We start from the raw sequence: 57,671 nt of genomic DNA, 5'->3' as shown, positions 1-57,671 counted from the left end.
GGGCGCCTCGTCACGCAGGGTGTTCGCCAGCATTGACGCGAAGCCGTAGAAGGCATTGGTCGGTTGCCCGGAGCTGGTGGTGAAATTCTCCGCGGGCAGCGCGAAGAACGCCCGGTACGCCAGGGAGTGCCCGTCCATGAGGAGCAGGCGGGGACGGTTGTCTTCGGTCTTCTTCGACGCTGTCTCGGCCACGTACCCGATCCTGCCACGCCCCACTGACAATCCCGACCCGCGCACCCCGGCCCGGACCGGCTGTCGGTGACGCGTGGCAGGATCGGAGGAGCATCGCGGGAGCGGTCCCGCCCTACGAGCCAGGGAGAGCGTGATGGCCAGCAAGCCGCCCTCGGGTGACCCGGTCCAGGACGCGCCGCGGGTCGACCCCCCGCAGCACAGCGCCGCCGGACTGCCCGCCGTCGCGCACTCCCTGCGGGTCGCCCAGCAGCAGATGGGCGTGACACGGGCGGCGCGGACACTGCTCAAGGTCAACCAGAAGAACGGCTTCGACTGTCCGGGCTGCGCCTGGCCGGAGGGCGACCACCGGCACACGGCGGAGTTCTGCGAGAACGGGGTGAAGGCGGTCGCCGAGGAGGCGACGCTGCGCCGGGTGACCCCGGAGTTCTTCGCCGCGCACCCGGTGGCCGACCTGGCGAACCGCAGCGGTTACTGGCTGGGTCAGCAGGGCCGTATCACCCAGCCGATGCTCCTGGAGCGCGGCAGCGCCGACAGCGGTGACGGCACCGACGACGGTGCGGGCGGCCCCGGCGGTGACCGGTACGAACCGGTGAGCTGGGAGCGCGCGTTCGCCGTCATCGCCGAGGAACTGACGGCGCTGGACTCCCCCGACGAGGCGCTGTTCTACACCTCGGGCCGCACCAGCAACGAGGCGGCGTTCCTGTTCCAGCTGTTCGCCCGCGAGTTCGGCACGAACAACCTGCCGGACTGCTCCAACATGTGCCACGAGTCGTCCGGATCCGCGCTCGCCGAGACCCTGGGCGTCGGCAAGGGCAGCGTGTCCCTGGAGGACATGCACCAGGCCGATCTGATCATCGTCGCCGGGCAGAACCCGGGGACCAACCACCCACGGATGCTCTCCGCCCTGGAGAAGGCCAAGACGGCGGGCGCCCGGATCATCTCGGTCAATCCACTGCCCGAGGCCGGCATGGAGCGGTTCAAGAACCCGCAGACCCCGGCCGGCATGATCAAGGGCGCGGCCCTCAACGACCTCTTCCTCCAGATCCGCATCGGCGGCGACCAGGCCCTGTTCCGGCTGCTGAACAAACTGATCCTGGAGGCGGCCGAGACCGACCCGGCCGCCGTCGACACCGCGTTCGTCACCGAACACACCCACGGCTTCGAGGAGTTCACCGCCGCCGCGCGCGCCGCCGACTGGGACGAGACCCTGACCGCGACCGGTCTGGAACGCGCCGACATCGAACGCGCCCTGGCGATGGTGCTGGCCTCGAAACGGACCATCGTCTGCTGGGCGATGGGCCTCACCCAGCACAAGCACTCCGTCGCCACCATCCGCGAAGTCGTCAACTTCCTCCTGCTGCGCGGCAACATCGGCCGGCCGGGCGCCGGGGTGTGCCCCGTACGCGGACACTCCAACGTCCAGGGCGACCGCACCATGGGCATCTTCGAACGGCCCGCGCCGGCGTTCCTCGACGCCCTGGACCGGGAGTTCGGCATCACCTCGCCCCGCCACCACGGCTACGACGTCGTACGGGCCATACGCGCCCTGCGCGACGGCGACGCGAAGGTCTTCTTCGCCATGGGCGGCAACTTCGTCTCGGCGTCACCGGACACGGAGGTGACCGAGGCCGCGATGCGCACCGCGCGCCTCACCGTCCACGTGTCGACCAAGCTCAACCGCTCCCACCTGGTCACCGGCGCACGCGCCCTGATCCTGCCGACCCTCGGCCGCACCGACAAGGACGTACAGGCGGGCGGCAGGCAGTTCGTGACCGTCGAGGACTCCATGGGCATGGTGCACGCCTCCCGCGGCAACCTGGCCCCCGCGAGCCCCCATCTGCTCTCCGAACCCGCGATCGTCGCCCGCCTCGCGCGCGCCGTCCTCGGCCCGGCGTCGGCCACACCCTGGGAGGAGTTCGAGAAGGACTACGGGACGATCCGCGACCGGATCTCCCGGGTCGTCCCCGGCTTCGAGGACTTCAACGCGCGCGCCGCCAGGCCCGGCGGCTTCCGGCTGCCGCACGCCCCGCGCGACGAACGGCGCTTCCCGACCCTCACCGGCAAGGCCAACTTCACCGCGGCGCCCGTCGAGTACCCGGCACTGCCGGAGGGCCGGCTGCTGCTCCAGACCCTGCGCTCGCACGACCAGTACAACACCACGATCTACGGCCTCGACGACCGCTACCGGGGCATCAAGGGCGGCCGGCGGGTCGTTCTCGTCAACCCCGACGACGCCCGGCGGCTCGGCCTGGCCGACGGGGCGTACACGGACCTGGTCGGCGAGTGGAAGGACGGCGTCGAACGGCGCGCCCCGGGATTCCGGGTGGTGCACTACCCGACGGCGCGCGGCTGCGCCGCCGCCTACTACCCGGAGACGAACGTGCTGGTGCCGCTGGACTCCACCGCCGACACCAGCAACACCCCGGCGAGCAAGTCCGTCGTGGTGCGCTTCGAGCAGCCCTGACCCGACCCTGTTCCCCGTCCCCTGCCCTGGCGCTGCCCGGCCCGGCCCCCGCTAAGCGTTCGCTCAGCCGTCTGAATAGGACGGTCGGGACAGGCGCGCGGGACTCAGACGCGCCGCACCGTCGCACCGTCGCACCGTCGCACCACGCAGCCGATCGGAGCCTGACCCATGGGTGAGCAGCCCCCCGCGAACGAGCAGTCCGCAACGACGTTCCCGCAGGAGATCATCGACAGGTACGAGCCCTACGGCATCGACCTGACGTCGCTCTTCTCCGCCGGGAGCCTCGGCACCCGCATGGGCGTGCGGGTGATCGAGGCGTCCGCCGACCGCGCCGTCGCCACCATGCCCGTGGAGGGCAACACCCAGCCGTACGGACTGCTGCACGGCGGCGCCTCCGCCGTCCTCGCCGAGACCCTCGGCTCCATCGGCGCGATGCTGCACGGCGGCCCCGGCAAGGTGGCCGTGGGAGTCGACCTCAACTGCACACACCACCGGGCGGTACGCAGCGGGCTGGTGATCGGCGTCGCCACCCCGGTCCACCGCGGCCGGTCCACCGCGACGTACGAGATCGTGATCACCGACGAGCAGGAGAAGCGGGTGTGCACGGCCCGGCTGACCTGCCTGCTCCGCGACGCCCCGGCCCCCGAGGCGGGCTGACCGCGACACGGCTCCGTCCCACGCCGGCACCGGGTCGGGCACCGGGCGCCGGGTGGAGCCGCCTGCGCCCGGTCCGCTCCGGTCCCGTCGGCGCCCGGCCCAAGCTCCGCAGCACGACCACCGCCCCGCCCGGCCCGGCACCCCGCCCCGCGCCCGCCCCACTCCGTCAACCTCTACGCCCCCACAGCACCGCCCCGCGCGACCCCCGCACATGTCTTGTGCCGCGGTCGCCCGACTGTCTACCGTCGCCCTGTGGCCCTCGGCAGCGGCTCCGGACGCCGCGCACGCGTCGTGTCTTCCCTCGTCCTCGTCACCGCGCTGGCCGGATGCGCACCCTCCGGCCCACCCGACATCACGCACCGTGACGTGCCGAGCCCGCAACGCACCACTCCGGCCGAACTGTGCGCGACCCTCGTCTCGTACTGGGTCCGGGAAGCCCTCGCCGGAAGCACCTGGGCCGGGCTCGACTGGGAACAGAAGGGTCTGTCCAACGAACAGCTCGGCCTGCACGACGAGATCCTCGCCGCCGCGCGCGCCGAACGCGAACGCCACGGAAACCCGGCCGCGCAACGGCTGATCACCCGCGAGACCACGGCCCGGTGCACCGCCACCGACGGCGCCCTCGGCAGCTCGGAGAACTGGCTCCCGCCGAAGTGACCACGGCGCCACGACAGAACCACGGGACCGCCGCCCCCGTACGGACCCCGCCGCCCGCCACCGGCCTCCCGCCGACCGTGTCCGGCCGGTCGCTGCCCGTATCCCCCTCTGGCACCCTCCGAAAAAAGCAACTCTGCGTGACAACCGGACGGTGCTGAAACTCCCCGTCCCACACGGCCCGCCCCACCCGGCGACCTCCGCCGGCACCCCCGCCGGACACCGTCCGTGTCAGCACCAAGATCCCTCCAAGCCCCTTAACAGAGCTGCGCGTTCTCAGCATGCGGTCATTTCTTGACCCGGGCCGCGACAGCCGCCGCCCCCTCGTCAAACCTCAAACCTTGCTCAGCGGCATAACAAGAGAGTCACATCCATGGCCGACTTGTCCCGCACCCCGTCAGCTGCGCCTAGAGTCACGGCCAGTCACCGCGCCGCCGGGCAGCTCTGCTCACCACCGCGTAGCAACACCCAGCCCACGCTCGGCGATGATCACGGCACCTCAGCAGAGGAGAGCCGCGCCAGGGAAAGGACCTGCTCGTGCGACACCGTTCATTTCTCGTACTCACCGCAATGCTCACCACCGGAGCACTCACGCTCACTGCCTGCGGGTCGCGCGACGACGACAGCAAGAGCGAAGGCAGCGGCGACAGCAAGACGACCGTCGTCATCGGTGTCGACGCACCGCTGACCGGCTCCCTCTCCGCGCTCGGCCAGGGCATCAAGAACTCCGTCGACCTCGCGATCAAGAACGCGAACAAGAACAACGAGGTCCCCGGCATCGAGTTCAAGATCGAGGCCCTCGACGACCAGGCCGTCCCGGCCTCCGGCCAGGCCAACGCCACCAAGCTCGTCGGCAACAAGGACGTCATAGGCGCCGTCGGCCCGCTGAACTCCGGCGTCGCCCAGTCGATGCAGGGCGTCTTCCAGAAGGCCGACGTCGTCCAGGTCTCCCCCGCCAACACGAACCCGGCGCTCAGCCAGGGCGACGACTGGGCCACGGGCGACGCGAAGCGGCCGTTCACGTCCTACTTCCGCACCTGCGCCACGGACACGGTCCAGGGCAAGTTCGCCGCCCAGTACCTCTTCAACGACGCCAAGAAGAAGGCCGTCTACGTCGTCGACGACAAGCAGACCTACGGCGCCGGCCTCGCCGCGATCTTCGCCGAGGAGTTCAAGCGCCTGGGCGGCAAGGTCGTCGGCACCGACCACATCACGGTCAAGGAGACCGACTTCTCCAGCACCGCCGACAAGGTCAAGGCGTCGAAGGCCGACTCCGTCTACTTCGGTGGCCAGTACCCCGAGGGCGGCCTGCTCTCCGACCAGATCAAGAAGACCGGCGCCAAGATCCCCACCTTCGGTGGCGACGGCCTGTACGACCCGGCCTTCATCAGCGCCTCCGGTGAGGCCAACGACGGCGACCTCGCCACCTCGGTCGGCTACCCCGTCGAGGCCCTCCCGACCGCCAAGCAGTTCATCGCGGACTACAACGCGGAAGGCTACAAGGACCCGTACGGCGCCTACGGCGGCTACTCGTACGACGCCGCCTGGTCCGTCATCCAGGCCGTCAAGGCCGTCGCCGCCGACAACGACGGCAAGCTCCCCGAGGACGCCCGGCCCAAGGTCATCGAGGCTATGTCCGGCGTCACCTTCGACGGTGTGACCGGCAAGGTCGCCTTCGACGAGTTCGGTGACACCACCAACAAGCAGCTCACCGTCTACGAGGTCCAGAAGGGTGCCTGGAAGGACGTCAAGAGCGCCACGTTCGAGGACTGATCCCCGACCGGCACCAGCCCCACCCACCTGACCAGTAGCCGCGCGGGGGCGCGAAAGCGCCCTCGCGCGGAGTCATATCCGACACGCTCATCGGAGGCCCTGCGGTGAACGAACTGCCGCAACAGCTGGCCAACGGCCTTGCCCTCGGCGCCCTCTATGGCCTCATAGCCATCGGGTACACCATGGTGTACGGCATCGTCCAGCTCATCAACTTCGCCCACGGCGAGATATTCATGATCGGGGGCTTCGGCGCCCTCACCACCTACCTCGCGCTCCCCAGCGGGACCTCGCTCCTGGTGGCCATACCCCTCATGATCATCGGTGGCGCCCTCGCCTCCGTCCTCGTCGCCACCGCCGCGGAACGGTTCGCGTACCGCCCACTGCGCACCGCCCCGCGCCTCGCGCCGCTCATCACCGCCATCGGCCTCTCCATCGTTCTCCAGCAGCTCGTCTGGGGCTTCTACCCCGACGCGAAGAAGCCCCGCAGCTTCCCGGAGTTCCAAGGCGAATCGTTCAAGCTGCTGGACAACCTCTACCTCCAGCGCGCCGACGCCTTCGTCCTCGTCCTCGCCCCCCTCTGCATGCTCGCCCTGGGCCTCTTCGTGTCCAAGAGCCGCAGCGGCCGGGCCATGCAGGCCACCGCGCAGGACCCCGACACGGCCAAGCTCATGGGCATCAACACCGACCGCATCATCGTCATGGCCTTCGCCATCGGTGCCGCGTTCGCCGCCATCGCCTCGGTCGCCTACGGCCTCGACAAGGGCCAGATCAACTTCGAGATGGGCTTCGTCCTCGGACTCAAGGCCTTCACCGCCGCCGTACTCGGCGGCATCGGCAACATCTACGGAGCCATGGTCGGCGGCGTCGTACTCGGCCTCGCCGAAGCACTCTCGATCGCCTACATCGAAGAGATCCCCGGCATGCAGCAGCTCGGCGGCGGCGCCTGGGCCAACGTCTGGGCATTCGTACTTCTCATCGTCGTGCTCCTCGTCAGGCCACAGGGTCTACTCGGCGAGCGCGTCGCGGATCGGGCGTGAGAACCATGACAACCGACACCACGAAGACCGCCGCGACCATCCCGGCGACCGACGACACCCGCACCACCAACCTCCGCAGGCTCATCGCCCTCGGCGCCGTCCTCACCATCGCCAGCACCTTCCTGGCCTGGACCTACACGGACGAGTTCCCCGGCGACCTGACCGTCTACGGCTACCCCGGCGGCCTCCAGGTCATCACCCTCTCCGCCGGCATCCTCACCCTCCTGTTCACGCTCGCCGCCCTCGGCATCCGCGGACTCGGCTGGCTCGCCCCCACCGGCACCAGCAAAGCACTGCGACTCCTCGCCCTCGGCACCTTCGGCACCACCTGGTTCACCGTCCTCGCCATCGCGGTCCAACTCGGCGGACTGGTCCACCTCGACCCCGGCGCCTACGTCGCGGCCGTCGCCTCCGCCGTCCCCCTCGTCGCGTTCCTGCTGCCCGACGACACCCGCAAGGCCGCGGCACCCAAGGAACTCCCCTCCTGGGCCGAGATCCTGATCATCGTCGCGGCCTTCGCACTCGGCCTGTTCGTCGTCACCTACGGCATCGACACCGAGGACGCCGAACTCTTCACCGGCTACATGATCGTCACCGGCTTCGTCGTCACGGCGCTCTTCCAGTCCGGACTCATGGCACGGCTCTCGGCCCTCACCGCCAAGTACCGCTCCATCACCCTGATCGCCGCCTTCGTCGCCGCCGCGGCCTTCCCCTTCACCCAGTCCACCGACCAGTTCACCCTCATCGCGGTCAACATCCTCATCTTCGCGACCGTGGCACTCGGACTGAACATCGTCGTCGGACTGGCCGGACTCCTCGACCTCGGATACGTCGCCTTCCTCGGCGTCGGTGCCTACACCGCCGCCCTCGTCTCGGGCACCACCGCATCCGCGTTCGACGTCCAGTTCCCCTTCTGGGCAGCCGTCCTCACCGGCGCCGCCGTCTCGCTCATCTTCGGCGTCGTCATCGGCGCACCCACCCTCCGCCTCCGCGGCGACTACCTCGCCATCGTCACCCTCGGCTTCGGAGAGATCTTCCGCATCACCGTCGGCAACCTCGACGGCGTCTCCGGACCCCAGATCACCAACGGCCCCAACGGCGTACCGAACATCCCCGACCTCAACTTCTTCGGGTACGACTTCGGCGAATCCCACAACATCCTGGGCTTCGAACTCGGCGCCTACGCCAACTACTACCTGCTCATGCTGCTCGCGATGATCCTCGTGGTCCTCGTCTTCAGCCGGGCCGGCAGCTCCCGCATCGGCCGCGCCTGGGTCGCCATCCGCGAGGACGAGACCGCCGCCACCGCGATGGGCATCAACGGCTTCCGCGTGAAGCTGATCGCCTTCGCACTCGGCGCCACCCTCGCCGGACTCGCGGGCACCGTCCAGGCCCACGTCCAGAGCACCGTGGTCCCCGAGATGTACGTCTTCGCCGGACCCGTACCGCCCAACTCCGCGTTCCTGCTCGCCGCCGTCATCCTCGGCGGCATGGGCACCATCAGCGGACCGCTCATCGGCGCCGCACTGCTCTACATGATCCCCGCGAAGCTCCAGTTCCTCCAGGACTACCAGCTGCTCGGCTTCGGCCTCGCACTCATCCTCCTGATGCGCTTCCGGCCCGAGGGGCTCATCGCCAACCGCCGCGCCCAGCTCGAATTCCACGAAACCGGCCAGCTCGACGTACCGGCCGAGAAGCTGTCCGAACCCGGTGCCGGCACCACGAAGGCGGGGGCGTGAACACCATGACGACCACCACCAGGACCGACACCGTGCTCGACGCCAGCGGCGTCACGATGCGCTTCGGCGGCCTCACCGCCGTACGCTCCGTGGACCTCACCGTGAACGCCGGCGAGATCGTCGGCCTCATCGGCCCCAACGGCGCCGGCAAGACCACCTTCTTCAACTGCCTCACCGGGCTGTACGTGCCCAGCGAGGGCCGCGTCAGCTACAAGGGCACCGTCCTGCCGCCCAAGCCCCACCTCGTCACCCAGGCAGGCATCGCCCGTACCTTCCAGAACATCCGGCTCTTCTCCAACATGACAGTGCTGGAGAACGTCCTCGTCGGACGCCACACCCGCACCAAGGAGGGCCTCTGGTCCGCCCTCCTGCGCGGCCCCGGCTTCAAGCGGGCCGAAGCGGCGTCCCACGAACGCGCCATGGAACTGCTCGAATTCATCGGCCTGGCACACAAGGCCGACCACCTCGCGCGGAACCTCGCCTACGGCGAACAGCGCAAGCTCGAAATCGCCCGCGCGCTCGCCAGCGACCCCGGACTCCTCCTCCTCGACGAGCCCACCGCCGGCATGAACCCGCAGGAGACCCGCACCGCCGAAGAACTCATCTTCGCGATCCGGGACATGGGCATCGCCGTACTCGTCATCGAGCACGACATGCGCTTCATCTTCAACCTGTGCGACCGGGTCGCCTGCCTCGTCCAGGGCGAGAAACTCGTCGAGGGCACCCCCGGCGTCGTCCAGGCCGACGAACGCGTCGTCGCCGCCTACCTCGGCACCCCCTTCGAGGGCGCACCCGGGCAGGAAGAAGTCGCGGCGACCGAGGCGGCCGAGGCGCACAGGAACACCGGCAAGGAAGGGGAAACCCCGTGACCGCCCTGCTCGAGGTCGAAGACCTCCGCGTCGCCTACGGCAAGATCGAAGCCGTCAAGGGCATCTCCTTCAGCGTCGAAGCCGGCCAGATCGTCACCCTCATCGGCACCAACGGCGCCGGCAAGACGACCACCCTGCGCACCCTCTCCGGGCTGCTCAAGCCGTCCGGCGGCCGGATCGTGTTCGACGGCAAGCCGCTGAGCGGCGTCGGCGCACACAAGATCGTCGCGATGGGCCTGGCGCACTCCCCCGAAGGCCGCCGGATCTTCCCCCGGCTGACCATCGCGGAGAACCTCAAGCTCGGCGCGTTCCTCCGCAAGGACACCGCGGGCATCGAGAAGGACATCAAGCGCGCCTACGAGCTGTTCCCGATCCTCGGCGAACGCAGCAAGCAGGCCGCGGGCACCCTCTCCGGCGGCGAGCAGCAGATGCTCGCCATGGGACGGGCGCTCATGTCCCAGCCCAAGCTGCTCATGCTGGACGAGCCGTCCATGGGACTCTCGCCGATCATGATGCAGAAGATCATGGCGACGATCTCCGAGCTGAAGGCCCAGGGCACCACGATCCTCCTCGTGGAGCAGAACGCCCAGGCCGCGCTGTCACTCGCGGACCACGGCCATGTGATGGAGGTCGGCAAGGTCGTCCTCTCGGGCACCGGGCGTGACCTGCTGGTGGACGAGTCGGTACGGAAGGCGTACCTGGGCGAGGACTGAGGTCCACGCACGGGCGTACGTACGCGGGAAGGCCCGCGCCCCTCCAAGGGGGCGCGGGCCTTCCCGTTCGCGTGCCGGGGCTACTGCCCCTTCGCGGCCTTCTTCTCCTCGGCGTCCTCGATGACCGCCTCGGCGACCTGCTGCATCGACATCCGCCGGTCCATCGACGTCTTCTGGATCCACCGGAACGCGGCGGGCTCCGTCAGGCCGTACTGCGTCTGAAGGACGGACTTGGCCCGGTCCACGAGCTTGCGCGTCTCCAGGCGGGTCGTCAGATCGGCGACCTCCTTCTCCAGCGCCTTGAGCTCGGTGAACCGCGAGACGGCCATCTCGATGGCGGGCACGACGTCACTCTTGCTGAACGGCTTCACGAGATACGCCATGGCCCCGGCGTCCCGCGCACGCTCCACGAGGTCCCGCTGGGAGAAGGCGGTGAGCATCAGCACGGGGGCGATCGACTCCCCCGCGATCCGCTCGGCCGCGGAGATGCCGTCGAGGACGGGCATCTTCACATCGAGGATGACGAGATCGGGCCGGTGCTCCCGCGCGAGCTCGACGGCACGCTCACCGTCACCGGCCTCGCCGACGACGGAGTAGCCCTCTTCCTCCAGCATCTCCTTGAGGTCGAGACGGATGAGCGCCTCGTCCTCGGCGATGACGACGCGCGTCGTCAGGGGCGGCACATGCGACTTGTCGTCGCCGACGGGCTGGGGCGACTCGGGCGCGGTCACTGAGGCTCCTCGTAACTGGCAGATACTGCTGGGCAAGAGCCTACCGAGCTGCGGTGGTCCGATGTGAACCGGTACACTTTCCCCGCGGCGGATGGCCGGGTTGGCGCAACTGGCTGACGCGGAGGTCTCAAAAACCTCTGTCCGAAAGGACGTGCGGGTTCGAATCCCGTACCCGGCACAGAAAGTGGATGTTCACGTTCGCGCGAACATCCACTTTTTCTTGCACAAAGCGATTCCCTGTCACGCACTGTAGTTCATGGAGAGTGCGAGGCGGCCATGCGCACGGTCCTCCCCGACAACTCGGTCTTCCGGGTCCGCCGGATCGGGTGCAGCAACGTCAAGGTCAACTCGAGACATCTCACTTGCTTGTTCCCGCAGCACGGGCCCGGCAGGAAGCACGAACGTCCCGTCGTTCTCGTCGACCGGCAGCGGGAAATCGTGGGCGAACACCCCTGGGAATTGATCCGTGGGCTCGTCCACTCCGACGGCTGCCGCAACATGAACTGGACCACCCGCACCGTGGCCGGCGAGACGAAACGGTACGAGTATCCGCGCTACTGGTTCACCAATGTCTCCGACGGCATCCGGCAGCTCCACACCGACACACTCGACCGTCTCGGTGTCGACTGGAAGCACTGCGCCCGCCACGGAAAGCCGTACAACATCTCCGTCGCCCGCAAGGCGTCCGTCGCACTCATGGACGCCCGTATCGGGCCGAAGCACTGAACTCCGGCCCGATACGCACTCCTCGGGTGTCCGCTACTTCGGGCTGTCGTCCTCGCCGATGTGGTGGACGCGGACCAGGTTCGTGGAGCCCGCGACGCCCGGCGGGGAGCCCGCCGTGATCACCACGACGTCGCCCTTGGCGCAGCGGCCGATCCGCAGCAGTTGTTCGTCGACCTGGTCGACCATCGCGTCCGTCGACTCGACGTGCGGGCCGAGGAACGCCTCGACTCCCCAGGTGAGGTTGAGCTGGGCCCGGGTCGCCGGGTCCGGGGTGAAGGCGAGCAGGGGGATCGGGGAGCGGTAGCGGGACAGGCGCTTGACCGTGTCGCCGGACTGGGTGAAGGCCACCAGGAACTTGGCGCCGAGGAAGTCGCCCATCTCGGCCGCCGCGCGGGCGACCGCGCCGCCCTGGGTGCGGGGTTTGTTGCGTTCGGTGAGCGGGGGGAGGCCCTTGGCGAGGACGTCCTCCTCGGCGGCTTCCACGATGCGGCTCATGGTGCGGACGGTCTCGACCGCGTATTTTCCGACGCTGGTCTCGCCGGAGAGCATCACCGCGTCGGTGCCGTCGATGATCGCGTTGGCGACGTCGGACGCCTCGGCGCGGGTGGGCCGGGAGTTGTCGATCATCGAGTCGAGCATCTGTGTGGCGACGATGACCGGCTTCGCGTTGCGCTTGGCGAGTTTGATGGCGCGCTTCTGGACGATCGGCACCTGCTCCAGGGGCATTTCGACGCCGAGGTCGCCGCGGGCGACCATGATGCCGTCGAACGCGGCGACGATGTCGTCTATGTTCTCGACGGCCTGCGGCTTCTCGACCTTGGCGATGACCGGGACGCGCCGTCCTTCTTCGTCCATGACGCGGTGGACGTCCTCGATGTCGCGTCCGCTGCGTACGAAGGAGAGGGCGACGACGTCCGCGCCGACGCGCAGGGCCCAGCGGAGGTCGTCGATGTCCTTCTCGGACAGGGCGGGGACGGAGACGGCGACGCCGGGGAGGTTGAGTCCCTTGTTGTCGGAGACCATGCCGCCCTCGACCACGGTGGTGCGCACGCGGGGTCCGTCGACCTCCACGACCTCCAGGGTCACCTTGCCGTCGTCCACGAGGATGCGTTCGCCGGCGGTGACGTCGTCGGCGAGTCCCTCGTAGGTGGTGCCGCAGAGGTGGCGGTCGCCTTCGTGCGGTTCGACGGTGATGGTGAACTCGTCGCCGCGTTCGAGGAGTACGGGTCCCTCGCGGAAGCGTCCGAGGCGGATCTTCGGGCCTTGAAGGTCCGCGAGGATTCCCACGCTGCGGCCGGTCTCCTCGGCGGCTTTGCGTACGCGCTGGTAGCGGCCCTCGTGGTCGGCGTAGCTGCCGTGGCTGAGGTTGAAGCGGGCGACGTCCATTCCGGCCTCGACCAGTGCCTTGATCTGGTCGTACGAGTCGGTGGCGGGCCCGAGGGTACAGACGATTTTGGCTCGGCGCATGTGTCGAGACTAAACCTTACCGATGGGTAGGTAATTGGTCTCACATGACTACTCAACAACCTTTGCATGAAGGGTTGTTGACAAGTGTTGAAGTGTGCGCCGGGCCGCTCCGATGAGCGTTATTCGGGAGTTGTCGCCAGTGCGGCTCACAGGACGGGGGGTGTCATCGTGAAGCGTGCGTTCACCTGGGCGTGCACGGTCTGCCGCTGCGGTTCGAGATCCAGGGCGGGCGGCGCGGCCGCGGCGCTGCCGGGCGCCGGGGCGCCGCCGTAGCTCTGGGCGAACGCGGGGGCGCGGGTGAACGGTACGGCGTTCTCCGCGCCGAGGTCGGCGAGTTCGACGAGGGCGGCGAGATCGGCGCCGAGGGCTCCGGCGTATTCGCGGGCACGCTGGACGGCTTCGCGGACGGCCTGCCTGCGGGCTTCGGCGTGTGCGGGCGAGTCGGGGCGCAGGGCCCACCAGGGGCCGTTGACGGTGGTGAGTTCGAGGTCGGCGAGGCGGGTGGTGAGTTCGCCGAGGGCGGTGAAGTCGTTGAGCTGGGCGCTGACGTTGACCCGGCCGTGGTAGGCGCGGACGCGTTCGCCGCGGCCGTGGCGGGTGAGTTCGGGGTTGACGGAGAAGGAGCCGGTGGTCAGCTTTTCGACGGCGTCGCCGTAGGACTTGATGAGGGCGAGGGCGTCGTTGTTGCGGCGGGTGAGGTCGTCGAGGGCGCTGCGCCGGTCGGTGCCGCGGGCGCCGATGGAGATGTCGATGGTGGCGATCTCGGGGTCGACCTCCAGGCGTGCTTCTCCGCGGACGGCGACCCTGGGGGTTTCGGGGGTGCCGAAGGGGGCGGGGGCGGCGGCGTGGGCGGGTGCGTCTGCGGTCACGGGTGGTTCTCCTTCGTACGGTGGGTAGTTGGCGGGTGGGTGTACGCGGACCGGGCTTCCGGACCTGGTGACGTCGGCCCAACTGTCGGACCTGATGCGCGTGTACCCCGTCGGTGGGGCTGGTGTGCCCGGTCGGGGCGTCCGGTCACTCTGGCACCGGGCGGCTGTCCGGGCACGCCATTCCATGGTCATGCGACCGAAACCCTTGAGGGGTGTTCGATTCCAGTTTCCTGCGCCAGAATCTAGCCGCCCTGTCTACGCGCGTTGTGCGTGTGGGTGACGAGATCGAGGAGTAGCGATGCCGCTGAACCGAAGGACGTTCCTGGGCCGCTCGGCCGCCGCCGGAGCCGGCGCCGGAGTGGCGATCGCCGGGGGCGCCGCCGTGCCCGCGGCGGCGAAGGAGCACGGGGGCGGCCACGGGCATGGCCACGGGCGTCCGCCGAAGCGGTACTCGTTCACCGTGATGGGCACGACCGACCTGCACGGCAATGTCTTCAACTGGGACTACTTCACGGACAAGGAGTTCGACGACAAGGACCGCAACGATGTCGGTCTGGCGAAGATCTCGACGCTGGTGACTCGGATCCGCAAGGAGAAGGGCCGCGGCAACACGCTGCTCATCGACGCGGGCGACACCATCCAGGGCACCCAACTGTCGTACTACTACGCCAAGATCGACCCGATCACGGCCAAGCGGGGCCCGGTGCACCCGATGGCGCAGGCGATGAACGCGATCGGCTACGACGCGGCGGCGCTCGGCAACCACGAGTTCAACTACGGGATTCCGGTGCTGCGGAAGTTCGAGGAGCAGTGCCACTTCCCGCTGCTCGGTGCGAACGCGCTGGACGCGAAGACGCTGCGGCCGGCCTTCCCGCCGTATGTGATCAAGCGGCTGCGGACCCCGCACGGCCGTGATGTGCGGGTGGCGGTGCTGGGGCTGACCAACCCGGGTATCGCGATCTGGGACAAGGTGAACGTCCAGGGGAAGATGACGTTCCCGGGGCTGGAGGAGCAGGCGGCGAAGTGGGTGCCGAAGCTGCGGTCGATGGGGGCGGACGTGGTGATCGTGTCCGCGCACTCGGGGTCGAGCGGGACGTCGTCGTACGGTGACCAGCTTCCGCACGTCGAGAACGCGGCCGGTCTGGTGGCCGAGCAGGTGCCGGGGATCGACGCGATCCTGGTGGGTCACGCGCACAGCGAGATCCCGGAGTACCGGGTCACCAACAAGGAGACCGGCAAGGACGTGGTGCTGTCCGAGCCGCTGAAGTGGGGCCAGCGGCTGACGCTGTTCGACTTCGACCTGGTGTGGGAGCGGGGCCGCTGGTCGGTCGAGAAGGTGGGCGCGCAGGTCCTCAACTCGAACACCGTGGAGGAGGACCGGAAGATCACGGGGCTGCTGGCGGACGAGCACCGCAAGGTGGTGGCGTACGTCAACCAGGTCATCGGTACGTCGACGGCGCCGATGACGACGGCCGACGCGCCGTGGCGTGACGAGCCGCTGATCGATCTGATCAACCATGTGCAGACGGAGACGGTGCGGGCCGGTCTGGCGGGCACCGAGTGGGCGGCGCTGCCGCTGCTGTCGCAGGCGTCGTGCTTCTCGCGTACGGCGGGGATTCCGTCGGGCGAGGTGACGATCAAGGACGCGGCGGCGCTGTACCCGTTCGAGAACACCCTGGAGGCACGGCTGCTGACGGGTGCTCAGATCAAGGACTATCTGGAGTACTCGGCCCGGTACTACGTCCGGACGGCGGCGGGCGCTCCGGTGGACACGTCGAAGCTGACGAACGCGGAGAACATCCCGGACTACAACTACGACGTGGTGTCGGGGCTGACGTACGACATCGACATCGCGAAGCCGTCCGGTTCGCGGATCGTGAATCTGTCGTTCGGGGGCGCGCCGCTGGACCCGGCGGCGCGGTTCGTGTTCGCCGTGAACAACTACCGGGCGAGCGGTGGTGGCAACTTCCCGCATGTGCCGGGGGCGCAGCAGGTGTGGTCGGATCCGGACGAGATCCGTAACACGATCATCACGTGGGTGCGGACGGAGGCGACCGTGGACCCGGCGCGGTTCGCGTCGGTGGACTGGCGGCTGACGCGCGAGGGTGTTCCGGTCTTCTGACGGGGGTTGGTGTCCGTTGATTGTGCGCCGGCGTGGTGCCGCTTCCCGGCACCGCGTCGGCGTACCGCGTCCGGGGGCGTGGCGGCGTGCGTCCCGAGGTACGTCCTGGTGTGCGCGCTGCGCTCCGGGGTCGGGTCAGCGCACTTCGGAGAGCGGCACCAGGCTTCTGGGGACCGGCACCGGCCGGTGCCTTTCGGGTCCGTCGAGGCCGAAGCTGGTGAAGGCGGTGCGCCGGGGCAGCGGGTAGGGCTCGGTGCCGGTGAGTGAGTTGAGGATGGTGGCGCTGCGCCAGGCGGCGAGTCCGAGATCGGGGGCGCCGACGCCGTGGGTGTGGCGTTCGGCGTTCTGGACGTAGACGGAGCCGGTGACGGAGGGGTCGAGCATCAGGCGGTACCGGTGGTCGACGCGGGGTCGCTGGGAGGTGTCGAGCCGCATGTAGGGGTCGAGTCCGGCGAGGAGCCGGCCGAGCGGGCGTTCGCGGTAGCCGGTGGCGAGGACGACGGCGTCGGTGGTGAGGCGGGAGCGGCCGGACTGCTGGGCGTGTTCCAGGTGGAGTTCGAGGCGGGTGGCGCCGACGCGTCCGGCGGTGCGGACGAGGACGCCGGGGGTGAGGACGGTGTCGGGCCAGCCGCCGTGCAGGGTGCGGCGGTAGAGCTCGTCGTGGATGGCGGCGAGGGTGCCCGCGTCGATGCCCTTGTGGAGTTGCCACTGGCGTGGGACGAGGTCGTCGCGGACGCGTTCGGGCAGGTCGTGGAAGTAGTGGGTGTAGTCGGGGGTGAAGTGTTCGAGGCCGAGCTTGGAGTACTCCATGGGGGCGAAGGCTTCGGTGCGGGCGAGCCAGTGGAGTTTCTCGGCACCGGCGGGGCGGGCGCGGAGCAGGTCGAGGAAGACCTCGGCGCCGGACTGTCCGGCGCCGACGACGGTGATGTGTCCGGCTTCGAGGATGCGCCGGCGGTGGGTGAGGTAGTCGGCGGAGTGGATGACGGGGACGGCGGGGGTGTCGGTGAGGGGTCTGAGTGGTTCGGGGACGTGGGGTTCGGTGCCGATGCCGAGGGCGACGTTGCGGGTGTAGGCGCGGCCGAGGGCTTCGGCTTCGCCGTCCTGGTCGAGCTGGGTGAAGTCGACCTCGAAGAGGGCGCGTTCGGCGTTCCAGCGGACGGCGTCGACCTGGTGGCCGAAGTGGAGTCCGGGGAGCTGTTCGCTGACCCAGCGGCAGTACGCGTCGTACTCGGCGCGGGGGATGTGGAAGCGTTCGGCGACGTAGAAGGGGTAGAGCCGTTCGCGGGCCCGGAGGTAGCTGAGGAAGGACCAGGGGCTCGCGGGGTCGGCGAGGGTCACCAGGTCGGCCAGGAAGGGCACTTGGAGGGTGGCGCCGTCGAGGAGCAGGCCGGGGTGCCAGTGGAAGGCGGGGCGCTGCTCGTAGAAGGTGGCGGCGATTCCGCCGCGGACGCCGTGGGCGAGCGCGGCGAGGGAGAGGTTGAACGGTCCGATGCCGATACCGACCAGATCGTGCGGCCGGTCGTCGGTGTCTGCGGGGAGGTCGGTCATGGAGGGTCCTTCAGGGCGCGGGGGCCGGATACACCGTGGGGCCGGTTGGGTCGGGGCGGTGCCCACGGTGCACAACGAGCGGGACCCGGAGGGGGTATCGGCGTGCGCGGAAGGAGAGTGCGGGGCGCGGGTGTGGCGGGAGAGCGGGAGGGGGCGCGCGGGCATCCGGAGGGCGCGCGGCGGGCGCGGGTCTTCCGTACGGAGGGCGGGGCGGGAGTGGCGCGGTTCGCCCTCCGTACGGAGGTGGTGTCGGCGGTCAGCTCTCCCGGACGCGCAAGGCGCGGCGCAGGTCGTCCAGTTGGTCGGTGAGTTTGCGGCGCAGGGCCGGGAGGAGGTCGGGGTCGGCGAGGCATTGCTCGCCGAGGCGCAGTGAGTCGTGGTCCACCGCGTGGAGGGGGAAGGCGTGGCGTCCGGCGGCGTCGGCGATGGCGGGGCCCCGGCGGCGGGCGAGGCCGGTGGCGTCGGGGTAGAAGCGGGGGACGTACGCCTGGACGAGGTCGGTCTGTTCGGGCTGCCAGAAGCCTTGGGCGGTGGCGGCGAAGAGGCGGTTGGACAGGTCGTCGGTGTGGAACATGCGGTCCCAGGCTGCGGCCTTGGCGTCGGTGTCGGGGAGGGCGGCGCGGCAGCGGGCGGCGCCCTGCTGGCCGGTGGAGCTGGGGTCGCGGGCGAGTTCCTTGCCGAGGGTGTCGTCGTCGACGGCGCCGAGGACGGCGAGGCGGTGGAGGATGCGCCAGCGCAGTTCGGGGTCAAGTTCGGGTCCGCCGGGGACGCTGTCGGAGCTGAGCCAGTCCTGTATGCCGTCGGGCTGGGTGGCGGCGGAGATGAAGTGGCGTACGGCGGTGAGGCGCAGGCCGGGTTCGTTGCCGTCCTCGGTGCGGCGGATGAGGGCGCGGCAGAGGGTGGTGAGCGCGGCGAGGGCGGCGGGCCGCTGGTCGGGGGTGAGGTAGCGGTCGGTGATCTGGGTGGCGGCGAAGGCGAGTACGCCTTGGACGACGGCGAGGTCGGTCTCGTGGGGGAGGTGGGTGCGGGCGGCGTCGAGGTAGGCGGTGGGGGCGAGTTCGCCGTCGCGGACCAGGTCGCGGGCCGCGTTCCAGACGACGGCGCGGGTGAGCGGGTCGGGGATGCCGGAGAGGCAGTCGAGCGCGGTGGTCCAGGAGCGGTCGTCGAGGCGGATCTTGGCGTAGGAGAGGTCGCCGTCGTTGAGGACGACGAGGTCGGGGCGGCGTCCGGGGCGGGGGGTGGGGCCGTCGGGTTGCGGGACGTCGATCTCGAAGCGTTCGCGCGGGGTGAGGCGGCCGGGGTCGACGAGGTCGCGGTCGTAGGCGCCGACGGCGATACGGTGCGGGCGGTCGCCGTGCTGGGTGATGCCGAGTGTCCAGCCGGCCTCGGATCCGCCGTTGCCGTTGCCGTTTCTGCCGCCGTTGCCGTTGGTGCCGGTGCCGACCGCGGCGGTGAGGGTGTCGACGCCCGTCGTACGGAGCCATCGCCCGGCCCAGGCGTGGACGTCGCGGTCGGTGCGGGAGGCGAGGGAGTCGACGAAGTCGGCGAGGGTGGCGTTGCCGAACTTGTGCCGGGCGAAGTGGGTGTTGATGCCGGCGAGGAAGTCCTTCTCGCCGAGCCAGTTGACGAGCTGGCGGAGCGCGGAGGCGCCCTTGGCGTAGGAGATGCCGTCGAAGTTGAGCAGTGCGGACTCGGTGTCGGGCACGGCGTCGGGGTCGGGTGCGACGGGGTGGGTGGAGGGCCGCTGGTCGGCGTCGTACCCCCACGCCTTGCGGTCGATGGCGAAGCCGACCCAGCTGCCGGTGTGGTCGGTGGCCTCGGTGAGGATCTGGTAGCCCATGTACTCGGCGAAGGACTCGTTGAGCCAGATGTCGTCCCACCAGGCGAGGGTGACGAGGTCGCCGAACCACATGTGTGCCATCTCGTGGGCGATGGTCACGGCCCGGGTCTCGCGCTCGGTGTCGGTGACGGCGGAGCGGAAGACGTATTCGTCCCGGAGGGTGACGAGGCCGGGGTTCTCCATGGCGCCCGCGTTGAACTCGGGGACGAACGCCTGGTCGTAGGAGTCGAAGGGGTACGGCTCCTCGAACTTCTCGTGGTAGCGGTCGTAGCAGGCGCGGGTGACGGCGAATATCTCGTCGGCGTCGATGTCGAGGTGGGGTGCGAGGGAGCGGCGGCAGTGGATGCCGAAGGGCAGTCCGGCGTGTTCGGTGCGCAGGGAGTGCCAGGGGCCGGCGGCGACGGCGACGAGGTAGGTGGAGATGCGCGGTGTGGTCGCCAGGCTCCAGCGGCCGTCGCCCTCGTCGGTGGCGACGCCGTTGCCGAGGACGGTCCAGCCGTCGGGCGCGGTGACGGAGACGTCGAAGACGGCTTTGAGATCGGGCTGGTCGAAGACGGCGAAGACGCGCTGGGCGTCGTCGAGGAACAGCTGCGAGTAGACGTAGGTCTCGCCGTCGGTGGGGTCGGTGAAGCGGTGCATGCCCTCCCCGGTGCGGGAGTAGCGCATGGTGGCCAGGACGCTCAGTTCGTGGGCGCCGGGGGTGAGTGCGGTGAGCGGGAACCGGTTCCCGGTGAGGTCGGCGGGGTCCAGGGGCTGTCCGTCGAGGAGGACGGAGCGCAGCAGTGCGGGCTTCAGCTCGATGAAGGTGTCGCCGGCCGCGCGGGCGGTGAAGTGGATGGCGGCGCGGGACTGGAAGCTGTCGTCGCCGGTGGTCAGGTCGAGGGCGACCGTGTACCGGTGGACATCGATGAGCTGGGCACGGGTCTGCGCTTCGTCGCGCGTCAGTACGGACATGGGGACATGCTGCCCGATGGTCCTCGGGCCGCGCAGCAGGTGGGGGTTGCGCTGTGAGCGCACGCGGCGGGTCATCGAAGCGCGGCGCCACCAGGTGCGTCACCGGGGGGTGGCCGGTCTAGCGGGGTGTGCGCCCCGAGTTGTCGGCGAGGGTCTCGTGGTGGCGGATGACCTCGGCGATGATGAAGTTGAGGAGTTTCTCGGCGAACGTGGGGTCGAGGCGGGCGTTCTCGGCGAGTTCTCTCAGCCGGGTGATCTGCCGGGCCTCGCGGGCGTGGTCGGCGGGCGGCAGACGGTGGGCGGCCTTGAGGAGGCCGACCTGCTGGGTGCATTTGAACCGTTCGGCCAGCATGTGGACGACGGCCGCGTCGATGTTGTCGATGCTCCCGCGGAGGCGTTCCAGTTCGGCCTGGACGGACTCGTCGAGTGCGCCGTTGTCGCTCGTGGTCATGGTGCGGAAGCTTAGGGCCTGTGGCGTGCCGGGGGCCGGGGTGTCTCAGGGAGAGGACGCCGGTGGGGCCGGGGCGGGTGGCCGGTCGCGGTGGGCCCGGGGCGGGTGGGGCCGTGTGCGGCCGGGAGGGGCGGTCCTGCTCCGTACGGCGGGAAGGGGCGCCGCTTCTTACGGAAGGCGGCGCCGTCCCCCGCGGGCGTGGTGGCGGCCACGGCGGGTCCCGCGGGGGTGCGTGGGCGGAGGCGGGACGGTCGGGGACGTGGCGCGCGTGCCGGTCCCCGGCCTGTCCCGCCTCCGCGGGTCACACGTTCAGGTCGTACGGGTCAGAGGGTGGCGGCGGCCGACGCGATGGCGGACGCGAAGGTGGAGACCTCGGTGTAGACACCGGGGTAGTTGGGCCGGGCGCAGCCGTTGCCCCAGCTCACGATGCCGACCTGGATCCAGGCGTTGGTGTTGTCGCGGCGGAACATCGGGCCGCCGGAGTCGCCCTGGCAGGTGTCGGTGCCGCCCGCGGCGTAGCCGGCGCAGATCTCTTCACCGGCGATGATCTGGCCGCCGTAGGAGGAGTTGCAGCTCGCGTCGGAGACGAAGGGCACGTTGGCCTTGAGGAGGTAGCGCTGCTGGGCGCCGCCCTCGGTGGCCGAGCCCCAGCCGGCGACGGTGAAGGTGCCGCTGTTGTACGCCGTGGTGGTGGCGATCTTCAGGGTCGGCAGGTTGATGGGCGCGGCGAGCTTGATCAGCGCCCAGTCCTTGCCCGAGCCGTTGTAGCCGGGGGCGCGGTAGATCTTGGTGGAGCGGACCTTGACGGCGCTGGTGCTCTGGAGGTCCACGACACCGGCGGTGGCGGTGATGCTGGTGTTGTTGCCGGTGGCTCCGACGCAGTGCGCGGCGGTCAGCACGACGGTGGACGAGTAGAGCGAGCCGCCGCAGCCCATGGAGAGGCGGACCATGAAGGGGAACTCGCCCTGGGCGGCGCGGGTGCCGCCGACGACGGGCGGGGCGAGGGGGGCCGCGGCCTGCGTCTTGGCGGGGGCGTCCGGCGCGGGGGCGGCGGAGGCAGAGGCGGTCTGGAGGCTGATGGCGGCGACCATGACAGCGCCGGCAGCGATGCATCTCTTGAGGACACCCTGAATGCTCAACGGTCTGCCTTTCGTGGGGGCTTGAGGGAGTACACCTGTGGGGCACACGGGTCGACGCGCGTTGCACGCACGCTTGGCATGAGCCCGACAGGACGCGATCCGGATTATCCGGAGGGCAGGAGCGGGCCCACAAGATACGAATCTCGGCCAACCGAACGGTCGGCCTCCGGTCGCCGTCCGATCATCGAACACCGGACACCGGAAATCCCTCGCGCCTCGGGCCGCCGCGCGCGTGCGCGCCCACATGCGCCCACACGGACGACAGCGGACGCGCCCCGGGCCGGCGGGGAACGGCGGCCGAGGGCCCCGGACAGCAGGGAACGAAGGAGGGGTGGGTCCCGGACCGTACGGTCCGGGACCCACCCCTCCTCGATTCACGCCGCCGCTTCACGCGCCGGGCGCACGCGCTGTCGCGCGCCGGGCATCGGGCGCGGCCGGCCCGTCGTCGTTCAGCCGCTCAAGCCGTTCGGCGGCCGAGGCCGTTCAGGCTGTTCAGAGGCCCGCGGCGGCCGACTGGATGTCGGCGGCGAAGGTGGAGACCTCGGTGTAGACACCGGGGAAGCCGGGCCGGGCACAGCCGTTGCCCCAGCTCACGATGCCGACCTGGATCCAGCCGCCCGCGCCGTTGTCGCGGAACATCGGGCCGCCGGAGTCACCCTGGCAGGTGTCCGTGCCGCCCTCGTCGACGAAGCCGGCGCACAGTTCCTCGGCGGGGACGAGGCTGGTGCCGTACGCGCCCTCGCAGTCCGCGTCGGAGACGAACGGGACGTTGGCCTTGAGCATGTACCGCTCCTGGGCACCGCCCTCGGTGGCCGCGCCCCAGCCGGCGACGGTGAACTCGCCGCCGTTGAGGGAGTCGTCGGTCGCTATGTCGAGCGTGGGCAGGTCGATCGGCTGGGCCAGCTTGATCAGTGCCCAGTCCTTGCCCGTGCCGTTGTAGCCCGGGGCCTGGAGGATCTCGGTGGAGTTGACCTCGACCGCGTCGGGGCTCTGGAGGTCCACGACACCCGCCGTGGCGGTGATGCTGGTGTCGGGGCCGGAACCGTCCACGCAGTGGGCGGCGGTCAGGACGATGTCCTGCTCGTAGAGGGCGCCGCCGCAGCCCATGGAGAGACGGACCATGAAGGGGAATTCGCCCTGCTCGGCGGGGGTGCCGCCGACGACCGGCGGGGCGGGGGCGGGAGCGGCGGACGCGGTGGGCTGGAGGCTCACACCGGCGAGGACGACCGCGCCGACGACGGCACATCTTTTGAGGGCACGCAGGAGGCTCAACTGACTGCCTTTCGTGGGGGGAACAGCGCTGTGTTGTCGTGCGTGGGGCTGCCGTGCGCGACGTGACGCACGGGTGGGGCGATGAGGCTCGGCACGTGGGGGTGCCGTACGCATGGCGAAGCCGGCCGGACGATCGGCAAACGATGACCGCCCGCAGTCCGCCCGCCACGGCGTGATCCGGATTATGGGGAAGAATTCAGCCGCCGCACAAGAGGCAATTTTTGGCCAACCGAACGGTCGGGGACCGTCTTGGAATCCCTCGAAAGGATGACGGAGTCAGCCCGCCGAGCCCTGTCACCCCCGGCCGGCGCCCTCCGCGCGGACCCGACCGCCGTACAGTTGAGGACGGACGAGCCTCCTACGAAGGGGTGGCGGCGTGACCGACAGAGGCGCGACGAACGGCGGCCCGGTCGTACACGGCTATCCGCATCTGGACACCGCGCGCGCCGCCATCACCGCGCTCTACCACCGATTGTCGGGGGACGGTGTCCGGCGGTACGGCACCAGCGTCGCGCCCGCCGACGTCGCGTTCGCCGATGCCGACGACCTGCACCTGGGGGTGCAGCGGGTGGCCCGCGCGCTGGTCCACCAACTGGGTCTGCCGGACGCCCGGATGATCGTCGGCTTCCGCGCGATGGAACACGCGGCGAGCGTCGAGCTGACGGCGGGGCCGGAATACTTCATCGAACTCAATGACCGCTTCCGGACACACCGCAGGGACATCGGCGCCGCCCTCGCGCACGAGATCACCCATGTCCTGCTGCACCGGCTCGGGCTGAGCTTCCCCGGCACCCGCGACAACGAGATCCTCACCGACACGGTGACGACGTACCTGGGCGCGGGCTGGCTGCTCCTCGACGCGTTCCGGGAGGACCGGGACTCCAGCCAGAAGCTCGGCTATCTCACCCCCGAGGAGTTCGGGTACGTGCTGGCCAAGCGCGCGCTGGTGTTCCACGAGGACCCGGGCATCTGGTTCACCAGCCCGCAGGGGTACACCGCGTACACGAAGGGCAAGGCCCAGGCCCTGCGGGACGAGCGGCAGCCGCCGCTGACGACGGCGGGCTGGTCGGGACGCCACCGGTACGCCAAGGACCGGCGGTACGCGCTGGACCACCCGGGCGGGCCGGGGGACGCGGGACAGCCGTACACGTTCGAGACACTGCCGGACGGGCTGCGGGTGTCGTTCCCCTGCCCGACCTGCCATCAGCGCATCCGGGTACCGGTCAGGGGGCGGGTGCGGGCGCGGTGCGGGCTCTGTCACACGGTGCTCGACTGCGACACCTGAACACGCCCGCGCCGGGCGGGACTTCGCCCCTCGCGGGCGCGCGCGCCGCACCGACAGGCGCACCGGCCGCCCTGCGCGCGCGTGCCGGTCGGCGCGCCACCGTTCAGACGAGCCGCAGGGCTCCGGGCGCCTTCTCCTCGACGATCTCCACCAGCCGGTCGAAGAGGGTACGGCCCCGGCCCGCCTCCGCCTCCGCCAACTCACCCCGCACGGCGGCCCTGTTGGTCTCGTGCACCCGCCCCAGCCGGCTCCGGAGCCAGCGCGCCGTCTCCTCGTGCCCGAGCGCGTCGCGCGAGCGTGCGTGGTCGCGCCACTCGATGACGAAGTCACCGTCGTCGGGGGTGCCGTGGCCGCCGCCGAGACAGTCGGCGAACGCGTCGAGATTGCGGCCGAAGGAGCCGCCCGGACCGTTCACGGCCGCACCCATCACCGTCCAGAACGCGTCCAGGCCGGTGACCTCCGCCCCTGGGATCACATACGTCACAGTCATGGGGCGGAGGTTACCGGCCTGCCGTCGAACGGACGGTGGGTGTACCGGACGGACGGTGGGGTGTAGCGGACGGACGGTGGTGCGGGGCTGCCGGACGGTCAGCAGCCGTGGTCGACCAGGTCGAACGACTCGTAGTGGTCGGCGGTGTAGTAGTCCTCGTCCTCGCTGCCGGTCACGATGCGGCGCGCGCCGCGGTCGGACGAGCCCGGCGTCTTGACGGTGTACTCGTGGTAGTAGCCGGTGGACTCCTGCGGCAGGATGCCCTCACGGTTCTGGAAGACCCCGTCGTCCTGCGGGTACGGGTAGGGCCCGCCCCGGTCGATCAGGTCGAGGGTGTCGTGCGCCTGGGACGGCAGGTCGGAGTAGCAGATGTCGCCGACCGCGAGAGGGGCGGCGCCGGCCGTGGTCGCGACCGCGCCGCCGACGAGAAGGGTGGACAGAAGTGCGGCGGAGCCGCCGATGAGGGCGATTCGTGGGGGGATTCGCATGCCCACATGATGACGCGCGTAGACGTGGACACGTCAAGGCCAACCCGGTGGAGTTTCTGGGAAGTTCACCGGGTGGTACGGGCACGACATCCGCCCGTTGTGGGCGGTTTCGCCGTCGCGGGCCGGACGGGAAGCGACGGCGACGGAGAGGGATCCCGGCGCCTGTCGTTCGGATCGTGCCGGGCTCGCGTGCCCCGGCACCACGCCTCGCCGCCGTTGAAAGCACCGGAGGGAGGCATGGCCTCAGCCATGCCTCCCTCCTCCGCCGTGCGATCCACGGCACCGACGTGACATCGGCCGCCGACGCGGCGGGCGCTCACCGTTCCGGACTGATCCGGACGACAGACCCTACGCGGCGGTGCGGCGACCGCCGTCGGTGCCGCGCTCCGGGGAGCGGCCACGACGGCCGCCCCGGCTGCCGCGCCCCGAACCCGCGCCGGAACCGGAGCCGCCGGCCGCGCCCAGCCGGGCGGCGGAACCGCCGCCGCGACCGCCGTTGCCACCGTTTCCGCCGCCGCCCGAGGCCGCGCCTGAGCCGCTGCCCCGGCGGGCCGGACGCGACGCACGCGACTTCTGCGGCTTCGGCGCGGTGGGCGCCGGTACCTCGATGGTGACCGCGACCCCGGAGGGCTCCCGCGCCCCGGTCAGCCGCGCCAGTTCCTCGTCGGTCGACTTGACGCTGGCGGTGCGGGGCGCGATGCCCGCGTCCGACATCAGCCGCGTCATCTCCCGCTTCTGCTCGGGCAGGACGAGCGTCACGACGCTGCCCGACTCCCCGGCGCGCGCGGTGCGTCCGCCCCGGTGCAGATAGTCCTTGTGGTCCATGGGCGGGTCGACGTTGACGACCAGGTCGAGGTCGTCGACATGGATGCCGCGCGCCGCGACGTTCGTCGCGACGAGCACCGTCACCAGCCCGGTCTTGAACTGGTCGAGTGTGCGGTTGCGCTGCGGCTGGGACCGGCCGCCGTGCAGGCCGGAGGCCCGTACCCCGCTCGCCAGCAGGCGCTTGACCAGCCGGTCCACCGCCCGCTTGGTGTCCAGGAACAGCAGCACCCGGCCCTCGCGGGCCGCGATCCGCAGGGTGACGGCCTTCTTGTCCGTCTCGTCCATGACGTACAGCAGGTGGTGCTCCATCGTGGTGACCGCGCCCTGGGAGGGGTCGACGGAGTGCACGACGGGGTCGGTCAGGTACTGCCGTACGAGCCGGTCGATGTTCTTGTCCAGCGTCGCGGAGAACAGCATGCGCTGCCCGTCCGGCCGCACCTGCTTGAGCAGCGCGGTGACCTGCGGCATGAACCCCATGTCGGCCATCTGGTCGGCCTCGTCGAGGACGGTGATGGTGACCTGGTCCAGCCGGCAGTCGCCGCGCTCGATGAGGTCCTTGAGCCGGCCGGGCGTGGCGACGAGCACTTCGGCGCCCCGGCGGAGCTGCCCGGCCTGCTTGGTGATCGACAGACCGCCGACGACGGTGGCCACGCGCAGGTTCACGGCGGTGGCGTACGGGGTGAGCGCGTCGGTGACCTGCTGGGCCAGCTCGCGCGTGGGCACCAGGACCATCGCGTACGGCGCGCGCGGCTCGGCGCGGCGTCCGGCGAGGCGGGCCAGCAGCGCGAGGCCGAAGGCGAGGGTCTTGCCGGAGCCCGTGCGGCCCCGGCCGAGGATGTCGCGGCCCGCGAGGGAGTTCGGGAGGGTGGCGCCCTGGATGGGGAAGGGCTCGGTCACTCCGAGCGAGGTCAGGGTCTTGAGGAGGGCCGCGGGCATGTCGAGCTCGTCGAACGCCTCGACGGCGGGCAGCGCGGGCGTGAGGGTTTCCGGCAGGGTGAACTCCTGCGGGCGCGCGGCGCGGCGCACGGGCGCCTTCGCCGGGCTCTTGGCGCGGGAGCCGGCCGGGCGCCGGGCGGGCCGTCCGGCCGCGCGGGCCGGGCGTTCGGGGCGAGTCATTCGGAAAGAACCTTCCTGGGCCTGGGGACAGCACAAGCCGGGACCCGCACCGTGCAGGTGCGGGCCCCGGCTGCGAGGTACGCGTCCGGAAATTAGGCCGGGACGATGTTCTCCGCCTGCGGGCCCTTCTGGCCCTGCGTGACGTCGAACGAGACCTTCTGGCCCTCCTGGAGCTCACGGAAGCCCGAGGTGGCGATGTTCGAGTAGTGGGCGAAGACGTCGGCGCCGCCGCCGTCCTGCTCGATGAAGCCGAAGCCCTTTTCCGAGTTGAACCACTTCACGGTTCCAGTAGCCATGTCATTCTCCTAAAACAGGTGCAGAGACGAATCCGCACTTCACGGATTCCTCGTCGCCGCATTGAGCCCCATCCGGAGAAGCCGGCGAAAACATTAAAATGCGCCTGAGGAACATTCCCGTCAGGCGCACATAAAGTTCATGGGTACCAAAACTGCAACGCGGTCAGCCTAGCACGCCTCCGTGGCGGGTGCGGAGCGTGCCGTACCGGGGCCGTTCTGCCGGGTGTTCCGGCCGGTCAGCCGCGTACGACGCCCTGTGCGCGGGCCGCGGCGAGCCACCGCGGGAATTCGCCGACCAGCCGGTCGTACAGCACGTCGTCCGGTACCCCGCGCGGGTCGGGACCGGCGTGGAAGAAGCCCGTGTTGTCGACGCACCGCTTCTGCGGGACGGCCAGCTCGTCGAGCCGGCGGAGAAAGTCGAACTGTGTGTCGCTCCGGTCGCCGAAGCCGACGAACTGCCAGAAGAGAGGAAGCGCGGCGGCCTTGCGGAGATGGCGTTCGGCGGCGGGTCTGCTGGTCGGTCCGCCGTCGGTCTGGAAGACGACCAGGGCGGGCGCGGTGGACCCGCTGTCCAGATAGTGGTCGATCACGGTGTCCATGGCGAGGTGGTAGTTGGTCCTCCCCATGTGCCCGAGTCCGGCCACGATCCGGTCGATACCGCCCCGGTGGCCGGCGAGCGTGATGTCCGCCTCGGCGTCGATGCCGGTGGAGAAGACCACGACGGGCACCACCCCGTCGTCGTCCAGATGCGCCGAGAGTCCGAGCACCCGGTCGGCGAACGCCTGGACGGTGCCGTCCCGGTAGTACGCGCGCATCGAACCGGAGTGGTCCAGGACCAGGTAGACGGCGGCGCGCTGGCCGCTCATCCCGTGCTTGCGCAGGGACACCGCCGCGGCCCGGTAGTGCTCGACGAGCGCGGGGGCGGTCTCCTCGATCTTGCGGAGGCTGATGGCCGGGCCTGCCCCCGGGGGCGCTGTGGTCATGGTCGCTGCCGTTCGCTCGACGGGCGCGGGGGTCCGTCGAGACTACCCGGGGCGGCGGCCCCACATGCCACGGCGCCCGCCGTCGTCCGGTCGGGGACTGGCGGGCGCCGTGTCCTGCGGAGGGTCCGGGGCAGGTTTCCCCCGGGCCGTCACCGCCCGTACGCCGTTGTACGGGACGTCTCGTGGGTCCGTCGGACCGTCGGACCGTGAGCTGATCGGGCCGTGCGCGATCAGACGGTGAGCGAGCGGTCCGTCGGACGGATCGGCGCGTGCAGGTCGCTCGCGCCGGTCAGGTAGCGGTCGACACCGCGTGCCGCCGAGCGGCCCTCGGCGATGGCCCACACGATCAGGGACTGGCCACGGCCGGCGTCCCCGGCAACGTACACGCCGTCCACGTTGGTCGCGTACTCGGCGTCCCGCGCGATGTTGCCGCGCTCGTCCAGTTCCAGGCCGAACTGGTCGACCAGACCGTTCTGCCGGTCGGTGCCGGTGAAGCCCATCGCGAGGGTGACGAGCTGCGCGGGGATCATCCGCTCGGTGCCCGGCTTCGGAGCCGGACGGCCGTCCACGAACTCGACCTCGGTGAGGTGCAGCGACTGGACGTTGCCGTCCTCGTCGCCCTCGAAGTGGGTGGTGGAGACGGAGTAGATCCGCTCGCCGCCCTCCTCGTGCGCGGAGGTCACCTTGTAGAGCATCGGGAAGGTGGGCCACGGCTGGTGCGGGGCCCGGTCGTCGCCCGGCCGGGGCATGATCTCCAGCTGGGTGACGGACGCGGCGCCCTGGCGGTGCGCCGTACCGACGCAGTCCGCGCCGGTGTCGCCGCCGCCGATGACCACGACGTGCTTGCCCTCGGCGGTGATCGGGGAGACCGTCAGGTCGCCCTCGCGCACCTTGTTGGCCAGCGGCAGGTACTCCATCGCCAGGTGGACGCCCTTGAGGTCCCGGCCGGGCACCGGCAGGTCGCGCGAGACGGTGGCGCCGGCCGCGACGACGACGGCGTCGTAGCGCCTGCGGAGCTTCGCCGCGTCGATGTCGCGGCCGATCTCCGTCTCCGTACGGAACTTGGTGCCCTCCGCGCGCATCTGCTCGATACGGCGGTTGATGTGGGACTTCTCCATCTTGAACTCGGGGATGCCGTAGCGCAGCAGCCCGCCGATGCGGTCGGCGCGTTCGAAGACGACGACCGTGTGGCCCGCGCGGGTGAGCTGCTGGGCGGCGGCGAGTCCCGCCGGTCCCGAGCCGACGACTGCGACGGTCTTGCCGGACAGCCGCTCCGGGGGGCGCGGGACGACGTCGCCGTTGTCCCACGCCTTGTCGATGATGGAGACCTCGACGTTCTTGATGGTGACGGCGGGCTGGTTGATGGCCAGGACGCACGCGGATTCGCACGGCGCGGGGCAGAGCCGGCCGGTGAATTCCGGGAAGTTGTTGGTGGCGTGCAGGCGTTCGCTCGCCGCCGTCCAGTCCTCCCGGTAGGCGTAGTCGTTCCACTCGGGGATGAGGTTGCCGAGCGGACAGCCGTTGTGGCAGAAGGGGATGCCGCAGTCCATGCAGCGGCCGGCCTGCTTGCTGATGATCGGGAGCAGCGAGCCCGGAACGTAGACCTCGTTCCAGTCGTTCTTGCGCTCGTCCACGGGGCGCGACCTGGCCACTTCGCGGCCGGTGGTCAGGAAGCCCTTGGGGTCAGCCATTGGTCGCCGCCTCCATCATCTTCTCGGTGGTCTCGCGCTCGGAGAGACCGGCGAGCTCGGCGGCGTCCTTGGCGGCGAGCACGGCCTTGTAGGTGGAAGGGATGATCCTGCTGAAGCGGGCCACGGAGGTGTCCCAGTCGGTCAGCAGTTTCTCGGCGACGGTGGAGCCGGTCTCCTCGTGGTGGCGGCGCACGACGTCGTGCAGCCATGCCTTGTCGGTGTCGGAGAAGTCGGTCTCGACGGCGCCGAGATTGCCGGAGTTGACGTTGTCCGGGTCGAGGTCGATGACGTACGCGATGCCGCCGGACATGCCGGCCGCGAAGTTGCGTCCCGTCTCGCCGAGGACAACGGCGTGGCCGCCGGTCATGTACTCGCAGCCGTGGTCGCCGACGCCCTCGGAGACCACGGTGGCGCCGGAGTTGCGGACGCAGAAGCGCTCGCCGGTCCGGCCGCGCAGGAACAGTTCGCCGCCGGTCGCGCCGTAGGCGATGGTGTTGCCCGCGATGGTGGAGTACTCGGCGAGGTGGTCGGCGCCCCGGTCGGGGCGGACGACGACCCGGCCGCCGGAGAGGCCCTTGCCGACGTAGTCGTTGGCGTCGCCCTCCAGGCGCAGAGTGACGCCGCTGGGCAGGAACGCGCCGAAGGACTGGCCGGCCGAGCCGGTGAAGGTGATGTCGATGGTGTCGTCGGGCAGTCCGGCGCCGCCGAACCTCTTGGTCACCTCGTGGCCGAGCATGGTGCCGACGGTGCGGTTGATGTTGCGGATGGCGAGCTGGGCGCGGACCGGCTGGGCGGCCTCGGCGCTGTCGGCGCCGAGCGCGTCGGCGGCCAGCTTGATCAGCTGGTTGTCGAGGGCCTTGGCCAGGCCGTGGTCCTGTTCGACGACACGGTGGCGTACGGCGCCCGCGCCCAGGATCGGCACGTGGAACAGCGGGCGCAGGTCCAGGCCCTGGGCCTTCCAGTGGTCGACGGCCCGTTCGGTGTTGAGCAGTTCGGCGCGCCCGACGGCCTCTTCGAGGGTACGGAAGCCCAGCTCGGCGAGGAGTTCGCGGACCTCCTCGGCGATGAACTCGAAGAAGTTGACGACGTATTCGGCCTTGCCGGAGAAACGTTCGCGCAGCACCGGGTTCTGGGTGGCGATGCCGACCGGGCAGGTGTCGAGGTGGCAGACGCGCATCATGACGCAGCCGGAGACGACGAGCGGCGCGGTGGCGAAGCCGAACTCCTCGGCGCCGAGGAGCGCGGCGACGACGACGTCGCGGCCGGTCTTGAGCTGCCCGTCGGTCTGGACGACGATCCGGTCGCGCAGCCCGTTGAGCAGCAGGGTCTGCTGGGTCTCGGCCAGGCCCAGCTCCCAGGGGCCGCCCGCGTGCTTGAGCGAGGTGAGCGGGGAGGCGCCCGTACCGCCGTCGTGGCCGGAGATCAGGACGACGTCGGCGTGGGCCTTGGAGACTCCGGCGGCGACCGTGCCGACGCCGACCTCGGAGACCAGCTTCACGTGGATGCGGGCGGCCGGGTTGGCGTTCTTGAGGTCGTGGATGAGCTGGGCGAGGTCTTCGATGGAGTAGATGTCGTGGTGCGGCGGCGGGGAGATGAGGCCGACGCCGGGGGTGGAGTGCCGGGTCTTGGCGACCCACGGGTAGACCTTGTGGCCGGGCAGCTGGCCGCCCTCGCCGGGCTTGGCGCCCTGGGCCATCTTGATCTGGATGTCGTCGGCGTTGACGAGGTACTCGCTGGTGACGCCGAAGCGGCCGGAGGCGACCTGCTTGATGGCGGAGCGGCGCCTGGGGTCGTGGAGGCGTTCCGCGTCCTCGCCGCCCTCGCCGGTGTTGGACTTGCCGCCGAGCTGGTTCATGGCGATGGCGAGGGTCTCGTGCGCCTCGCCGGAGATGGAGCCGTACGACATGGCGCCGGTGGAGAAGCGCTTGACGATCTCGGAGGCGGGCTCGACCTCGTCCAGCGGCACCGGTTCGCGGCCGGAGTCGAGGGTGAACAGGCCGCGCAGGGTCATGAGGCGCTCGGACTGCTCGTTCACCCGCTCCGTGTACTGCTTGAAGATGTCGTAGCGGCGGTTGCGGGTGGCGTGCTGGAGCCGGAAAACGGTGTCGGGGTCGAAGAGGTGCGGTTCGCCCTCGCGGCGCCACTGGTACTCGCCGCCGATGTCCAGGGCGCGGTGCGAGGCGGAGATGCCGGAGGCCGGGTACGCCTTGGCGTGCCGGGCGGCGACCTCCTGGGCGACGATGTCGAGCCCGGCGCCGCCGATCTTGGTCGCCGTGCCGCTGAAGTACGTCTCCACGAATTCCTGGTCGAGGCCGACGGCCTCGAAGACCTGCGCGCCCCGGTAGGAGGCGACGGTGGAGATGCCCATCTTGGACATGACCTTCAGGACGCCCTTGCCGAGGGCGTGGATCAGGTTGCGGATGGCGTTCTCGGGCTCCAGGCCCTCGATGAAGGTGCCCGCGCGGACGAGGTCCTCGACGGACTCCATGGCGAGGTACGGGTTGACGGCGGCGGCGCCGTAGCCGATGAGCAGCGCGACGTGGTGCACCTCGCGTACGTCGCCGGCCTCGACCAGCAGGCCCACCTGGGTGCGCTGCTTGGTGCGGATGAGGTGGTGGTGGACGGCGGCGGTGAGCAGCAGGGAGGGGATGGGCGCGTGTTCGGCGTCGGAGTGCCGGTCGGAGAGCACGATGATGCGCGCGCCCGCTTCGATGGCGGCGTCGGTCTCGGCGCGGATCTCCTCGATCCGGGCGGCGAGGGCCTCGCCGCCGCCGCTGACCCGGTAGAGGCCGGAGAGGGTGGCGGCGGTCAGGCCGGGCATGTCGCCGTCGGCGTTGACGTGTATGAGCTTGGCCAGCTCGTCGTTGTCGAGGACCGGGAAGGGCAGGGTGACGCTGCGGCAGGACGCGGCGATCGGCCGCAGGAGGTTGCCCTGGGGGCCCAGCGAGGAGCGCAGCGAGGTGACCAGTTCCTCGCGGATGGCGTCCAGCGGCGGGTTGGTGACCTGTGCGAAGAGCTGGGTGAAGTAGTCGAAGAGCAGCCGGGGGCGGGCGGAGAGCGCGGCGATGGGGCTGTCGGTGCCCATGGAGCCGAGGGGTTCGCCGCCGCTGCGGGCCATCGGGGCGAGGATGACGCGCAGCTCTTCCTCGGTGTAGCCGAAGGTCTGCTGGCGGCGGGTGACGGAGGCGTGCGTGTGGACGATGTGCTCCCGCTCGGGGAGGTCCTCCAGTTCGATCTCGCCGACTTCGAGCCACTCCTCGTAGGGGTTCTCGGCGGCGAGCGCGGCCTTGATCTCGTCGTCCTCGACGATGCGGTGTTCGGCGGTGTCGACGAGGAACATCCGGCCGGGCTGGAGGCGGCCCTTGCGGACGACCTTGGCGGGGTCGATGTCGAGGACGCCGACCTCGGAGGAGAGGACGACGAGGCCGTCGTCGGTGACCCAGTAGCGGCCGGGGCGCAGTCCGTTGCGGTCGAGGACCGCGCCGACCTGGACGCCGTCGGTGAAGGTGACGCAGGCGGGGCCGTCCCAGGGCTCCATCATCGTGGCGTGGTACTGGTAGAAGGCGCGCCGGGCGGGGTCCATGGAGTCGTGGTTCTCCCACGCCTCGGGGACCATCATCAGTACGGAGTGCGGGAGTGACCGGCCGCCGAGGTGGAGGAGTTCGAGGACCTCGTCGAAGGACGCCGAGTCGGAGGCGTCGGGGGTGCAGACGGGGAAGGTCCGCTCCAGCGTGCGGGGGTCGTCGCCGAACACGTCGGAGGCGAGCAGGGACTCGCGGGCCTTCATCCAGTTGCGGTTGCCCTGGACGGTGTTGATCTCGCCGTTGTGCGCGACGAAGCGGTACGGGTGGGCCAGCGGCCAGCTCGGGAAGGTGTTGGTGGAGAAGCGCGAGTGGACCACGGCGACGGCGGTCGCGAAGCGGCGGTCGGAGAGATCGGGGAAGAACGGCTCCAGCTGGCCGGTGGTGAGCATGCCCTTGTAGACGAGGGTGCGGGCGGAGAGCGAGGGGAAGTAGATCCCGGCCTCGCGCTCGGCGCGCTTGCGCAGCACGAACGTCTTGCGGTCGAGGGCGATACCGGTGCGCGGGCCCTTCTCGTCACGTGAGGAGAGGAAGATCTGGCGGAAGACCGGCATGGTGGAGCGGGCGATGGCGCCGAGCATCTGCGGGGCGACCGGGACCTCGCGCCAGCCGAGGACGTCGATGCCCTCCTCGGCGGCGATCGTCTCGATCTGTGAGACGGCTTCGTCCGGGTCCTCGGCGGGCAGGAAGGCGATGCCGACGGCGTACGCGCCTGCTTCGGGCAGGTCGAAGCCGGCCGACTCGCGCAGGAACGCGTCCGGGATCTGGAGCAGGATGCCCGCGCCGTCACCGGAGTCGGGCTCGGAGCCGGTGGCGCCCCGGTGTTCGAGATTGCGCAGTACGGTCAGCGCCTGCTCGACCATCTCGTGGCCGGGCACACCGGTCAGGGTGGCCACGAACCCGACGCCGCAGGCGTCGTGCTCGTTACGGGGGTCATACATGCCCTGTGCAGCGGGGCGGCCATCCATGGGCGACCAGGCGTCGAAACGCATCGGCTCTCCCGTCGTCGTCGTGGCATGAGCGATATCCGAGGGACGACGTTGGCCCTGGGCAAAATTTCGTGCAGGTTACATGATGGGTCGGCCGCCCAGGAAGCGGAAAGCTGATACCAACATGTGGACGTCGTTCGTCGGCGCCGCGCGGGGCGCCGGGGTGGGCCGGTGATGGTCGGACGTGAACGGACGCCGGAGACCGGACCACGGCGGCGCGGGCTTCTTTGCCAGCGGCGCCTACGGGTCATGCCCGGAGTTCAAGCGTTCGAAACAACCGGGTAACGGGTGAATATGTGACGGCACGCATAGTGACCCACCGGGGGCGGGGCGGTCGCCGGTGGACGGTCGGGGATGTTCGTCACCACAGTGACGGTACTGTCCCGACCGCGCAATATGTCGGGAGCGGCCGGGTGCGCGGGTGCCGGGTCCTGTCGGGTACGGGTGCCGGGCCCTGTCGGGTACGGGTGCCGGGCCCTGTCCCGGACGGCCGGGGTCCAGTCCCGGACTCCCTGTGCCGCGGCCAGGAGGCTGCCGGGGCTGCCGCGGCGCTCAGACAGCCGCGCCGAAGAGGGCGCCGAGACCGTACGTGAGCGCCGCCGCCGTACCGCCGAGGAGCAGCTGGCGCAGGCCGCTGTACCACCAGCTGCGGGCGGTCACCCGCGCCACCAGCGCGCCGCAGGCGAAGAGGCCGGTCAGCGCCACGATCACGGCGGGCCACAGGGCCGTGGCGCCCAGCAGGTACGGCAGGACGGGCAGCAGCGCGCCCAGGGCGAAGGAGGTGAACGACGACACCGCGGCGACCGTCGGCGACGGCAGGTCGTCGGGGTCGACACCCAGTTCCTCCCGGGCGTGGATCTCCAGGGCCAGGTCGGGGTCCTTCGAGAGCTGTTCGGCGACCTTGCGGGCAAGGTCCGGCTCGACACCGCGCGACTCGTACAGCTCCGCGAGTTCCGCCATCTCGTCCTTGGGGTGCTTGCGCAGCTCCCGCCGTTCCACGTCCAGCTCCGCCTGGACCAGCTCGCTCTGGGAGGCCACCGACGTGTACTCCCCCGCCGCCATGGAGAAGGCGCCGGCGGCCAGGCCCGCGAGTCCGGTGATGACGAGGGTCTGCCGGTCGACGGCGCCGCCCGCCACACCGGTCATCAGGGCCAGGTTCGAGACGAGCCCGTCCATCGCGCCGAACACGGCGGGGCGCAGCCAGCCGCCGTTCACGTCGCGGTGGGTGTGATTGTCGCGGTGCGCTTCGTGGAGCGTCGCCCCGTTGTTCATGACGGCCACAGCTGTGTCCCCTTCCCTCGTGATCGAAAATACGCACGAAGAACGGTCGCCGCCAGCAAGGAAAGCCATGCTTACCCGGCACCAGGCGGGTGACAGCCGCGCCCACCGGACTCCTCCGGGACCCGGTGTGGGACGTATCGGAGGACGAGGGGGCCTTCCCGGGCCCGAGGCGCGGCGAAAGGCCCCGCGATGGAGCGGACGACCAGCGGTTCCGGCCACGGTGCGGGTACGGGTACGGCTTCGGGTCAGGCGGCCGAGGCGCTGCGGGACCGGGGGCGCGGCGCGCTGCTCGGCCTCGCCGTCGGCGACGCGCTCGGCGCGCCCGCCGAGAACATGCGCCCGTCCGAGATCCGGCGGCGCTGGGGCCGTATCGAGGGCTTCGTCTCCGACGACCCGGCGGGCACGGACGACACCGAGTACGCGATCTTCTCCGGTCTCCTGCTGGCCAGGCACGGCGCGGCCCTGACCGTCACACACGCCGAGGACGCCTGGCACCACTGGCTGGCCGACCTCGACGAGGGGCCGTTCCGGGGCGCCGGGTTCAGCGAACGCGGCACGCTGGAGAACCTGCGCAGGGGCCTCGCCGCCCCGATCACCGCCCAGCACCGGCACGCCTGGAGCGACGGCCTCGCGATGCGGGCGGCGCCGTTCGGCGTGTACGCGGCGGGCCGGCCGGCCGAGGCGGCGCGGCTCGTCGCGGTCGACGGCACCGTGAGCCACGACGGCGAGGGCATCTACGGCGGCCGGGCGGTCGCGGCGGGGGTCGCCGCCGCGATGACGGGCGCGGGTCCCGCGTCCGTGGTCGCCGCCGCGCTCTCGGTGATCCCGATGGACTCCTGGACGGCCCGCTCACTGCGCCGCGCGGTGGTCGCGGCGGGGCGCGCGTACCCCGACCGGCTGACCATGGAACGCGCGGTGCGGTCGGCGGTCGTGATCGGCGGCTATCCCTGGACGGACCTGGCCCCGGAGGCGGTGGGCCTGGCGTTCGGCGCGTTCGCGGTGGCCCGTGGGGACTTCCGTACGTCGGTGCTGACGGCCGTCAACATGGGCCGCGACGCCGACACGACGGCGGCGGTCGCGGGCGCCCTGTCCGGGGCGCTGTCCGGCGCCGCGGCGATCCCCCGCGAATGGTCCTCGGCAATCGGCCCGGTCCGGGGCAGCTGTCTGCCCTCGATGCGGGGTTACCACGTCCTGGACATCGCGGACCTGCTGACGGATGACGCCGGGGCGAACGGCTACGCCTTCACGGGAGCCCGCCGCCCCACCCCTCGGGGCGGCCCTGCGGGCGGTACGCCCACCGGGTCCGGTGCCCACGCGGTGACGGCGGGTGGACAGTTCCACGAAGCGGGCCCGCCGGGGACGACACCTGCCGGCGGACCGGGCGGCACGGCGGACACGGCCTGCCCAAGCCCGGAGGGAGGTACGGCCTGCCCACCGGGCCCGCCCGAGGCGCACTCGGCAACTGCGGATCGGCCGCCCCTTGAAGCAGGCCAGGCGCAGCCGACGACAGACAGCGGACCGGGCAGCACGGCGGACACGGCCTGCCCAAGCCCGGAGGGAGGTACGGCCTGCCCACCGGGCCCGCCCCGGGCGCCTGACGGCCAGGCCCGTAGGCAGCACCTCCAAGCAGGCCCGCACCAGCCCCCAACTCACAGCGACCCCGGCGCCGCGAACCACCCGGCCCCACCCCAAGCCCCCGCCGGCAGCCACCCGGCCCGGCCCGCCCACCCGGCGGCAGCAGCGGCTCCGGGCCGCCCCGGCCCGCCCGTCCGGGCGGCACGGACGGACCGGACCGTCGAAGGGCCGGACCCTCGGGCGGCGTTCGCGGCAGGAGGGGCCGATACGCCGGGTCCGGCGCAGTCGGGCGGTCACGGTCGGACGGACGACGCGCCGGCGCCGGGCCGGTCGAGCGCCGAAGGCGAGGAGGGACGCGCTGTCGGGGCGGCTCGGCCGGGCGGGGTCCGGGACACCGACCGTGCCGAACCGGCGGTGGCCCGCCGCGTCGCCGGGCGGCACGGGAGCGGCGTGCCCCGGTGTGAGCACGTCGTCGCCGGGCCCGCTCCCGCGCGGGAGCGGGTCGAGGGGCTGCTTCTCGGGCTGGCCGCCGGGGATGCCGCCGGGTGGCCCGCCGCGCGGCACCGGGCCGCGCGGATGCCCGAGTGGACCCGGCGCCTCACCCGTGAGCTGGACACCTTCGCCGAGCAGAACGCGACCACCACCCTCCCCGTCCCGATCGCCCTCAACCAGCCGCCCGAGCCGCTGCGGCTCGGGCCGTCCGACGACGCCGAGTGGGCCGCCTTCACCGCCGGGACCGTGCTCGCCGCCTTCGGTGGGCCCTTCGACGGTCTCTCCGCCGACCGCAGGACCCGCGCCGCCGTCGACCTCGCCTGGCACACCCTCGCGGGCGAGATCGCCGCGGCGGCGGACCGGGCGCCGGAGGTCGAGTCCGCCGTCCTGCCGCTGCGGGCCCGGATCTCCGTACGCGCCGGACTCGGCAATCTCGCCACCGGTCTGCGCCCGCCCGCGACCGGCCACGACAACCCGCACTACTTCGACGACGCGGCCTGTGTACGGGCCGCCGTGCTCGCGGTCGTCCATCCGGGACGGCCGTACGCCGCCGCCGGACTCGCCGAGTTCGACGCCCGCTACACGCAGGACGGCGACGGTGTGCACGGCGCCCGCGCGATGGCCGCCGCCGTGGCCGCGGCGCTCGGCGGCGCCGACACGGCGACGGCCGTCGCCGCCGCGCTCGAACAGCTGCCGTCCGCCACCGAGATCGGCCGCAACGCCCGGCACGCGGTCGGGCTGGCCCGGGGCTTCGCCCACGAGCCGGCCGGGGCGTTCGCGCTCGTCCCCCTGCTGGAGCATCAGATCGTCGACCACGTCTACAGCTACGGCATCGCCGCGGCCGAGACGGTGCCCGTCGCCCTCGCCCTGACCGTCGCGGCCCGGGGCGACGTCCGCGCCGCCGTACCCGCCGCCGCGTGCCTGTCGCGCGTCGCGGACTCGGCGCCCGCGCTGGCCGGCGCGCTGACCGGGGCGCTCGGCGGGGGCGCGGCGGTGCCCCCGACCTGGCGCGACGCCTGTCGCACCCTGGCGGGCTGCGCCCTGCCCCGCCTCGCCGGCACGGACCTGGTCGAACTCGCCGGCCGGCTCACCCGCGCGCTGACCCCCTCCGCTCCCACCGCCTCAGCCCCCACCGGCCCCGCCGCCCCGGCCGCCGCGCACCGCGCGCCGTAGCGTCACGGGCGGCGAGCTTCACCCCCACCCGGCGCGCGGGGGTGGACAATTCCGGCATGACGACGCTCAGAGCATCCGCCGCGCCCCTGCCCGTCCCGACCCTCGACGACCGGATCACGGGCTGCCTCGTCGGCGCGGCGGTCGGCGACGCGCTCGGCGGTCCCGTCGAGGGCTACACCCCGGAGCAGATCGTGGACCGGCACGGCGGCCGGGTGTCCGGCATCGTCGGGCCCTGGAACGCGGACTGGCGCACGGCACGGCCCCTCGCCCCGTACCACAAGGGCGACGGCCATGTCACCGACGACACCTTGATGACGCACGCGCTGGTGCGGGTGTACGACACGGTCCGCGACCATCTCGACGCGTACGCCGTCGCCGACCACCTCGTGCCCGAGCTGATCTCCACGCCGCGCTGGATCCCCGAGCTGGAGGCGGAGGCGCTGCCGCTCCAGCGGATCTTCCTCGCCGAGAAGTGGCTCGTCGCCCGGGTCCACTACGGGCATGTCGACCCCCGCGAGGCGGGCGCCGGGAACATCGTCAACTGCGGTGCGGCGATGTACATGGCGCCGGTCGGCCTGGTCAACGCGGCGAATCCGGCGGCGGCGTACGCGGAGGCGCTGGACGTCGCCGGCCCGCACCAGTCGTCGTACGGCAGGGAGGCGGCGGGTGTCCTGGCGGCGGCCGTGGCGGCGGCGTGCGTGCCGGGCGCGACACCGACGAGCGTGGTCGACGCGTGTCTGGTCCTCGCCAAGGACGGGACACTCGCGGCGATCGACGCGGTGTGCGAAGTGGCCGCCGGTCACGAGGACTTCGAGTCGGCGCTGCGTCCGCTGCGGGAGGCCGTCGCGCCGTTCGACACGGTCGGCCCCGACTACCGCGCCCCGTCCCTCGGCGCGCGCCGGCCCTCCCGGCTGCACGCGATCGAGGAACTGCCGGTCGCCCTGGGCATGTTGCTCGTCGGGGGCGGCGACTACCGCCGTACGGTGCTCGGTTCGGTCAACTACGGCCGCGACTGCGACTCGATCGCCACGATGGGCGGGGCGATCGCGGGGGCGCTGGCCGGCGGGGCGGCGGTCCCGGAGGAATGGTCGAAGCGGGTCGCGGAGGCGAGCCGTCTCGATCTGCACGCGCCGGCGCGGACGCTGACGGAGGTGGCGTACGAGGTCTTCGAACGGGACACGGTACGCCGCCGGGCCCACGAGTCGGCGTTCGCGGCCCTCACAGCGGCGACGACGGCGACGGCTGCCGCGGAGTCGGCGCGATGAGCGGGTCGCTGCGGGTGACCTGGGCCCAGCCGGAGGACCTGCTGGGCCACGAGCTGCGCCAGGCCGCCGAGGACGGGCGCGACGCCGCGGCCGTGACGGCGGTCTGGCGGGCGGCGGGCGGCTCCGTGTCTCCCGGCCATGACGGTGCGTCAACTCCTCCGGCGTCCCCGGAACTGCGCGCGCTCGCGCTGCGCCTGCTGGACGAACTGGCCCTGCTGCCGTCGCCGTTGGCGGACCGGGAGCCGACTTCGCTGCCGGACATCGTGCGGGCGTGCGGCGAGGCGTGGCCGACGGACCGGCCCGGGGAGCCGATCACTCCACGGCTCCCGGTGCGGACCGGGAGTCAACCACCCCTCCGTAGACACCAGTTGCACGCCGCCTGGCTCGGCCGTGCCGCCGGGTGCCTGCTCGGCAAACCCGTCGAGAAGCTCCCCCTCCCCGCCATCCGCGCCCTCGCCCGCGCGACCGGCAACTGGCCGCTGACCACCTGGTTCACCGCCAGGGGCCTGCCCGCCGGTCTCGCCGCCGCACACCCCTGGAACCGGCGCTCCGCCGGCAACTCGCTCGCCGAGAACATCGACGGCATGCCCGAGGACGACGACCTCAACTACCCGCTGCTCAATGTGCTGTTGCTCCGCCGGTACGGCCGCGCCTTCCACACCGCCGACGTCGCCCGCCTCTGGCTCGACCTGCTGCCCGCCGGGCGTACGTTCACCGCCGAGCGCGTCGCGTACCGCAACCTCCTCTCGGGGATCGGGCCGCCGGACACCGCCCGGCACCACAACCCGTTCCGGGAGTGGATCGGCGCGGCGATCCGCGCCGACGCGCACGGCTGGACACACCCCGGCGACCCCGCGTCGGCCGCCGAACAGGCTTACCGGGACGCCGCGTTGACGCACACCGCGAACGGTGTGTTCGGCGCGGTGTTCGTCGCGGGCACGCTCGCCGCGGCGGGCGGCGGCGCGGACGTGCACGCCTCCCTGCGCGCCGGTCTCGCCGTCGTACCCCCGCGCTCGCGCCTCGCGGAAGCCGTCCGCGAGGCGATCGCGACCGCCCGCGCCCACCCGGACTTCGACACCGTCGTGGACCGGCTGCACACCGCGTACGGTCACTACCACTGGGTCCACGCGGTCCCCAACGCCGCGCTCCTCGCCGCCGCCCTCACCCACGCCGACGGCGACTTCACCGGCTCCATCTGCCGTGCGGTGTCCGGTGGTTGGGACACCGACTCGAACGGCGCGACGGCCGGTTCGGTCGCCGGTCTGCTGGCCGGCCACCCGGACCGGCTGCCCGAGCGGTGGACGGCGCCGCTCAAGAACCGCCTCGCGACCTCCGTCGGCGGATCGGACGGCATCGCGTTCGACGGCATCGGCTTCGACGAACTCGCCCGGCTCACCGAGGAGGCACTCCGCCCATGACCGGCATCGTGGTGCTCGGCAGCACCAACATGGACCTCGTCGCGTACGTGGCACGGGCCCCGAAGCAGGGGGAGACCGTCACGGGCCGGGAGTTCCGTACGGTCCCCGGCGGCAAGGGCGCCAACCAGGCGGTCGCCGCCGCCCGCGCCGGGGGCGAGGTGGCGATGATCGGCGCGGTCGGTGACGACGAGTTCGGCGCCCGGCTCCGGCACACGCTCACCTCGTCGGGCGTCGACACAGATCTCCTGCACACCGCCGAGGGCCCCTCCGGCACCGCGCACATCGTCGTGGACGACGAGGGCGGCAACGCGATCGTCGTCGTCCCCGGCGCCAACGGCACCGTGACCGCGCTCGGCCCCGGCGAGGAAACCCTCATCGCCACCGCCGCTTCCCTGCTCCTCCAGCTCGAACTCCCGCTGAGCGCCGTGCTCGACGGGGCGCGGGCGGCCGGGCGGCACGGTGTACGGACGATCCTGACCCCGGCGCCCGTCCAGCCACTGCCGCCCGAACTCCTCGCCGTCACCGACCTGTTGGTCCCCAACGAGCACGAGGCCGCCGCGCTGGCGGGCGTCGCCGACCCGTACGCGGCGGCCGAGGCGCTGCTGCGGCGGGTGCCCGAGGTGGTGATCACGCTGGGCGCGGCGGGCTGTCTGTACGCGGCGCGTGGCGCCGATCCGGTGGCCGTGCCCGCGCCGGAGGTGACCGCCGTGGACACCACGGGCGCCGGTGACACGTTCGTCGGCGCGCTCGCCGTGGCGATCGGCGAGGGCCGCCCAATGAATGCCGCCGCGCGCTGGGCGTCGGCCGCCGCCGGGCTCTGCGTGGGACGCCACGGCGCGTCCACCTCCATGCCCTACCGCTCCGAGATCGACGAGGCCGCCTCATGAGCACCGCCCCCACCACCGCCCCGGGAATCCCGGGGCCCGCCGCTCCCCCGCTGCACGGCGTGCGCGTGCTGGATCTCGCCACGCTGTTCGCGGGTCCCCTCGCCGCCACGATGCTCGGTGACTTCGGCGCCGACGTCGTGAAGATCGAGCATCCCACCCGCCCCGACCCGTCGCGCGGGCACGGACCCGCCAAGGACGGGATCGGCCTCTGGTGGAAGATCCTCGGCCGCAACAAGCGCACGGTCACCCTTGATCTCAGCACCGGGGCGGGCCGTGACGTGCTGCTGCGGCTGGCCGCCGACGCGGATGTGATCATCGAGAACTTCCGCCCCGGCACCCTGGAGCGCTGGGGCCTCGGCTGGCCCGAACTCTCCGCCGTCAACCCCCGGCTGGTGCTGGCGCGGGTCACCGGCTTCGGGCAGTTCGGCCCGTACTCCCACCGTCCCGGGTTCGGCACGCTCGCCGAGGCGATGAGCGGGTTCGCCGCGATGACCGGGGAGCCCGAGGGCCCGCCGACGCTGCCGCCGTTCGGGCTGGCCGACTCGATCGCGGCGCTGGCCACCGCGTACGCGGTGCTGACCGCCCTGCACGGCCGGGCGGCGACGGGCCGGGGTCAGGTGGTGGACCTGGCGATCATCGAGCCGATCCTGACGGTGCTGGGGCCGCAGCCGCTCTGGTACGACCAGCTCGGCCATGTCCAGCCCCGTACCGGCAACCGCTCCCGTAACAACGCCCCCCGCAACATCTACCGCACCGCCGACGGGTCCTGGCTCGCGGTCTCCACCTCCGCCCAGTCGGTCGCCGAGCGGGTGATGCGGCTGGTGGGGCGGGCGGAGCTGACCGAGGAGCCGTGGTTCGCGACCGGCAGCGGGCGGGCGGAGCACGCGGACGTGCTGGACGAGGCGGTGGGCGGCTGGATCGCCCGGCACTCGCGCGACGACGCGACGGCCGCGTTCGAGAAGGCGGAGGCGGCGATCGCGCCGGTCTACGACATCCGCGACGTGATGGCCGACCCGCAGTACCGGGCGCTGGACACCGTGACCGAGGTCCCCGACCCGGAGCTGGGCCCGATCCGGATGCAGAACGTCCTCTTCCGGCTCTCCGAGACCCCCGGCGCGATCCGCTGGGCGGGCCGCCCGCACGGCGCGGACACGGACGCGGTCCTCACCGAGCTGGGCCTGTCGGCCCCGGAGATCGACGCCCTCCGTGCGGAAGGCGCACTGTGACAGGCGGGAGGGCGGCGGGCGGAACGGTGCCGTGCGACACCGGTCCCGCCCCGCTGACCTGGCTGTACGCGCCGGGGGACCGGCCGGACACGGTGCGCAAGGCACTCGCCTCCGGGGCGGACGCGGTGATCGTGGACCTGGAGGACGCGGTGTCCCCCGGCCGCCGCGCGTACGCCCGCGCCGCGACGGCCGAGCTGCTGTCCTCCCTGGGCCCCGGGCCGGTCCCGGTCCATGTCCGGGTCGCGGACGAGGACGACGTCCTGGCCCTGGCCGGGCTGCCCGGTCTGGCGGGACTGCGGCTGCCGAAGGTCACGGGCCCGGCGGACATCCACCGTGCCGCCGCCCTCGCGCCGGGCACCCCGTTGTACGCGCTCCTCGAATCGGCGCTCGGCGTCGAGAACGCGCACGCCGTCGCCACCGCCCACCCCTCGGTGTGCGGGATCGCCCTCGGGGAGGCCGATCTCCGCACCGATCTGGGCGTCGGCGACGGGGCCGGGCTCGACTGGCCGCGCGGCAGGGTCGTGGTGGCGGCACGGGCGGCCGGTCTGCCGGCGCCGGTCCAGTCGGTGTTCCCCGACGTACGGGACCTGGACGGGCTGGCCGTGTCCTGCGCGTACGGCCGCTCGCTGGGCTTCTTCGGGCGGTCGGCGATCCATCCACGCCAGTTGCCGGTGATCGAGCGCGCGTATCTGCCGACCGCGCGGGAGGTCGAGACGGCCATGGAGATCATGGCGGCTGCGGCCTCGGGCGCGGGGGCGCTGGCACTGCCCGACGGACGGTTCGTGGACGCCGCGATCGTAGCGGCGGCACGCCGCACACTCCTGCTGGCAGCGGCACACAGCTGAGCCCGGCGAGCACAACGACAGAACCCGGGACGGCACACGACAGGGCCGCCGGACCCCTGAGGAGGTCCGGCGGCCCTTGTCGGTGGCTCGTGCGCCGTGGGCGCGGTGCGCGCCCGGTCAGACGTTCTTGGCCGTGGCGGCGTCGGGGCTGCCCGCAGGCTCCGCCCCGTCGTCCGCGTCCCTCTCGGCGTCGGCGGCGACACCCGCCCGGTCACCGTTGTCGGCGTCCGTGACGTCGGTGACGTCGGTGTCCGTGCCGGGTGTGCCCGTGCTCGGAGCGCCTGCCTTCTTCGCTTCCTTCGCCTCCTTGGCGGCCTTGACCAGCGCCTCCCGGTCGGGCTCCACGAGCTCCTCGCGCCCCGGCCGCATCCGCGCCGAGAGCACGATGTACGCCACCGCGAGGACGAAGACGACGAGCGCGGTCCACACGTTCAGACGCAGCCCCAGCACCTCGTGCGCCTCGTCGACGCGCAGATACTCGATCCAGGCGCGCCCGACGCAGTAGGCGGCGACGTAGAGCGCGAACGCCCGGCCGTGTCCGAGCGTGAAGCGCCGGTCGGCCCAGACCACGAGCAGCGCCACACCGACGCACCACAGCGACTCGTAGAGGAACGTCGGGTGGTACGTACCGGCCTCGCGGTTGACACCCTCGCTGATCTTCAGCGCCCACGGCACGTCGGTGGCCTTGCCGTACAGCTCCTGGTTGAACCAGTTGCCCCAGCGGCCGATGGCCTGGGCGATCACGATGGCCGGGGCGATGGCGTCCGCGTACGCCGGCAGCGGGATGCCCCGGCGGCGGCAGCCGATCCAGGCGCCGACGGCGCCGAGGGCGATGGCGCCCCAGATACCGAGGCCGCCCTCCCAGATCTTGAAGGCGTCGACCCAGTTCTTGCCGTCGCTGAAATACAGCTGGTAATCGGTGATCACGTGGTAGAGCCGGCCGCCGACGAGTCCGAAGGGCACGGCCCAGACGGAGACGTCTGCGACGGTGCCGGCCTTGCCGCCTCGGGCGACCCAGCGCTTGTTCCCGTACCAGACGGCGACGAAGACACCGAGGATGATGCAGAACGCGTAGCCGCGCAGCGGAAGTGGTCCGAGTTCGACCACGCCGCTCGACGGACTGGGGATGTAGGCAAGTTCCATGGCGGTTCCGACGCTACCGTGCCGGGTGGGGCCCGCGGGGGCCCGCCCGGCAACTTCTGGATAACGAGCCCGCGCGGGACCGCGCCCGGCGCGGGCTCAGGACAGGGCCCGGGGTCAGGAGGACGACGAGGGCGAGCCGGTCTCCGGCGGGCTCGCCGGGGCCGTCCCGGGCTGCTTGCCCTTCGTGGCCTCCTCGACCCACCGCGTGAAGTTGGCCGGGGTGATGTCCTCGCCCTCCTTCTTGGGGAAGACGGACTCACCGTTGAGCAGGACCGTCGGCGTACCGCCGAAGCCGCCGCTCTGGAAGGCCGCGTTCGAATCGGCCACCCAGGTGTCGTGCGTACCGTCCTCCACGCACTGGCGGAAGCCGGGCGCCTTCGCCAGGCCGTCGACCTTGCCCGCCAGCTCCAGCAGCCGGGCGTTGTCGGCGAAGGCGTCGTCGGGCTCCGGCGGCTGGTTCAGGAAGAGCGTGTCGTGGTACGCGGCGAACTTGCCCGCGTCCTGCGCGCACGCCGCCGCGTTGGCGGCCCGCAGCGAGCCGCTGCCGCCCATGTTGCCGTCGATGATCGTGGCGAGGTGGTACTCGACCTTGAGCCGGCCGGCGGCCTCCAGTTCCTTGATCGTGTCCCGGAACGCGTTCTCGAACTGGCCGCAGGCCGGGCAGCGGAAGTCCTCCCACACGGTGAGGGTGGCCGGCGCGTCGGGCCTGCCCACCGGGATCGACAGCGCGTCCTTGCCCTGCGCGCCCGACGGCGCGAGCACGGGACCGGCCGCCGAGCTGCCGCCCTTGTCCTTGTTCATCTGGGTGGCGACGAGCCCGACCGCCGCCGCCGCGCCCAGCACGCCCACCACCGCCGCCGAGACGACCAGGGTGCGCTTTCGCCGCTCCCGCTTCTTCTCCTGCTCACGCTGGACCTGGAGCCGCTCTCGGGCGCTCCGCTTCGTCTCACGGTTCTTCTCGCTCACGCCTCAGCAACGAACCGGGGAGGCGCGTGCGCACCTCCCCGGTCCCAGGTCCACCCGTACGAGCGACGCGGTCCGTCAGCGCTTGCGAACGCCTTCGGCCAGGTCGGCGGCGAGCGCGCGGACCCCCGCGAGGCCCGCCGCGTGGTCGGGCGCGTCCAGCATCAGCTTGACGAAGGCCGACCCGACGATGACCCCGTCGGCAAACGCGGCGACCTCGGCGGCCTGCGCCGCGCTGGACACCCCGAGCCCGACGCAGACCGGCAGTCCGGTGGTGGCGCGGGTACGCCGTACCAGGTCGTGGGCCTGCGCGCCCACCGACTGGCGGGTGCCGGTGACGCCCATCAGGGAGGCGGCGTAGACGAATCCGGTGCCGACGGCCGTGATCTTCGCCAGCCGGTCGTCCCTGCTGCTGGGCGCGACGACGAAGACGGTGGCCAGGCCCTGCTTCTCGGCGTGCTGCCGCCACACCTCGGACTCCTGTACGGGCAGGTCGGGCAGGATGCACCCGGCGCCGCCCGCCTCGGCCAGTTCGGTGGTGAAGCGCTCGACGCCGTACCGGTCGACCGGGTTCCAGTACGTCATGACCAGCACCGGCTTCCCGGTGGCCGCGTACGCCTCGCGGACCGTGCGCATCACGTCCGCGATCCGCACCCCGCCCTTGAGGGCGATGTCGTCGGCGGTCTGGATGACGGGGCCGTCGAGGACCGGGTCGCTGTGCGGCAGTCCGACCTCGACGATGTCGGCGCCGCCGTCGAAGACGGCCTTCACCGCGTCGATGCCGCCGTCGACCGTGGGGAACCCGGCGGGCAGATAGGCGATGAGCGCGGCGCGCCCCTCGTTCCTCGCGGCGGCGAGGGTGTCGCTCAACAGCTGGATGTTGCCGCTCACTTGGCGCTCTCCCCGTCGTACAGCCCGAAGTAGCGGGCGGCGGTGTCCATGTCCTTGTCGCCGCGCCCGGAGAGGTTGACGACGATCAGGCCGTCCCCCCCGAGTTCACGGCCGACCTCCAGCGCCCCGGCGAGCGCGTGCGCGCTCTCGATGGCCGGGATGATGCCCTCGGTGCGGGAGAGCAGCAGCAGCGCCTTCATCGCGTCGTCGTCGGTCACGGCCCGGTACTCGCCGCGTCCGCTGTCCTTGAGATGGGCGTGCTCGGGGCCGATGCCCGGGTAGTCGAGTCCGGCGGAGATCGAGTACGGCTCGGTGATCTGGCCCTCCTCGTCCTGGAGGACGTAGGAGCGTGAGCCGTGCAGGATGCCGGGTTCGCCCGCGCTCAGGGTCGCCGCGTGCTCACCGGTCGCGATGCCGTGACCGGCGGGCTCGCAGCCCACCAGCCGTACGCCCTCGTCGGCGAGGAACGCGTGGAACAGGCCGATCGCGTTGGACCCGCCTCCGACACAGGCGACGGCGGCGTCCGGCAGCCGGCCCGTCCGCTCAAGGAGCTGCCGCCGCGCCTCGACGCCGATGACGCGGTGGAAGTCGCGGACCATCGCGGGGAAGGGGTGCGGTCCGGCGACGGTGCCGAACAGGTAGTGCGTACGGTCCACGTTGGCGACCCAGTCGCGGAACGCCTCGTTGATGGCGTCCTTCAGGGTGCGGCTGCCGGAGGTGACGGGGACGACCTCGGCGCCGAGCATCCGCATGCGGGCCACGTTGAGGGCCTGGCGCTCGGTGTCGATCTCGCCCATGTAGATGGTGCATTCGAGGCCGAACAGCGCGCAGGCGGTGGCGGTGGCGACGCCGTGCTGTCCGGCGCCGGTCTCGGCGATGACGCGGGTCTTGCCCATGCGCCGGGTGAGCAGCGCCTGGCCGAGCACGTTGTTGATCTTGTGGGAGCCGGTGTGGTTCAGGTCCTCCCGCTTGAGGAAGACGCGGGCACCGCCCGCCTCGGCGGCGAACCGGGGGACCTCGGTGAGGGCGCTGGGGCGGCCGGTGTAGTTGGCCAGGAGGTCGCCCAGCTCGGCGATGAAGGCGGGGTCGCCCTTGGCCTTCTCGTACTCGACGGCGACCTCGTCCACGGCGGCGACGAGCGCCTCGGGGATGAACTTGCCGCCGAAGGCGCCGAAGTACCCCTCGGCGTTCGGGCTCAGACCGAGCGGGTCGGGAATGAAGAACTCGGACGTCACGGATGATCTCCTCGGAAAACGTGGGGAGTTGAAGGATGGGGGTGCCGCGGGCGCACGGGCGTGTCCGACACGTGCCGCCGTCCGCCCGGGGCGGGGCGCGAACCACCGCGGGTGCGCGCGCTCGCGTGGCGGACGACCGGCCTTCGTACGGAGGTGTACGCGGCCGGCTCCGGCGACGTCCCCGCGGGGGTGCCTGCGGGGAGCCGCGCCGGGTGAGGGATCTTTCCGACGGGTGGACGGGTCGACGGGTCGACGGAACGGCGGTTCGACGCGACGACGTGCCGACGTGCCGACGGAAGGAACCGGTGCTGTCCCGTCGCGACGACATGCGCACGGCACGCGCGCGGCCTGCCGTACGGCCGCGCGGGTGGGCGGTCGTACGGAGGACCGAGCCGTTCGTGTGGTCGGCTACGCGGTCGCGCGCCTGCGCCGTCGTGCGGCTGCTGCGCCGTCGTACGGCCGCTGCGCGGTCGTGCGGTGGTCGCGGTCGGAAGGGCCTCGTCCGGGCGCGGCCCGGCGCCATCGCATGCCGTTGACCTGACCGGGTTCGTCACCGATCACGTACCGCACCCGCCTGCCGTGGACCCGCCGGGCCGGCGCCCGGCAGCCGCGCGGCCGGCACCCGCGCGCCAGTGGCGCGTGGGGCACGGGCACGGTGGCCAGGTGCTGTCCGGGAGCGGGCGCGGGCATGGTGGAGGTCAGCCCCGTCCGTGCCGCAGTGCCGGGTGGGCGCCGGCGGCGACCAGATCGGCCACCGCCGTCTTCGGGTCGCGCCCGGTGACCAGGGACTCGCCGACGAGGACGGAGTCGGCGCCCGCGTTGGCGTACGCGATGAGGTCGTGGGGCCCGCGCACACCGGACTCGGCGATCTTGACGATGCTGTCCGGGATCTCGGGGGCGAGCCGTTCGAACGTGCTGCGGTCGACCTTCAGCGTCTTCAGGTCGCGGGCGTTGACCCCGATGATCCGCGCCCCGGCGTCGACCGCGCGCTCCACCTCCTCCTCGTCGTGGACCTCCACGAGCGGGGTGAGGCCGATCGACTCGGCGCGCTCGACCAGCGAGACCAGCGCGGGCTGCTCCAGGGCGGCGACGATCAGCAGGGCGAGATCGGCGCCGTACGCGCGGGCCTCCCACAGCTGGTACGCCGTCACGATGAAGTCCTTGCGCAGGACGGGGATGTCGACCCTGGCGCGGACGGCTTCGAGGTCGGCCAGCGAGCCGCCGAAACGGCGCTGCTCGGTCAGTACGGAGATGACGGACGCGCCGCCCGCCTCGTACTCGGCGGCCAGTCCGGCGGGGTCGGCGATCGCGGCCAGCGCGCCCTTGGAGGGGCTGGAGCGCTTGACTTCGGAGATCACGGTGACGCCCTCGCCGCGCAGCGCGGCGACGCCGTCCTTGGCCGACCGCGCCCTGCCCGCCCGCTCCTTGAGCTCGTCGAGGCCGACGCGCGCCTGCCGCTCCGCGAGGTCGGCGCGTACGCCTTCGATGATCTCGTCGAGCACACTCACGCGAGCGGCCCCCTTCCGGGAACGGTGTCGGATGCGGCCGGGGATCAGGATCAGCCACGTCGATGGTATCCGGATGAGGGCGCGGGGCCCGCATCCGGAGGGTCGGTCCCCCGCCGTCCGGACGTCGTGGCGGACATCGGCCGACGCGTCAGGGAGCGAGCGAGGAGCCGAACGGCAGGTTCCGCACCACCGTGAACGCGAGCAGGACCGCGCCGAGGGCCCATCCGGCGAAGGGGGGCACCGAGACCCGCGTCGGCGTGCCGCGAACGACGTGAATCAGCCACACCAGCCACACCGCCGCGAAGGCGGCGTAGCCGGTGACGGCGAGCGCGTTGGCGCCGAGGGCGGCGGCGAGGTCGCCGTGCGCGACGGCGTGCGCGCTGCGCAGTCCGCCGCAGCCGGGGCAGTAGAGGCCGGTCAGGGCGAGCAGCGGGCAGACGGGGTAGTGACCGCTCTCGTTGGGGTCGACCAGACCGACGTACGTGAACGCGGCGAGCACGCCGGTGAGGGTGCCCAACGGGGCGATCAGCCGCCGGGCGCGGGGCACGGGGACCGGAGGCGGGGTTGCGGGGGCAGGCGGGGCGTCCACCCGGTGATTGTCCCCCGTGCGGGCCCGAAAGCGCGGCGGGGCCCGGTACGCGCGTCGTCGGCGGTCCCGGTCCGCACGGGAGCGCCCCCACCCGGACCGGAGTGTGTCGCGAGCCGGCGAACCGGCCCCAGGGGGCGACCAGTGCCAGGTACGGGCGCACCTGCGGACGGGTCCCGTACGCGCGTCGTCGGCGGGACAGGGTCCGCACGGGCCCGCCGTCCACCGGAGCCGGGGTGTGCCGCGAGCCGGCGAACCAGCCCGGGGGGCGACCTGTGCCAGGTACGGGCGGGCTGCCGGGACACGAGGGGGTGAGGGTGTTCGGGGCGAAGCAGCGGCCCGGTGTCGCGGCCGGGCAGGACCGCGGAAGGTCCGGGCCGTTATGAGGTTGCTACGCCCGTGGGCGCGGCCCCGTCGAGCGGGGGCCGCGCCCACGGGCGTAGCGACGTACTGGTGTACCGGCGTGCGCCGGTTACGCGGTCTGGCCGGCCGGCTCGGCGGTCGCCTGGACCTTCGGCTGGGCGGTGGGGTGGCCCTCGCCGCGCTCCTGGGCCTCGCGCTCCTGGCGGTCCAGGGACGCGCGCGCGGCCTCCACGCGGGCCTGCTTCGCGGCCTCGGACTCCTTGACCGCGCCGAGGCCCGCGGCGCTCATGGCGAGACCGACGACACCGCCGAGGAGGATGACCGCCAGGCCCGCGACGAAGCCGATCGGATCGGCCGCGACCATGAAGACGCCTGCGACGCAGAAGCCGATGACAGAGATGGTGACACCGGTCCAGGCGGCCGGGGTGTGTCCGTGGCTGCTGCCCGCCATGAATTCGCTCCTCGTTTGCTGATGGTGCTGCTGTGGCGCTGGGGTCGCGCGCTGGGTGGGTCGAACGCTCAGCTTTCATTGTCCCGCACCCGTCGGCGTTCCCCGCCGAGGGGTCCGGACGGCGGTCGCGGGATCAGCCCGTGGGGTCCTCGCCCCGGTCCAGGGCCTTCCACATGTCCTCGGGCCGGTCGGGGTCGGCGGCGGGCCCGGGGGCCTTGGCGGGCCTGGTGGCGGGGGCGCGGACACGGGCGGCGCGCGGGGTGCCGTCGCGTTCGTAGCGGCCCGACATGGACGGCCAGTGTGATCCGTATCTCAGGGCCAGCAGTCCGGCGAGCAGGATCAGCAGTCCGCCGGCCGCCGTCACGTAGGGCCAGGCGGTGTGGGTGAGGGCGTCGACGGTGGCGGCGGTGTCGCCCGTGGTGCGGGCGGCCCGGTCGTCGAGCGCCGCGCCGTCCGTGGCGCCGACGAGCGCGGCGGCGGTCGCGCCCGCGCCGCTCAGGGCGAGCAGCCCGGCGACCAGGGTCCGGCCCGCCGTACGGACGGCGAACACGGCGACGAGGGCGGCGAGTCCGGCGACGGCGAGCGCGGCGGGGACGCCGGTGACGTCACGGCCCCCGGCGTCGAGCGGCACACGCCCGCCCGCCACGACGGCGCTGCCCTCGGCCCACGTCTGGCCGGAGGCGATCAGCACCACGGCGGAGCCGGCGGCGCCGAGCAGGAGGGCGACGCCGAGGCTTCGGCCGGCGCGCCGTCGTGCGGCGTCCGCCGCGGTCTCGGCGCGGGGCTGGGGAACGGGTACGGCAGTCACCCGGCCCACTATCCCCTACGGCCTCCGGCCCGCCTCGTACGGGCCTCCCGCCAGTCGGCTACCTCCCGGTCAGCCCGGTCAGCCGGTTCGCGGTGTGCACCGCGCGCAGCACCGCCGCCGCCTTGTTGCGGCACTCGGTGTCCTCGGCGACGGGGTCGGAGTCGGCGACGACGCCCGCGCCCGCCTGGACGTACGCGGTGCCGTCGCGGAGCAGGGCCGTACGGATCGCGATGGCGGTGTCGGAGTCGCCGGCGAAGTCGAGGTAGCCGACGCAGCCTCCGTACAGACCGCGCCGGGAGGGCTCCAGTTCGTCGATGATCTGGAGGGCGCGGGGCTTCGGGGCGCCGGAGAGGGTGCCGGCCGGGAAGCAGGCGGTGAGGACGTCGAAGGCGCTGCGGCCCTCGGCGACGCGGCCGGTGACCGTCGAGACGATGTGCATGACGTGCGAGTAGCGCTCGACGGACATGAAGTCCACGACCTCGACGCTGCCCGGTTCGCAGACCCGGCCGAGGTCGTTGCGGCCGAGGTCGACCAGCATCAGGTGCTCGGCGCGTTCCTTGGGGTCGGCGAGCAGTTCGTCGGCGAGGGCCTGGTCGTCCTGCGGGGTCGCGCCGCGCGGGCGGGTGCCGGCGATCGGGTGGACCATCGCGTGCCCGTCCTCGACCTTGACCAGTGCCTCGGGGCTGGAGCCGACGACATCGAAGCCGTCGAAGCGGAAGAGGTACATGTACGGGCTCGGGTTGGTGGCCCGCAGTACCCGGTAGACGTCGAGCGCGCTCGCCTCGCAGGGGGTCTCGAAGCGCTGCGAGGGCACGACCTGGAACGCCTCGCCGGCCCGGATGCGCTCCTTGATGTCCTCGACGGCCTCCTGGTAGGCGGCGCCGCCCCAGAGGGCGGTGTACGGCGGGAGTTCGGAGGGCGGCAGGGCGGTGGGGGCGCCGTCCGCGGGGCGGGCGAGGTCGCGTTCCATCGCGTCGAGCCGGCCGACGGCGTCGGCGTACGCCTCGTCCACGCCCGAGTCGAGGTCGTTGTGGTTGATCGCGTTGGCGATGAGCAGGACGGTGCCGGAGTAGTGGTCCAGGACGGCGAGGTCGGAGGTGAGCAGCATCGTCAGTTCGGGCAGGTGGAGATCGTCGCGCGCGTGGTCGCCGATCTTCTTCTCCAGGCGGCGGACGACGTCGAAGCCCAGGTAGCCGACCATGCCGCCGGTGAAGGGCGGCAGGTCGGCCTCCACGTCGTGCGGGGTGCGGGGGGTGTGCAGGGCCTCGACGGTGGCGCGCAGCGCGGCGAGCGGGTCGCCGTCGACGGGGACGCCGACGGGCGGGGTGCCGAGCCAGTGGGTCCGGCCGTCGCGTTCGGTGAGGGTGGCGGCGGACCGTACGCCGATGAAGGAGTAGCGCGACCAGGAGCGGCCGTTCTCGGCGGATTCGAGGAGGAAGGTCCCCGGGCGTTCGGCGGCGAGCTTGCGGTAGAGACCGACCGGGGTGTCGCCGTCCGCGAGGAGCCTGCGGCCGACCGGGATGACACGGCGGTCGACCGCCAGCTTGCGGAAGGTGTCGAGATCCATGGCCGGAGAGCCTAGTCGGCGGCGGGGCCGTCGGTGCGCGCTGTCGGCAGGATGACGTCGGCGTCGAAACAGGTCCGGTCGCCGGTGTGGCAGGCGGCGCCGACCTGGTCGACCTTGAGGAGGATCGTGTCGGCGTCGCAGTCGAGCGCGACGGACCTGACGTGCTGGACATGGCCGGAGGTGTCGCCCTTGACCCAGTACGCGCGGCGGCTGCGGGACCAGTAGGTGCCGCGTCCGGTGGTGAGGGTGCGGTGCAGGGCCTCGTCGTCCATCCAGCCGAGCATCAGCACCTCACCGGTGTCGTACTGCTGGGCGATGGCCGGAATCAGTCCCCCGGGGCCGCGCTTGAGCCGGGCGGCGAGGGCGGGGTCGAGGCCGCTGCTGGGGACGGGGTCCCCGGTCGTGCTGGTCATGCGCCCATTGTGCCGCGCCCGCCCGGACCGGCGGGGTGGGCGTCCACTGGGCGGACGGCGCGTGACAGTCGTACGCTTGCCCGTATGTCGACCCATGCGAAGCGTGAACGACTTCTCCTCGCCGACCTGTTGGAGTCGGCGGGGCCCGATGCCCCGACGTTGTGCGAAGGCTGGACCGCCCGGGATCTGGCGGCGCACGTGGTGGTGCGCGAGCGCCGCCCGGACGCGGCGGGCGGGCAGCTCATCGGCCCGCTCAGGAACCGCCTGGAGCGGGTGCAGGCCGAGTATGTGGCGAAGCCGTACGAGGAGCTGATCCAGCTCATCCGTACGGGCCCGCCCCGGATGTCGCCCTTCGGCATCAAGCAGGTCGACGAGGCGGCGAACACGATCGAGTACTACGTGCACGCGGAGGACGTACGCCGGGCCCAGCCCGACTGGACGCCCCGCGAACTGGACAAGGTCTTCTCGAACGCGCTGTGGGCGCGGCTGGAGAAGGGCGCCCGGATGATGGGCCGCAAGTCCCCGGTCGGCCTGGTACTGCGCCGCCCGGACGGCCAGACGGCGGTGGCCCACCGGGGCTCCCCCGTGGTCACGGTCACCGGCGAGCCGGGCGAACTGCTGCTGTTCGTCTACGGGCGCCAGGACTCGGCGCGGGTGGACGTGGAGGGCGACAAGGAGGCGATCGACCGGGTGCAGCGGGCGAAGCTGGGGATGTAGGCGGGGCCGCGTCCCGCGTGTCGGCGGGCCGAGGCACGGCGCCCGCCCGGCGACGAGCCGGGCGGCCCGGGGGCCACACTGCGGGAGCTGGGCCTGTCTCCGGCCGGCCCGGGTCCGAGTTCCGTCGGGGCCGCCGCGCGCGTCGGTCGCACACGTGGCGGCCCGTGCTTGCCCGGCCCCTGTGCGAGCCCTGTGGCGGTCACCCGCCCGGCCCGAGCGTCTGCGGCGTCCCGGTCCCCGGCGGGTTCGCCTGACGCGGGCGCTGCTTCGGGGACGCCGTCCGCGTCGTCGCGCGTGGGTGGGGCCGGGCCCGGTCGGCCCCCGGCGCAGTGACGCGCCGGGCCGCATCGGGTGCGGATCAGCTGGTTGGCACGGTGGTCGGCGGGTCGGCCGCACGGCCGAATTGACTGGTTCCCGGGGTCGCGGACCTCGCGGAAGCCCGTACGCGGCCGGCCTCCCGCCCGCACGGCCCGTGCGGGCGCGCATACGTTGTGCCCCTCGCGAGGAGCGGGTCTCGCGCGCGTCGTGGCGCGAACCTCATCTCCCCGCGCGGGGAGGTCCGTTGACGCCGTGTCCGGCGTCGGCCGGCCGCGCCGGACGGGCAGCGGTCCCCGGGCAGTGGCATACACGGGCGCGTGCCCAAGGCTCTGCCCCCGCCGGGTGGGACCGGCCGTACGCGACGCGTCCCGGGCCCGCCGCGAGACGGCTGGGCGCGCTCGGGAGTCCGTGTCGGCGGCACAAGCCAAGGACCTGGTTTCTCGGGGCGCGGACGGCGCGGAAGCCCGTACGCGGCCGGCTCTCCGCCCCCAAGCCCGTGGTCGGTACGGCGTTCGACGTCGGCCGGGCGGCGACGCAGGCTGCGATCTCCGGGCACGTGCCACGCGGGGGCACGCGCCCGGCTCGTACCCGGAAGTCTCCGACCCCGCCGGTGGGAGCGGCCGTACGCGACCCGGCCCGGTGTCGGGACGGGACCTCCCCGTTCGGCCTAGGGAGTGCGCGGCCCGGGAAACCGGCCCCGTCGTGCCTCAGCGGTACGTGGCGGGCGTCCGTCCGTCCGTGACGGTCCTCGGGCCCGGCCGAGCCCGGCCCGGCCCCGGGCGTCTGCTCCGTGGACCCGTGCCCGCCCCCGGGCCGTCAGAGGTCCAGGAGGCGGCGGGCCGCCAGGGCCAGGGAGATTTCGACCACGTCGGACGGGCGGGCCAGGGAGCGGCCGGTCAGTTGTTCGAAGCGGCGGAGGCGGTTGAGGACCGTGTTGCGGTGGCAGTAGAGGCGGGTTCCGGCGCGCTGGGCGGAGCCGTCCGCGTCCAGCCAGGTCCGGAGTGTGTCGATCAGCAGATCGCGGTCGGCCGGGTCGAGCCGGTCCAGCGCGCCGAGGACCCGGTCGGCCAGGGCGGCGCCCAGGCGGGAGGAGGAGACCACCAGCGCGGCCGGCAGGTGCTCGTCCAGCAGGACGACGCCGCCGTCGCGGGGGCAGGCGCGCAGCGCGGTCTCGGCGAGCCCGCGGGCCTCACCGAGGGCGGCGAGGCCCGTGACGGCCGAGCCGATCCCGACGCGCACGCCCGGAGGGACCGTCAGCTCGTCCGCGAGCAGGGCGAGTTCACGGTCCGCGCGGCACGTGTCCTCGTCGGGGACCGGCTCCTCCGGCGGGCCGCTCGCCAGCAGGACCACGATGTGCTCGCCGTCCCGTGTGACGTGCCGCAGCGCCCGCGTCCACGGCGGCAGCCCCACCGCGCCCGCCGTCCCGCCGACGCCCGCGCCGGACGCCGTCACCACCACGTAACGCCCGATCTCCGGCAGCCCCAGCATCGCGGCGGAGTCGGGGATGTCCGCGATGCGCGCGGTGCCGTCGAGGAGCGCGGCGACCGCCAGCCGCTGCTGGTTCTCGCGGCGCCAGGCGAGCCGC

At 72.2% G+C, this 57,671-nt stretch carries 44 protein-coding genes, 1 tRNA gene and 4 pseudogenes (2 of these 49 only partly in view); 20 read left to right on the top strand and 29 right to left on the bottom strand.

What is annotated here, in order from left to right:
- Positions 1-192 carry the 5' end (the start) of a DNA polymerase I gene (gene polA / locus OG875_RS24280; RefSeq protein ID WP_330176341.1) on the bottom strand. The gene continues 2,520 nt to the left of window position 1, outside the view, so only the first 192 of its 2,712 coding nucleotides appear in the window; the start codon lies at positions 190-192; the stop codon falls past the left edge of the window.
- Between the two features lie 133 nt (positions 193-325).
- On the opposite strand from polA, the gene OG875_RS24275 reads away from it, so the two are divergent.
- The 8 genes from OG875_RS24275 to OG875_RS24240 all read left to right on the top strand — a co-directional run bounded on the left by OG875_RS24275 (position 326) and on the right by OG875_RS24240 (position 10,098).
- On the top strand, positions 326-2,656 hold the full coding sequence (locus OG875_RS24275; RefSeq protein WP_330176340.1) for an FdhF/YdeP family oxidoreductase: 2,331 nt from the start codon (positions 326-328) through the stop codon (positions 2,654-2,656).
- A 168-nt stretch (positions 2,657-2,824) separates the two neighbouring features.
- Positions 2,825-3,313: a PaaI family thioesterase gene (locus OG875_RS24270; protein WP_330176339.1), complete on the top strand. Its 489-nt coding sequence runs from the start codon at positions 2,825-2,827 to the stop codon at positions 3,311-3,313.
- A 252-nt stretch (positions 3,314-3,565) separates the two neighbouring features.
- Positions 3,566-3,970, top strand: coding sequence for a hypothetical protein (locus OG875_RS24265; RefSeq protein WP_330176338.1), 405 nt, complete (start codon positions 3,566-3,568; stop codon positions 3,968-3,970).
- Between the two features lie 534 nt (positions 3,971-4,504).
- The gene (locus OG875_RS24260) at positions 4,505-5,740 is read left to right on the top strand and encodes a branched-chain amino acid ABC transporter substrate-binding protein (protein WP_330176337.1); all 1,236 of its coding nucleotides are present in this window, start codon (positions 4,505-4,507) and stop codon (positions 5,738-5,740) included.
- A gap of 104 nt (positions 5,741-5,844) precedes the next feature.
- The gene (locus OG875_RS24255; RefSeq protein WP_330176336.1) at positions 5,845-6,777 is read left to right on the top strand and encodes a branched-chain amino acid ABC transporter permease; all 933 of its coding nucleotides are present in this window, start codon (positions 5,845-5,847) and stop codon (positions 6,775-6,777) included.
- Between the two features lie 5 nt (positions 6,778-6,782).
- Complete coding sequence (locus OG875_RS24250) at positions 6,783-8,516, top strand: branched-chain amino acid ABC transporter permease (RefSeq protein WP_330177888.1); 1,734 nt, start codon at positions 6,783-6,785, stop codon at positions 8,514-8,516.
- Positions 8,513-9,385: an ABC transporter ATP-binding protein gene (locus OG875_RS24245; RefSeq protein ID WP_330176335.1), complete on the top strand. Its 873-nt coding sequence runs from the start codon at positions 8,513-8,515 to the stop codon at positions 9,383-9,385. The genes OG875_RS24250 and OG875_RS24245 overlap by 4 nt, the downstream gene beginning before the upstream one ends.
- On the top strand, positions 9,382-10,098 hold the full coding sequence (locus OG875_RS24240; RefSeq protein WP_330176334.1) for an ABC transporter ATP-binding protein: 717 nt from the start codon (positions 9,382-9,384) through the stop codon (positions 10,096-10,098). The genes OG875_RS24245 and OG875_RS24240 overlap by 4 nt, the downstream gene beginning before the upstream one ends.
- A gap of 80 nt (positions 10,099-10,178) precedes the next feature.
- On the opposite strand, the gene OG875_RS24235 is transcribed toward OG875_RS24240, so the two are convergent.
- Positions 10,179-10,829, bottom strand: coding sequence for an ANTAR domain-containing response regulator (locus OG875_RS24235; RefSeq protein ID WP_330176333.1), 651 nt, complete (start codon positions 10,827-10,829; stop codon positions 10,179-10,181).
- Positions 10,830-10,923: 94 nt separating this feature from the next.
- Here OG875_RS24235 and OG875_RS24230 point away from each other — a divergent pair.
- Positions 10,924-11,007 (top strand) — tRNA-Leu (locus OG875_RS24230).
- Between the two features lie 83 nt (positions 11,008-11,090).
- A pseudogene (locus tag OG875_RS24225) lies at positions 11,091-11,555 on the top strand (helix-turn-helix domain-containing protein); the annotation flags it as partial.
- Positions 11,556-11,588: 33 nt separating this feature from the next.
- On the opposite strand, the gene pyk reads toward OG875_RS24225, so the two are convergent.
- Both pyk and OG875_RS24215 read right to left on the bottom strand, forming a co-directional pair.
- On the bottom strand, positions 11,589-13,022 hold the full coding sequence (gene pyk, locus OG875_RS24220; protein ID WP_330176332.1) for a pyruvate kinase: 1,434 nt from the start codon (positions 13,020-13,022) through the stop codon (positions 11,589-11,591).
- A gap of 146 nt (positions 13,023-13,168) precedes the next feature.
- Positions 13,169-13,891, bottom strand: coding sequence for an SIMPL domain-containing protein (locus tag OG875_RS24215; protein ID WP_330176331.1), 723 nt, complete (start codon positions 13,889-13,891; stop codon positions 13,169-13,171).
- Positions 13,892-14,189: 298 nt separating this feature from the next.
- On the opposite strand from OG875_RS24215, the gene OG875_RS24210 reads away from it, so the two are divergent.
- Positions 14,190-16,013: a bifunctional metallophosphatase/5'-nucleotidase gene (locus OG875_RS24210; RefSeq protein ID WP_330176330.1), complete on the top strand. Its 1,824-nt coding sequence runs from the start codon at positions 14,190-14,192 to the stop codon at positions 16,011-16,013.
- 135 nt (positions 16,014-16,148) lie between these two features.
- Here the strand turns inward: OG875_RS24210 and OG875_RS24205 are convergent, their stop codons facing one another.
- From OG875_RS24205 to OG875_RS24185, 5 genes are all read right to left on the bottom strand, one after another.
- Positions 16,149-17,561 (bottom strand): lysine N(6)-hydroxylase/L-ornithine N(5)-oxygenase family protein, encoded by a 1,413-nt coding sequence (locus OG875_RS24205; RefSeq protein WP_330176329.1) that lies wholly within the window; start codon positions 17,559-17,561, stop codon positions 16,149-16,151.
- A gap of 256 nt (positions 17,562-17,817) precedes the next feature.
- Positions 17,818-20,355 carry an aminopeptidase N gene (gene pepN / locus OG875_RS24200; protein ID WP_330176328.1) on the bottom strand — a complete coding sequence of 846 codons (2,538 nt, stop codon included), beginning with the start codon at positions 20,353-20,355 and terminating at the stop codon, positions 17,818-17,820.
- Positions 20,356-20,473: 118 nt separating this feature from the next.
- Positions 20,474-20,806 carry a chorismate mutase gene (locus OG875_RS24195; RefSeq protein WP_330176327.1) on the bottom strand — a complete coding sequence of 111 codons (333 nt, stop codon included), beginning with the start codon at positions 20,804-20,806 and terminating at the stop codon, positions 20,474-20,476.
- 323 nt (positions 20,807-21,129) lie between these two features.
- The gene (locus tag OG875_RS24190; RefSeq protein WP_330177887.1) at positions 21,130-21,897 is read right to left on the bottom strand and encodes a S1 family peptidase; all 768 of its coding nucleotides are present in this window, start codon (positions 21,895-21,897) and stop codon (positions 21,130-21,132) included.
- Positions 21,898-22,437: 540 nt separating this feature from the next.
- Entirely contained in the window at positions 22,438-23,217 is a 780-nt protein-coding gene (locus OG875_RS24185; RefSeq protein ID WP_330176326.1) for a S1 family peptidase, read from the bottom strand.
- Between the two features lie 376 nt (positions 23,218-23,593).
- Here OG875_RS24185 and OG875_RS24180 point away from each other — a divergent pair, with 376 nt between their 5' ends.
- The gene (locus OG875_RS24180) at positions 23,594-24,502 is read left to right on the top strand and encodes a hypothetical protein (protein WP_330176325.1); all 909 of its coding nucleotides are present in this window, start codon (positions 23,594-23,596) and stop codon (positions 24,500-24,502) included.
- Positions 24,503-24,605: 103 nt separating this feature from the next.
- On the opposite strand, the gene OG875_RS24175 is transcribed toward OG875_RS24180, so the two are convergent.
- From OG875_RS24175 to OG875_RS24140, 8 genes are all read right to left on the bottom strand, one after another.
- A complete protein-coding gene (locus OG875_RS24175) occupies positions 24,606-24,992 on the bottom strand; it encodes a barstar family protein (protein ID WP_330176324.1) in 387 nt (128 codons plus the stop codon).
- Between the two features lie 98 nt (positions 24,993-25,090).
- Positions 25,091-25,480, bottom strand: coding sequence for a ribonuclease domain-containing protein (locus tag OG875_RS24170; protein ID WP_330176323.1), 390 nt, complete (start codon positions 25,478-25,480; stop codon positions 25,091-25,093).
- Positions 25,481-25,828: 348 nt separating this feature from the next.
- On the bottom strand, positions 25,829-27,421 hold the full coding sequence (locus tag OG875_RS24165; RefSeq protein WP_330176322.1) for a DEAD/DEAH box helicase: 1,593 nt from the start codon (positions 27,419-27,421) through the stop codon (positions 25,829-25,831).
- A 92-nt stretch (positions 27,422-27,513) separates the two neighbouring features.
- Positions 27,514-27,717 (bottom strand): cold-shock protein, encoded by a 204-nt coding sequence (locus OG875_RS24160; protein ID WP_003969786.1) that lies wholly within the window; start codon positions 27,715-27,717, stop codon positions 27,514-27,516.
- A 236-nt stretch (positions 27,718-27,953) separates the two neighbouring features.
- On the bottom strand, positions 27,954-28,700 hold the full coding sequence (locus OG875_RS24155) for a VWA domain-containing protein (protein ID WP_330176321.1): 747 nt from the start codon (positions 28,698-28,700) through the stop codon (positions 27,954-27,956).
- Between the two features lie 230 nt (positions 28,701-28,930).
- Positions 28,931-30,391 (bottom strand): glutamate synthase subunit beta, encoded by a 1,461-nt coding sequence (locus OG875_RS24150; protein WP_330176320.1) that lies wholly within the window; start codon positions 30,389-30,391, stop codon positions 28,931-28,933.
- On the bottom strand, positions 30,384-34,964 hold the full coding sequence (gltB, locus tag OG875_RS24145) for a glutamate synthase large subunit (RefSeq protein WP_330176319.1): 4,581 nt from the start codon (positions 34,962-34,964) through the stop codon (positions 30,384-30,386). The genes OG875_RS24150 and gltB overlap by 8 nt, the downstream gene beginning before the upstream one ends.
- A 549-nt stretch (positions 34,965-35,513) precedes the next feature.
- A complete protein-coding gene (locus tag OG875_RS24140; RefSeq protein WP_443079286.1) occupies positions 35,514-36,233 on the bottom strand; it encodes a VIT1/CCC1 transporter family protein in 720 nt (239 codons plus the stop codon).
- Positions 36,234-36,378: 145 nt separating this feature from the next.
- Here OG875_RS24140 and OG875_RS24135 point away from each other — a divergent pair.
- From OG875_RS24135 to OG875_RS24105, 7 genes and pseudogenes are all read left to right on the top strand, one after another.
- Positions 36,379-37,464: pseudogene (locus tag OG875_RS24135) on the top strand (ADP-ribosylglycohydrolase family protein); the annotation flags it as partial.
- 803 nt (positions 37,465-38,267) lie between these two features.
- Positions 38,268-39,482 carry an ADP-ribosylglycohydrolase family protein gene (locus OG875_RS24130; protein WP_330177886.1) on the top strand — a complete coding sequence of 405 codons (1,215 nt, stop codon included), beginning with the start codon at positions 38,268-38,270 and terminating at the stop codon, positions 39,480-39,482.
- 56 nt (positions 39,483-39,538) lie between these two features.
- Complete coding sequence (locus OG875_RS24125) at positions 39,539-40,747, top strand: ADP-ribosylglycohydrolase family protein (RefSeq protein ID WP_330176317.1); 1,209 nt, start codon at positions 39,539-39,541, stop codon at positions 40,745-40,747.
- Complete coding sequence (locus tag OG875_RS24120) at positions 40,744-42,165, top strand: ADP-ribosylglycohydrolase family protein (RefSeq protein WP_330176316.1); 1,422 nt, start codon at positions 40,744-40,746, stop codon at positions 42,163-42,165. The genes OG875_RS24125 and OG875_RS24120 overlap by 4 nt, the downstream gene beginning before the upstream one ends.
- A complete protein-coding gene (gene rbsK / locus OG875_RS24115) occupies positions 42,162-43,052 on the top strand; it encodes a ribokinase (RefSeq protein WP_330176315.1) in 891 nt (296 codons plus the stop codon). Before OG875_RS24120 ends, rbsK begins: the two co-directional genes overlap by 4 nt.
- Positions 43,049-44,278: a CaiB/BaiF CoA transferase family protein gene (locus OG875_RS24110; protein WP_330176314.1), complete on the top strand. Its 1,230-nt coding sequence runs from the start codon at positions 43,049-43,051 to the stop codon at positions 44,276-44,278. Before rbsK ends, OG875_RS24110 begins: the two co-directional genes overlap by 4 nt.
- Positions 44,275-45,123 (top strand): HpcH/HpaI aldolase/citrate lyase family protein, encoded by an 849-nt coding sequence (locus OG875_RS24105; protein ID WP_330176313.1) that lies wholly within the window; start codon positions 44,275-44,277, stop codon positions 45,121-45,123. Before OG875_RS24110 ends, OG875_RS24105 begins: the two co-directional genes overlap by 4 nt.
- 117 nt (positions 45,124-45,240) lie before the next feature.
- On the opposite strand, the gene lgt is transcribed toward OG875_RS24105, so the two are convergent.
- From lgt to hisI, 11 genes and pseudogenes are all read right to left on the bottom strand, one after another.
- Positions 45,241-46,266, bottom strand: a complete 1,026-nt coding sequence (gene lgt, locus OG875_RS24100) for a prolipoprotein diacylglyceryl transferase (protein ID WP_330176312.1) — start codon at positions 46,264-46,266, stop codon at positions 45,241-45,243.
- Between the two features lie 114 nt (positions 46,267-46,380).
- Positions 46,381-47,232, bottom strand: coding sequence for a DsbA family protein (locus OG875_RS24095; RefSeq protein WP_330176311.1), 852 nt, complete (start codon positions 47,230-47,232; stop codon positions 46,381-46,383).
- 75 nt (positions 47,233-47,307) lie between these two features.
- Positions 47,308-48,120 (bottom strand): tryptophan synthase subunit alpha, encoded by an 813-nt coding sequence (gene trpA, locus OG875_RS24090; protein ID WP_330176310.1) that lies wholly within the window; start codon positions 48,118-48,120, stop codon positions 47,308-47,310.
- Positions 48,117-49,355, bottom strand: coding sequence for a tryptophan synthase subunit beta (gene trpB, locus OG875_RS24085; RefSeq protein WP_330176309.1), 1,239 nt, complete (start codon positions 49,353-49,355; stop codon positions 48,117-48,119). Before trpB ends, trpA begins: the two co-directional genes overlap by 4 nt.
- 516 nt (positions 49,356-49,871) lie before the next feature.
- Positions 49,872-50,045, bottom strand: a pseudogene (trpM, locus tag OG875_RS24080) (tryptophan biosynthesis modulator TrpM); the annotation flags it as partial.
- 8 nt (positions 50,046-50,053) lie between these two features.
- Positions 50,054-50,863, bottom strand: coding sequence for an indole-3-glycerol phosphate synthase TrpC (gene trpC / locus OG875_RS24075; RefSeq protein ID WP_330176308.1), 810 nt, complete (start codon positions 50,861-50,863; stop codon positions 50,054-50,056).
- A 148-nt stretch (positions 50,864-51,011) separates the two neighbouring features.
- Complete coding sequence (locus OG875_RS24070) at positions 51,012-51,452, bottom strand: DUF2752 domain-containing protein (RefSeq protein ID WP_330176307.1); 441 nt, start codon at positions 51,450-51,452, stop codon at positions 51,012-51,014.
- 571 nt (positions 51,453-52,023) lie between these two features.
- Positions 52,024-52,263 (bottom strand): annotated as a pseudogene (locus OG875_RS24065) (HGxxPAAW family protein); the annotation flags it as partial.
- A 133-nt stretch (positions 52,264-52,396) separates the two neighbouring features.
- Positions 52,397-53,080 (bottom strand): TIGR02234 family membrane protein, encoded by a 684-nt coding sequence (locus tag OG875_RS24060; protein ID WP_330176305.1) that lies wholly within the window; start codon positions 53,078-53,080, stop codon positions 52,397-52,399.
- Positions 53,081-53,129: 49 nt separating this feature from the next.
- Positions 53,130-54,638: an anthranilate synthase component I gene (locus OG875_RS24055; protein WP_330176304.1), complete on the bottom strand. Its 1,509-nt coding sequence runs from the start codon at positions 54,636-54,638 to the stop codon at positions 53,130-53,132.
- 11 nt (positions 54,639-54,649) lie between these two features.
- Positions 54,650-55,051: a phosphoribosyl-AMP cyclohydrolase gene (gene hisI, locus OG875_RS24050; protein ID WP_330176303.1), complete on the bottom strand. Its 402-nt coding sequence runs from the start codon at positions 55,049-55,051 to the stop codon at positions 54,650-54,652.
- An 84-nt stretch (positions 55,052-55,135) separates the two neighbouring features.
- On the opposite strand from hisI, the gene OG875_RS24045 reads away from it, so the two are divergent.
- Positions 55,136-55,768 carry a TIGR03085 family metal-binding protein gene (locus OG875_RS24045; RefSeq protein ID WP_330176302.1) on the top strand — a complete coding sequence of 211 codons (633 nt, stop codon included), beginning with the start codon at positions 55,136-55,138 and terminating at the stop codon, positions 55,766-55,768.
- A gap of 1,134 nt (positions 55,769-56,902) precedes the next feature.
- Here the strand turns inward: OG875_RS24045 and OG875_RS24040 are convergent.
- A protein-coding gene (locus OG875_RS24040; RefSeq protein ID WP_330176301.1) for a PucR family transcriptional regulator crosses the window boundary here: on the bottom strand, positions 56,903-57,671 show its 3' portion. 611 nt of this gene lie beyond the right edge of the window; 769 of the gene's 1,380 nt are visible here — the last part of the coding sequence; its start codon lies off the right edge, out of view; its stop codon occupies positions 56,903-56,905.

This window comes from Streptomyces sp. NBC_01498, from assembly GCF_036327775.1.
Taxonomy (GTDB): Bacteria; Actinomycetota; Actinomycetes; order Streptomycetales; family Streptomycetaceae; genus Streptomyces.
Note: the sequence above shows the minus strand (reverse complement) of the source record. Positions and strands in the feature narration are given on the sequence as shown.

Excerpts from the sequence above, each read along its gene's own strand:
- OG875_RS24275 (WP_330176340.1), top strand. The coding sequence starts at position 326 with ATGGCCAGCAAGCCGCCCTCGGGTGACCCGGTCCAGGACGCGCCGCGG.
- OG875_RS24270 (WP_330176339.1), top strand. The coding sequence starts at position 2,825 with ATGGGTGAGCAGCCCCCCGCGAACGAGCAGTCCGCAACGACGTTCCCG.
- OG875_RS24250 (WP_330177888.1), top strand. The coding sequence starts at position 6,783 with ATGACAACCGACACCACGAAGACCGCCGCGACCATCCCGGCGACCGAC.
- pyk (WP_330176332.1), bottom strand. The coding sequence starts at position 13,022 with ATGCGCCGAGCCAAAATCGTCTGTACCCTCGGGCCCGCCACCGACTCG.
- OG875_RS24210 (WP_330176330.1), top strand. The coding sequence starts at position 14,190 with ATGCCGCTGAACCGAAGGACGTTCCTGGGCCGCTCGGCCGCCGCCGGA.
- OG875_RS24205 (WP_330176329.1), bottom strand. The coding sequence starts at position 17,561 with ATGACCGACCTCCCCGCAGACACCGACGACCGGCCGCACGATCTGGTC.
- pepN (WP_330176328.1), bottom strand. The coding sequence starts at position 20,355 with ATGTCCGTACTGACGCGCGACGAAGCGCAGACCCGTGCCCAGCTCATC.
- OG875_RS24195 (WP_330176327.1), bottom strand. The coding sequence starts at position 20,806 with ATGACCACGAGCGACAACGGCGCACTCGACGAGTCCGTCCAGGCCGAA.
- OG875_RS24190 (WP_330177887.1), bottom strand. The coding sequence starts at position 21,897 with ATGGTCGCCGCCATCAGCCTCCAGACCGCCTCTGCCTCCGCCGCCCCC.
- OG875_RS24175 (WP_330176324.1), bottom strand. The coding sequence starts at position 24,992 with ATGACTGTGACGTATGTGATCCCAGGGGCGGAGGTCACCGGCCTGGAC.
- OG875_RS24170 (WP_330176323.1), bottom strand. The coding sequence starts at position 25,480 with ATGCGAATCCCCCCACGAATCGCCCTCATCGGCGGCTCCGCCGCACTT.
- OG875_RS24165 (WP_330176322.1), bottom strand. The coding sequence starts at position 27,421 with ATGACTCGCCCCGAACGCCCGGCCCGCGCGGCCGGACGGCCCGCCCGG.
- OG875_RS24160 (WP_003969786.1), bottom strand. The coding sequence starts at position 27,717 with ATGGCTACTGGAACCGTGAAGTGGTTCAACTCGGAAAAGGGCTTCGGC.
- OG875_RS24155 (WP_330176321.1), bottom strand. The coding sequence starts at position 28,700 with ATGACCACAGCGCCCCCGGGGGCAGGCCCGGCCATCAGCCTCCGCAAG.
- OG875_RS24150 (WP_330176320.1), bottom strand. The coding sequence starts at position 30,391 with ATGGCTGACCCCAAGGGCTTCCTGACCACCGGCCGCGAAGTGGCCAGG.
- gltB (WP_330176319.1), bottom strand. The coding sequence starts at position 34,964 with ATGCGTTTCGACGCCTGGTCGCCCATGGATGGCCGCCCCGCTGCACAG.
- OG875_RS24140 (WP_443079286.1), bottom strand. The coding sequence starts at position 36,233 with ATGAACAACGGGGCGACGCTCCACGAAGCGCACCGCGACAATCACACC.
- OG875_RS24125 (WP_330176317.1), top strand. The coding sequence starts at position 39,539 with ATGACGACGCTCAGAGCATCCGCCGCGCCCCTGCCCGTCCCGACCCTC.
- OG875_RS24120 (WP_330176316.1), top strand. The coding sequence starts at position 40,744 with ATGAGCGGGTCGCTGCGGGTGACCTGGGCCCAGCCGGAGGACCTGCTG.
- rbsK (WP_330176315.1), top strand. The coding sequence starts at position 42,162 with ATGACCGGCATCGTGGTGCTCGGCAGCACCAACATGGACCTCGTCGCG.
- OG875_RS24110 (WP_330176314.1), top strand. The coding sequence starts at position 43,049 with ATGAGCACCGCCCCCACCACCGCCCCGGGAATCCCGGGGCCCGCCGCT.
- lgt (WP_330176312.1), bottom strand. The coding sequence starts at position 46,266 with ATGGAACTTGCCTACATCCCCAGTCCGTCGAGCGGCGTGGTCGAACTC.
- OG875_RS24055 (WP_330176304.1), bottom strand. The coding sequence starts at position 54,638 with ATGGATCTCGACACCTTCCGCAAGCTGGCGGTCGACCGCCGTGTCATC.
- hisI (WP_330176303.1), bottom strand. The coding sequence starts at position 55,051 with ATGACCAGCACGACCGGGGACCCCGTCCCCAGCAGCGGCCTCGACCCC.
- OG875_RS24045 (WP_330176302.1), top strand. The coding sequence starts at position 55,136 with ATGTCGACCCATGCGAAGCGTGAACGACTTCTCCTCGCCGACCTGTTG.